Below are 57,671 nucleotides of genomic sequence, written 5' to 3'. Positions count from 1 at the left end.
TTTAAAGTCAGGATCGCTCAGCATGGCTTGAGCAGTCTCGATATCTTCTTCAGCCTGTTTATACTTGGTCCATACTTCAGTAATTTCGGTCAGATCATTGTGCTCGCGGGAAAGCTGGCGAAAGCGTTTATTATCTGAAATGACTTCGGCATCTGCCAATAAGGCAGTGAGTTCTTCGTGACGGTCGGAGAGCTGGTCTAATCGTAAACGTAACGATTCTTTCATTTTTTAAAGTATCTCAAACAAAGGCTATAGCTAAATAAAGGTCTTAGCACAGCGAAATCAAAAATTGCGCCTAGTTTAACGATTCTCAGGCATAAAGAACATCTTTATTCAGTACAAGCTTTCTGCGGCTAAAGCATCCAGATAAGCATCTCTCTTAAGATCCAAATTAATGCTAATGCCTCTTTTTTAATCAATTTAATCCGCATTCTTTACTTATTTTACAAACTCGCAAATAAAGCATCTAAATATGGAGATCTTTCTTCACAATGTAATGACGATTTTTTGTTACATTTTCTGCCATCGAAACACAATATAATCCGATCACGGATATGGAGTTCCAGCATGAAACTGAGCGCAGTTTTATTAAGTACCGCTTTAGCCGCAGGGTCAATGATGACCGTTAATGCTCATGCCGACAGCACTGCTCGTGTTGCTGCTGCAAGTGCATTAGGTAGTGTGGCTGGTACAGCTTTGGGTAAAAACATGGGGGGCAACACAGGTGCAACAATTGGTGCAGCACTTGGCGGTGCTGGTGGTGCAGCTGTAGCAAGTAACAAGAAGAACCGTACTGAATCTGCCATTGGTGGCGCTTTAGGTGGCGGTGCAGGTTATACTGTAGGTAAAAGCATGGGTGGCTCTAACGGTGGTTACATCGGTTCTGCGTTAGGTGCAGCAGGTGGTGCAGCTTTAGGTAATAAAATTGCCAAAGACAAAACAGCAGACCGTCGAGCTGAAAAACGTGCGAAACACTGGAAAAAGCGCTACCGTTAATTCAGTACTTATAGTCTCTCAATCGCATCTTACATTTGACGTAAAAAGCACCTTCGGGTGCTTTTTTAATTGCTTCTAAATGAGTCTAACTAATTGTAATACTTGAAAAATATTGTTTAGTAATTATGAATAAATTAAGGAGAGAAAAAACACATTTCGTCTACAGACTCTCCATGCTATTTCGCTCTTGCTAGATTAAATTTAACTCATAGACAAATACAGCCATATATATAAAAGGTGTACTCATGAACTACAAATCTCTAATGATCGCGGTTGTTGCTACCTCAGCTATGGGCATGGGTATGACAGCAGCGAATGCGGGTAATACAACGAATACTGCTCTTGCTTCTGCACTTGGTGGCGTAGTTGGTGCTGCAGTAGGTAATAGAGTTGGTGGCACAACTGGTGCAACAATCGGTTCTGCAATCGGTGGTGGTGCAGGTGCAGCCATTTCAGCGAATAAACGTGACCGCAACGGTGCCATTATCGGTGGCGCTCTGGGTGGCGGTGCAGGTTATGCCGTAGGTAAAAATATGGGTGGTAACAATGGTGGCCTGATTGGTGCAGCATTGGGTTCTGCGGGTGGTTCTGCTCTTGGCAAGAAAGTAAGTGAAGACCGTCGTTATGATGACCGCTATGACCGCCGTTATAATTCCTCACGTAATTACCGTTATAACGACTATCGGTATAACAACCGTGGCCGTCGTTAAGCGTTCAATACAAAGCTTAATCTCTTTTACAACCTTCCCTCTTTTAAGCATCTTCGGATGCTTATTTTTTTGCCTATACATTTCGTTTACACTTATATCGTTTTTTTTCGATATAAAAATCCGGTTGAACATCGTATGCTCTTAGTCATGTCAAATAAAGAGTAATATTATGCGTACGCTTAACGATACTCAGTTCTCCATTCTTGAACTGGTTCCTGTTCGTGACGATAAAACCATTCAATTCTCCCTGCAACATGCTCTGGAACTGGCACAAACTGCAGAAAAGCTGGGTTACCGCCGCATGTGGTTAGCCGAGCATCATAATATGGATGGTATTGCCAGTTCAGCAACTGCTGTCCTGCTTGGCTATTTACTGGCAAATACTAAAACCTTAACTTTAGGCTCAGGTGGCATCATGTTGCCGAATCATGCACCTTTAGTCGTAGCTGAGCAGTTTGGTACTTTAGCGACTTTATATCCTGAGCGCGTTGAACTTGGTCTGGGACGTGCACCCGGCACCGATCAGATGACTATGCGTGCTTTGCGTCGCGGTCATCAGGAAACTGAAGACCAGTTCCCTCAAGATGTACTAGAAATTTTGCAGTACTTTAAAGATCCGATTCCGGGCCAACGCATTGTAGCTACTCCGGGTCAAAGTACTCATGTTCCGGTTTGGCTGCTTGGTTCTAGCCTGTTTAGTGCTCAGTTGGCAGCGAAACTTGGCCTGCCGTATTCCTTTGCTTCGCATTTTGCCCCACGTATGCTGGGCCAGGCTATTCAGTTATATCGTGAAAACTTTGAACCGTCTGAATACCTGGATCGTCCTTATGTTTCTATGGGCGTACCGACCTGTGTCGCAGATACGGATGAAGAAGCTCAATATCTGGCAACCAGCGCCTATCAGCGTGTACTTTCCCTGATTCGTGGCCAAAGCCTGAAACTGAAAGCACCTATTGATTCAATGGAAGGACTCTGGTCACCACCTGAAAAAATGTCCGTTGATAATTTCTTTGCCATGGCTCAGGTCGGTTCCAAGGAAACAGTCAAGGCAGGACTGGAAGCACTTTTAGCCAAATATGATGTAGATGAGTTTATTTTTACTTGTGACATCTATGACACTGACAAACGTCTATATAACTTCGATTTGTTAATGCAGGCTAAGCAGGGCTTATAAAATTTCCCTTTCATAAATGCCTTTTAATAAACCGCTGATAGTCAGCGGTTTGTTTTTTTAGGAGGTAATCCATTGATTTATTAAATTCAATCTGCATTCAAATAAAAAACTAACAATTATACGTGCAGGATAAAAACATCAACCATTATATTAATAAACCGACTGCAACCTTTGTTGCAGCAAGTTGGACACTTTAATTATTGATGCCATCACTTACGGTATTAAACTGTATGAACACAACCTTTAAAAAGCTCAAGAAAAATTACGTCAATATAATTCCGAAAATCCATAACTGAAGTGGATTTTAAAATGTCGAATTATTGATGACTCGAGATTCCATGAAAGTGACTTTACGCCCTTGCCGATATTGTCTATATCTATCACAACAGAATAAAAATTAAATAATTACAGGATATCAATATGGGCGTTAAGCAGGATACAGGTGCCGGTATTTTTCAAAACAACCCTGAACACTTTAAAAGCTTTAATGGGACTAAAGTCGACTCTGCCGCCCTTAAGGATATGGATTTTCAGGATCTAAATGTGGCAGTAATTGGGCTTGATCAGTTTAGTGTGAGTCATCTTGACCGTATTTGCCAGCAAGCGGCATCTGTTAAAGTCTTTCAGATTGAACCGCAATTTGTGATGCCGAGTACCAGCCGCACGCTTCAACGCGTATTGAATCATCCACTGATCAGCAAAAATAAAAATCTCATTAGTAACCGGATTAAAGGGTTATTGTCTTTACGCTTTTTAGAACAACAGGTCAAAAATCCCTGGCTAAGACGCCAGCTCATGCCTAATCTGGCAGCCTCTAATCGTCATTACTTTAAGTCAGATAGCTTCTATATCGCCCTGCAACGTGAAAACTGCCAGCTTATTACCTGGCCAATTTTGAAAATTTCTGATCATGCAATTCATTGCATACATGGTGAAAATTATCCGGTTGAGGTCATTATTCAAACCTTTAAATAAAAATCTATTTATTTTTTTTTGATATATATTCCATAAAAAATACTAAAAAAGAATAAAGCCCTAAATTTTATTGATCGATTTTTATACAATTTTAGCATCTAAATACGTTTATTTTTTCCTATGAGGTATTTCGTAGCGAAATAGTACTGATTGATATCAACTATCTTATCATCGTTAATTCCTATCATTAATTATTTTAATATATAAATTTTGATAACCAATGGAGTCAAAAACCAGCTTTGACTCCATGAACTAGGACTTTATCCAATACGACGTTTTAAACCAGTCATTTGCAGTACACGTGTCGAGATTTCTTCAATCGACATCTCGGACACATTCAGATATTTAATGCCTTCAGAAATGTAAATTCCTTCAATCGCACGCAGTTCCATCTGGCACTGACTAAAGCTGGCATAACGGCTATTTGCCTTACGTTCAGTACGGATTGCCACAAGGCGATCAGCATCAATCATAAGGCCGAAAAGCTTGTTTTTATGCGGGCGCAGCACAGCTGGCAGACGGTTATCATCCAGATCTTCTTCAGTCAGTGGGTAGTTTGCAACACGAATTCCAAACTGTAGAGAAAGATAAATCGAAGTCGGTGTTTTACCAGAACGTGATACCCCAATCAGGATCAGATCGGCCTTGTCATAATGACGAGTACGCGCGCCATCATCATTATCCAGAGCAAAATGTACAGCATCAATACGCGCTTTATAGGAAGCAGAGTCGGTTACCGCATGAGTTTGTCCTACCAGCGTCGTTGGATCTGTACCTAGCTCTTCGGATAGTTTACTAATAAGCCCTTCAAATACATCAAGATTTACTGCATTAGCCGTATTAATAATATCACGCACATATGGGTCCACCAAAGTATCAAAAACCAGTGGTTTCTGTCCTTCCTCGTGGGCACGTGCATTGATCTCGGCTACGACATTGGTCGCAGCTTCTTCAGAGCTTATATAGGGAATGATATGTATATCAAAATCGACATGAGGGAACTGTGCCAAAAGTGAGTGTCCCAGCGTCTCTGCGGTGATCGCAGTACCATCAGAAATGAAGAAAACACTACGCTTTATCTGTTTACCTTCCGACATTAAAATTCTCCTCAAACATTTGTCTTCGTACTATATAATCTTTATAGTAAACCGATCTTACATGACTGTCGCTTAGTAAAATCATCCACCTAGGTGATTTGCTATACTCTCATGCCAAGATAATGATTAATACTGCAAAAGTGGAGTAACAACTTTGGAAGCGCGCGTAATTGGTCTGGAAAAATTAGGGAAACACGATGTTGAGCTTGTTGGTGGGAAAAACTCATCTTTGGGCGAAATGATCAGCCACCTAGCAAACGCTGGTGTATCTGTACCAGGTGGTTTTGCAACAACTGCTGGTGCATATCGTGAATTTCTCGAGCAAAGCGGCCTAAACGCTAAAATCAATGCAGAGCTTGCTAGCCTAAACGTTGATGATGTAAACGCTCTTGCTGAAACTGGCGCTAAAATTCGCCAATGGATTGTAGAGACTCCGCTTACTGCAGCATTAGAACAAGAAGTTCGTGCAGCATTTGACGCACTTTCTAACGGCAACCCTGACATCGCGGTTGCCGTTCGTTCATCTGCAACTGCAGAAGACTTACCAGACGCGTCTTTTGCTGGTCAGCAAGAAACTTTCTTGAACATCCGTGGCATCGACAATGTATTGATCGCGATCAAAGAAGTTTTCGCATCTTTATACAATGACCGCGCAATCTCTTACCGTGTACACCAAAACTTTGCCCATGACGTGGTTGCCCTTTCTGCTGGCGTACAACGTATGGTTCGCTCTGAAACTGGCGCAGCTGGTGTAATGTTCACACTGGATACTGAATCAGGCTTCCGTGATGCAGTATTCATCACCGCTTCTTACGGTCTGGGTGAAATGGTTGTACAGGGCGCAGTTAACCCTGACGAGTTCTATATCTCTAAACCACTTCTAATTGCTGGTAAGCACGCGATCCTTCGTCGTAATCTGGGTTCTAAACACCAGAAAATGATTTATGGTGAAGAAGGCGCTGCTGGTAAATCAGTAGTTGTGGTAGATGTTGAAAAAGCTGAACGTCAACAGTTCGCTTTAAATGACCAGGAACTTCAAGAACTAGCTAAACAAGCACTGATCATTGAAAAACACTACGGTGCGCCAATGGACATCGAGTGGGCAAAAGACGGTGATGACGGCAAACTGTACATCGTTCAGGCGCGTCCTGAAACTGTAAAAAGCCGTGAAAACGTTGGTACGATGGAACGTTACCTGTTGAAACAGAAAGGTACGGTAGTATGTGAAGGCCGTTCAATCGGTCAACGTATCGGTTCTGGTAAAGTCCGCATCGTAACGTCGATCAAAGAAATGGACAAAGTACAAGACGGTGACGTACTTGTATCTGACATGACTGACCCGGACTGGGAACCGGTGATGAAACGTGCTGCTGCAATTGTGACCAACCGTGGTGGTCGTACTTGTCACGCTGCAATCATTGCACGTGAACTGGGTGTTCCAGCAATCGTTGGTTGTGGTAATGCAACTGAAGTACTGGTAGACGGTCAGGAAGTGACTGTATCTTGTGCTGAAGGTGATACTGGTTTCATCTACGAAGGCGCGCTTGATTTTGAAGTTCAAACGAACTCGATCGAATCTATGCCTGAACTTCCATTCAAAGTCATGATGAACGTAGGTAACCCGGATCGTGCATTTGACTTCGCACAAATTCCGAACGAAGGTATTGGTCTTGCTCGTCTTGAGTTCATCATTAACCGCATGATCGGTGTACATCCTAAAGCATTGCTGAACATTGACAGTCTACCTCGTGAAACGCGTGCTGCTGTGATGGCGCGTACTGCGGGTTATGCATCTCCAATCGAGTTCTATGTGGAAAAACTGGTTGAAGGTATTTCTACCCTTGCTGCTGCATTCGCTGACAAGCCAGTGATCGTACGTATGTCTGACTTCAAGTCAAACGAATATGCGAACCTGATCGGTGGCAAGTTGTATGAACCAGAAGAAGAAAACCCGATGCTGGGCTTCCGTGGTGCAAGCCGCTACGTTTCTGACAACTTCCGTGACTGCTTCGAACTTGAATGCCGTGCACTGAAAAAAGTTCGTGACGAAATGGGTTTGACCAACGTACAAATCATGATTCCTTTCGTACGTACTGTAAACGAAGCGAAACGTGTCATTGAGCTACTGGCATTAAATGGCCTGAAACGTGGTGAAAATGGTCTAAAAGTTATCATGATGTGTGAATTGCCAACTAACGCGCTGTTAGCTGATCAGTTCCTTGAACACTTCGATGGCTTCTCTATCGGTTCTAACGACTTGACTCAGTTAACACTAGGTCTAGACCGTGATTCTGGTATCGTATCTCACCTGTTCGATGAACGTGACGCTGCTGTAAAAGTCCTTCTTTCTATGGCGATCCAGGCTTGCCGTAAAGCAGGTAAATATGTAGGTATCTGTGGTCAAGGTCCTTCAGATCACCCAGATCTTGCAAAATGGTTAATGGAACAAGGTATTGAATCTGTATCTCTAAACCCGGACTCAGTATTGGATACCTGGTTCTTCCTTGCTGATCAAGAAGCTAAATAAGCTGAAATTCAGTAAATAAAAAAGACCCTCAAATGAGGGTCTTTTTTATTTCAGTAATAAATTTTACATGAATTTAAGATATTAGATTTAACTAATCATCCCTTTGATATTTATCAGCAGAAAATTCTTCGTCATTACATTAAAATTACAGTTTTTAAACCATCAATCTTGGATACTTTATTTTTTGTAGATGGCTAAAAATTTGGATTTTTTTAGTTTCCTAAATCAAATTCGTTTTCTTTTGTGTTGTTTTGGTTGTACTTCACCTAAAAATGTCCGACATATGCGCATGTTTAGCTTAAGATTTTGTTTGTGTTATGGCTATAATTCAATAAAATCGAAGCTAAACCTTTTCAACGTACATTTTGAGATTCAGTCTTTATGCAGATTTACCTGGCACGAAACAATCAACAAGCTGGACCATATACGCTTGAACAGCTAAATCAGATGCTTGCAAGCCAGCAAGTATTATTGACTGATTTGGCCTGGCACCAAGGCATGACCGAATGGAAAGCTTTGGGTGAGCTCACGCAGGGTAAATTCGTTTATGAACCTGAAGGTTATATTCCACCTGCACCAGTTGCCGAGCCAGCAGCACCATTTGAGCAGCCTGCAGCACAAACCAATACTTATGCACGTCCTGCACCAAAAGCGAATACATCTGAACTGGCGAGTATTCCTGCACGTATTTTTGCCAAGTTCGTCGACCTGCTGCTCTGGATTCCAGCAACTTTCATTTTGACTGCCTTCTTCACAGCTGAAGAAAAACTGCGTTTTACCCAGCTAAATGAGCAGATCATGACGCAGGCTATGGGTGGCAGTGCAGATCAGAACCGCGTGCTGGAATTGCAGTCTCAAATGCTGGATATGTTCTCTACTCAGGCTTGGACAGCAGCAGGTTTATATCTGCTGATCATGCTGGTTATCCAAGGTTACCTGATTGCAAAATCTGGTCAAAGCATTGGTAAAAAACTGACTAAAATTAAGATTGTAGATGCTGAAACTGGTACTCAAACCTCACTCATGCGTGCCTTTACTTTGCGCAGTATCGTGTTCATTTTGCCTACAATTTATTTTATTCCATTGTTCTCGCTTGTGGACTGGATTTTCGGTTTGGGCAAAAACCGTCAGACTTTGCACGATAAACTGGCGAAAACCAAGGTGATCAAGCAATCAAATTAAGTTCTCTTTAAAGGGATGCTCTGCATCCCTTTTTTCGCTCATAACTTTGAAATTAAAATAAAATTACTATAAATATTCGATAATCCCGAGCAGTAAAATCGGTTTTTATTACAGTCATTTAAAGCCTCTTTATATATAGCTTAGTTTGTTGTAATCAGGCATAATGCCCTACAACGTAGCGGTGTCTCATGATTAGGAAGATTTTTTGTTAACAAATGAATCTTTTTAATCATGCGACACTTTAATCGCTATCCCATATTAATTTAGGGAATGGGACTCTTCACCGAGGTTGTAAAATGAGACAAACGATTTTAGCTGTATTGTCTTTATCTGCGATGTCCGCACTTTTAACAGGGTGTGGTGGTGATTTAGTACTTCTGAACTCTAAAGGTCCAGTTGCAGCAGGCCAAAGTAGCCTGATGATGACTGCGATTTACTTAATGCTTCTGGTGGTTATTCCATCAGCAATCATGGCATTATGGTTCGGTTGGAAATATCGCGCATCGAATAAAGACGCAGACTATAAACCTACTTGGGCACACTCTACTGCAATTGAAATTGTAGTTTGGGGTATCCCAGTTATTATTATTGCTATTCTTGCCTGGTTAACTTGGTGGGGTTCCCACAAGTACGACCCGTACCGTCCGCTTGAGGCTGACAAGGCACCATTGACCGTTCAAGTTATTGCTGAACAGTTCAAATGGGTCTTCATCTACCCAGAGCAAGGCATTGCGACTGTTAACGAAATCCGCTTCCCTGAGAAAACTCCGGTTAGCCTTCGTATCACTTCTAACTTCACGATGAACTCATTCTTCATCCCTGCGTTAGGTGGTCAGATCTATGCAATGGCGGGTATGCAAACTCACCTGAACCTGTTGGCAGATGAAACTAGCCCAGCTGAAGGCTACCGCGGTTTCTCTTCTAACTATTCTGGTTATGGCTTCTCACAAATGCGCTTTCGCGCTCACTCTGTGACTGATGCTCAGTTTGCTGAATGGGTTTCTGCTGTTCAAGCAGGTAACGGTACTTCAGCAAATCCAGAAGCAGTTCAAAAAACTGTTCTAGACCAGGCTGAATTCGCATCTCTGCGTGACGGCAACCGTGGTAAACACCAGATTGAAGCGCTGATCGCAAAAGCAAATACTCCTGAAGAGAAGGCTGCTGCTGAAGCTATGAAGCCTTACCCAACTAAGCCACATCCAGTGACTTATTACTCTTCTGTAGAGCAAGGTTTGTTTGAATCTGTGATTAATCACTACATGAGCAACTACCATGGTGCTGACCACTCAGCTCCTGCTGCAGAGCACGGTGTTGCGCACGAAGAAGCTGCTGCTTCTGAAGCACATGTAGCTGATGCACATGCGACTGCTTCTCAAGGGGAATAAGACATGAACTTATTAGGTAAGTTAGGTCCAGATGCAATTCCTTACGATCCAATCGTATTGGTTACTGTTGCAATGATGATCTTAGGCGGTATCGCAGTTGTTGCTGGTATCACCTACTTCAAAAAATGGGGCTACCTGTGGAACGAATGGTTCACATCTGTAGACCATAAAAAAATCGGTATCATGTATATCTTCGTGTCGATTATCATGCTTGTGCGTGGTTTCGCCGATGCGATCATGATGCGTCTTCAGCAGTTCCTTGCAAAAGGTGGTGGTGAAGGTTACTTGCACCCAGAACACTATGACCAGATCTTTACCGCGCACGGCGTGATCATGATCTTCTTCGTAGCAATGGGTCTGGTAGTTGGCTTAATGAACGTAGCTGTACCGCTTCAAATCGGTGCGCGTGACGTTGCTTTCCCATTATTAAACTCTCTGAGCTTCTGGCTTTTTGCTGGTGCTGCGGGTCTGATGATGGTATCTCTGGCTCTTGGTGAGTTCGCTGCAACTGGTTGGATGGCATACCCTCCACTATCAGGCATTGAATATTCTCCAGGTGTTGGTGTTGACTACTACATCTGGGCACTTCAGGTTTCAGGTCTAGGTACGCTTCTTACTGGTGTTAACTTCTTTGTTACCATCATCAAAATGCGTGCGCCTGGCATGAAGATGATGGATATGCCGATTTTCACTTGGACTTCGCTTGTAACAGTTGTGTTAATCGTTGCAACCTTCCCAGTGTTAACTGCAACACTTGCAATGCTGTCTCTTGACCGTTACTTCGGTTTCCACTTCTTCACAAATGACATGGGTGGTAGCCCAATGTTGTACGTGAACTTGATTTGGACTTGGGGTCACCCAGAAGTTTATATCTTGGTATTACCAGCATTTGGTATTTACTCAGAAGTAACTTCAGTGTTCTCACGCAAAGCATTGTTCGGCTACAAATCTATGGTGTACGCAACTGTAGCAATTGGTGTTCTTTCACTGGTTGTTTGGGTTCACCACTTCTTTACAATGGGTGCTGGTGCCAACGTTAACGCGTTCTTCGGTATCATGACCATGATTATTGCGATCCCGACTGGTGTAAAAATCTTCTCTTGGTTGTTCACCATGTACAAGGGCCGCATCACTTACACCACTCCAATGCTATGGACACTTGGCTTCCTTGTGACTTTCGGTATCGGTGGTTTAACAGGTGTATTGATGGCAGTTCCACCAGCCGACTTCCTGGTACATAACTCTTTATTCCTGATCGCTCACTTCCATAACGTAATTATTGGCGGTGTAGTATTCGCAATGTTCGCAGGTATCATTTACTACTGGCCAAAAATGTTTGGTTGGAAGCTGAATGAAACTTGGGGTAAAGCAGCATTCTGGTTCTGGTTCTTCGGTTTCTACTTTGCATTCATGCCACTTTATATCCTTGGTTTCATGGGTATGACTCGTCGTCTGAATACATTTGACAACCCAGAATGGGACCCATATGTAAATATCGCGATGTTCGGTGCGATTCTTATTGCACTAGGTATTGCCTGCTTCATTATGCAGATCGTTGTTGGTTTCTTGCAACGCGAACAAAATATGGACTATACAGGCGATATCTGGGATGGTCGTACACTTGAGTGGGCTACTTCGTCTCCATCTCCATTCTATAACTTTGCTTATCTTCCAAAGATCAATGGTATTGATACTTTCTGGACTGACAAAGAGAATGGCGTTGCATACGCAAAACCAACCAAGTACGAAGACATCCATATGCCGACTAACCGTGCTGCTGGTTTCGTTATCGCCATGTTCATCACTGTTATGGGCTTCGCGTTAATCTGGCACATCTGGTGGTTAGTAGTTGTTACTTTCGTTGCATCTATCATCAGCTTCATCGTTTCTTCTTTCACCAAGAAAGTGGATTACTATGTTCCAGCTGCTGAAGTTGAGCGTATCGAAAGTGAACGCTATGCGATCCTTGAAAAACACTTGAAGAAGGACTAAGACAATGGCTGAAGTACTTCATCACGATAACCACGGACACGATGAGCATCATCATCACGATGATACTGACATCACTGTCTTTGGTTTCTGGACTTACTTGATGAGTGACCTTGTCCTTTTCGGTACACTCTTCATTGCATTCGCTGTTTTGAGTAGCCACATTCCTGTGGGCACTCCAAGTGCGAAAGATCTGTTTGGCGATTCTTTAGGTTTCGTTCTTACTGAAACCTTCGCCCTTCTGATCTCTTCTGTAACCTTTGGTTTTGCAGTTCTTGCTGCATACAAAAAAGACGTTGCAAAAGTACTGACTTGGTTAGCGATTACTTGGGTATTCGGTGCTATCTTCATCGGCATGGAACTATATGAGTTCAATCACTTAGTTCATGCGGGTCACGGTCCAAGCACAAGTGCGTTCTTATCTGCGTTCTTTACTTTGGTAGGTACGCACGGTATTCACGTAACTTCTGGTCTGGTCTGGATGATCGTGCTTATGATTCAAATCAAGAAATATGGTTTGACTCTTGCAAACACGCGTCGTCTAGCTTGCCTAAGCTTGTTCTGGCACTTCCTTGACATCGTATGGATCTGTGTATTCAGCGTAGTTTACTTGATGGGAGTTCTGTAATGAGTCATGATCATAACGCTGCTGGCGAATCACACGGTAACGTGAAGCAATACACTATCGGCTTCATCCTGTCTGTTATCCTTACTGTAGTTCCATTCGGTATGGTTATGGCGGGCGGTTTTGGCCGTGGTATCTTGATTACTGTCATCGCGATCACTGCGGTTGCTCAGATTCTTGTACAGCTGATTTACTTCCTGCACATGAACTCTTCTTCAGAGCAACGCTGGAACGTAATTGCATTTGTGTATACCATCTTAACCATTGCTATTCTTTTAGTAGGTTCTGTATGGATCATGAACTACCTTCACTACAACATGATGATCTAAACTGGTTGTCATGCTGAAAAAGTATTTATTCCTGACTAAGCCAGGAATTCTCTTTGGTAACTTTGTTACCACTTTGGGCGGCTACTTTGTAGCCGCTCAAGGTTCTGTAGATTTCCTTCTCCTGCTCCTTACTCTTTTTGGTACTACATTTGTTGTAGCATCAGGATGTGTGGTCAATAATGTAATTGACCAGGACATCGACCAGAAAATGCAGCGCACACAAAATCGTGCTCTTGTTAAAAAAACCATTTCTGAACCTGTCGCACTTGCCTTTGCTTTTGTATTAGGCCTGGTCGGTTTTAGTGTTCTCTGGTTTTGGGTAAATGCATACGCTTTCTTATTCGCAGTTATTGGTTTTGTCGTATACGTTGGTTTTTACAGCTTATGGACAAAACGAACAACTATTCACCAGACACTGGTAGGCAGTATTTCTGGCGCAGCTCCGCCTGTGATTGGTTATACTGCTGTTGCAAATCAGTTTGACTTAGGTGCCCTGCTGATCTTCGTTGGGTATGCCTTCTGGCAAATGCCTCACTCGTGGGGAATTGCAGTTTACCGTTTTCAAGATTACAAAAATGCAGGTATTCCTATTCTACCTGTAGCACGTTCAATTCACCGCACCAAGGTCGAATCGCTGATTTATGTGATTCTGTTTGGTGTTGTCATGAATGGCCTGTTTTTCTTTGGCTATGCCAACTGGCTCTATATGGCGGTGTTGAACATCTTAACCCTGTACTGGATTTATTTAAGTATTCAGGGCTTTAAGGCTAAAGATGATGAGGCGTGGGCCAAGCAGTATTTTATGTATTCTGTGAAGCTGATTACTGTGATCAGTATTCTGTTCTGCTTTACATCGACTGCTCCAAAGATGCCTTATATCATTTTTTAAAAAGATAGAGTTTTACTCTATCTTTTTTTATTTGAGCCTGTTATTTCCCCGACTCTTTTTTAAATACTTCTGCTCTTATCTTTATAAACCCTGTCTTTCTGAAACCAACTGCAAAAATACACTTCAATCTTTCTAAAGTGCATTTAACGCATAAAATAAGAATTCTACTTGAATAAAAAGATACTCATTATGGCTAGATTAGAATTATCTCATTACCAACCATCATTAAATCACCAATTAATTAATCTCAGTCAATTTTCTCTTCTCTTTTCTGTGCTACTCATTCCAGCCCGTACAAAACTGCTGTTTAATTATGTAATTCTTGCCAATCTGGTTGTATTTCTCCCCAAAACCCACTAAACTTCACGCTTCGCAAATATTGCGACACAACCTTGGTTGTGACTCCTTGCTTCAATTGACTTAAAAATTGGGGCTGTTTAAACCGTAAGGAGCTGACAATGCGTCACTACGAAATCGTACTATTGGTACATCCAGACCAAAGCGATCAAGTTGTGGGTATGGTAGAACGTTACCTAACTCACATCAAAGAAGCTGAAGGTCAAATCCACCGTCTTGAAGACTGGGGCCGTCGTCAATTGGCTTACCCAATCAACAAGATCCACAAAGCTCACTACATTCTTATGAATGTTGAGTGTGGTCAAACTACTCTTGATGAGCTTGAAGAATTATTCCGTTATAACGACGCAATCATTCGTAGCCTTATCATCCGTCGTGAAAACGCTATCACTGAAGAGTCACTATTGGCTAAGAGTGCTGAAGAAAAACGTGCGCGTAAAGCTCAACGTGAAGAAGCACAACACGCTCAAGACTCTGCTGAAGCATAAGGAGAACCTAACATGGCACGTTTTTACCGTCGTCGCAAGTTCTGCCGCTTTACAGCTGAGAACGTTACGTACATCGACTACAAAGATATCGACACTTTAAAACAGTACATCACTGAAAACGGCAAGATTGTTCCTAGCCGTATTACAGGTACTAAAGCTCGTTACCAACGTCAATTAGCGCTTGCTATCAAACAAGCTCGCTACTTGTCTTTGATCCCTTACACTGACAATCATAAGTGAGGTTGAGCTGTGGATATTATCTTATTACAACGCATTAAAAACCTTGGTAAACTTGGTGATAAAGTTTCAGTTAAAGCTGGTTACGGCCGTAACTTCTTGATCCCACAAGGTATGGCAGTTGCTGCTACTGAGTCAAACACTGCGGCTTTTGAAGCTCGTCGTGCTGAACTTGAGAAAGCTGAAGCTGATATTTTAGCTGCTGCTCAAGCACGTGCTGACCAATTGAACGAAGTAAATATCGTAATCACTGCGAAAGCTGGTGATGAAGGTAAACTGTTCGGTTCTATCGGTACTCGTGACATCGCTGACGCGTTGACAAATGCTGGTCTTACAGTTGACCGTGCAGAAGTACGTCTTCCAAATGGCGCACTTCGTAACACTGGTGAATTCAACATCGCAATCCAATTGCACCATGATGTTGTTGCAGAAGTTCTAGTTACTATCGTAGCTGAGTAATTTCTCACCAAGAAAAAGAGCATGCTTTGGCATGCTCTTTTTTTATCTAAAATAATTCGAAGATATGGCATATCTCACTTTCATTTTATTATTCGCGTAATTTTAAAAATACACTTCGCATTTTTTAACGGAACGCGTATTATTTCACTTCGTAGTTGATAGTTGCTATCCATCTCCGAGAATATTTAAACCATTGTATTAAAATTCAGGGCTTTATATGTCACAGGCGAATGCCAGCACTAAGCACAACAGCGCTAAACCAGAAATTGTTGCTGATACTCAGCTCAAGGAGTTTCGCACGCCTCCACACAATTTAGCGATTGAACAAGCTGTACTTGCTGCCTTAATGACGGTTGCCGAATCTTTTGAACAAGTCGGTGATGTGCTTACTGAGAACGATTTTTATGCAACCCGTCATAAATATATCTTCCGTGCGATTGATCAGCTGTCCAAGGACAACTCTCCTTACGATGCCGTATTGGTGCATGACTGGCTAATTAAACAGAGTCTGCTGGATGCCATTGGTGGTGAAGAATACCTGATGCAGCTCATGGCTGACTCGCCATCAAGTTTCTACAACCTGGAAACTTACGCCAACAAGATCAAGGAATTCTCGACCTTACGTAGCATGATTAAAGTCAGTTCTGAAATCCTGCAAAATGCCTATGACACCAAAGGTCGTAGCGTCAGTGAAATTCTGGATCTGGCAGAAACCAATATTTTTTCGATTGCCGAGCAACATAATAATAATGCCAAGGCACAAGGGCCGAAGGCAATCAATACCGTCGTTGCAGATGTCTTTGATAAATTGAATGAACTTTCACAAATGGAAGGTTCGATTACTGGTCTCACCACCGGCTTCGTCGAACTCGACAATAAAACCTCCGGCATGCAATCCGGTGACCTGATTATTGTTGCAGCCCGTCCATCGATGGGTAAAACCACGTTTGCCATGAATCTGGTGGAAAGTGTGCTGTTTAACAATAATCTGCCTGCCCTGGTTTACTCGATGGAGATGCCAGCCGACTCGATCGCGATGCGTTTGATTTCATCCTTTGGTCGTGTGCATCAGGGTCATTTACGTGCTGGTAAAATGGACAGTGATGAATGGTCTAAAGTCACCAGCACCATTGTGCATTTGCAGGAAAAGAACCTGTATATCGATGACTCCTCTGCTCTGCCACCAACGGAAGTTCGTGCACGTGCGCGTCGCATTGCCAAAATGCATGGCGGTAAGCTCGGCTGTATTATGGTCGATTACTTGCAGCTCATGAAAGTGCCTGGCATGGGTGATAACCGTGTCGGCGAGATTTCGGAAATTTCCCGAAGCTTAAAAGCGCTCGCTAAAGAAATGCAGTGCCCTGTCATTGCCTTATCGCAGTTGAACCGCTCTCTGGAAAACCGTCCAAACAAACGTCCAGTCATGTCTGACTTGCGTGAATCTGGTGCGATCGAGCAGGATGCCGATTTGATCATGTTTATTTACCGTGATGAAGTCTATAACAAGGAATCTAAAGAAGCTGGGACTGCCGAAATTATTATCGGTAAACAGCGTAATGGTCCAATTGGTACTGTGCGTCTGGCTTTTGAAGGTCAATACACGCGCTTTAGTAACCTCTCTCCTGAGTTCTATGCGCAGTATGATGATGAAGAATAAATATTCTGCTTAAACCTGATTAAAAAAAAAGAGACTCAAATGGTCTCTTTTTTTATTGCTTAAGCATACCTTGGAGGAAATTATATAAATGAGCATGTCCATTTGTGGCAGATAGGACTACAATATTTACAATTTTGAAATGACTGATTTTGTTTTATCAATACAGTTATTTCTCTCCCTCTTTTGTGTATTTCACACAACATCATTTTGTCATCCCGAAGGAGTATCTAGGGTGCGCCAAGCAACAGTTTATATTGACAGTACAGCACTGCAATATAATTTAAACCGTGTCAAACAACTTGCCCCAACCGCTAAAATCGTCAGCATGGTTAAAGCCAATGCTTACGGACATGGAGTTAAAGACTGCTTAGCAGCCTTAAAAGATAGCGATGCCTTCGGTGTTGCATGCCTTCAGGAAGCACTGGAAATTCGTGAACTCGGCTATCAGCAACCGATTACGCTGATTGAAGGTATTTTCTCTGCTGATGAAATGCAAATCGTGATCAATCAGAATATCGAAGTTGTGGTGCATCATCAGGTGCAGCTTGACTGGCTAATGGCTCATAAAGATGCTTATATCACTAAAGGCCTTAAAGTCTGGGTGAAACTGAACAGCGGCATGAACCGTCTGGGCTTTAAAATTGATGTGATTAAACAGGTGATCAATCAACTCAAAGCTGAAGGTTTTACTTGTGTACTTGCGATGCATTTTGCCAATGCAGATGCTGATCACCCATTGAATGAACAGCAAATCCAGCAGTTCCTTGAAGTAAAAAATGACTGTGCCCCACTCATGGGGTCATGCTGTAACTCGGCTGCGATTTATAAATATCCTGAACTGCATTTTGACTTTGTCCGTCCAGGTATCATGCTCTACGGCGCGACCCCATTTGCAGATAAAACGATTCATGATCTGGATTTAAAACCAGTGATGACTTTCACAGCTGAAGTCATTGCGCTAAATCATATTAAAGCGGGTGAACACGTCGGTTATGGTTCGACTTTCACCGCAGATCAGGACATGACATTGGCCATTGTTTCAATTGGCTATGGTGATGGTTATCCACGTGCCTTCCCGAAACAGAATTATGTTGCAATTAATGGACAACAGACTCGCGTGATTGGTCGTGTCGCAATGGATATGATTGCGATAGATGCAACTGATCTTAATCTGCAGCTTGGCACTGAAGTAGAACTGTGGGGTAAAACCCGCCTGGTCGATGATGTCGCTGAAGCAAATGGCACTATCGGCTATGAATTGCTGTGTCGTATGTCTGCACGTCCAGTCCGAAAACTGGTTTAAAATACCGTGCATTAAAAAGCCCAATATTAATTGGGCTTTTTAATTTAATTTTCTGTAGTTTCTTCTTGGTCTTGAGTTTGTAGCTGGGTTAATAGCGCATCTACATGAGCTTGTTCAAAACTATGTGGTGTAAAGTCATTAAAACCCATATTCGTACAAAAGTCCCGGATTTCATCGCGTCGTGAAATATACTTCATCGACCAGCCGGCAAAATTAATCTGCTCAAGCGGACGCATTTCAAAACGTTTGATATTCTCATGCCGCGGATCTTTGCTCAGCTTTTCAAATAATACATTCAGATGTTCCAATTTGCCTTCAAGACATTGAAAAAAATAGCCATCTGCAAAATATAATGCCCCAGTAATATCGTGACGATAATTAAAATCTCGTGCCTCGGCCAGAATATCCGTTAAGTCATCGAGCAAATTCGACTTATCAGAGGTACTCTGACTGGCATAACAAAAATGATGCATGCTAACCTCTGTAATTTAAATTTTCTTAAATTTAGCATGCCACTATAACGTGATATCAAACAGATAGATAGTTTTATTGAAAATAATCTAAAGTTGGCTTAGGTAATTCCTGCAAACCTTTCTTTAAAGTATCCGACCACTGCTTACTGATTTTGGTGAAATATTCATCATCTTCCTGAATGCGTTTACCTACCGGAATTTCAAATGTGTCTTTATGATAAACCAGCACATCCAACGGCATCCCTACGGAAACATTGGAACGTAAAGTCGAAGCGAAGGAAATCAGTGAACATCGCAGTGCTTCATCTAGTGGCATATCATAGCTGAGTGCCCGATCCAGAATCGGCTTGCCATATTTACTTTCCCCGATCTGGAAATACGGCGTATCACTGGTTGCACAGATAAAGTTGCCTTGCGGATAAATATGATAGAGCTGCATATCTTGTCCGGCAATCTGACCTCCCACCAATAAGCTGCAATAATAGTTGCTTTGCTCCATGGTATCTGTAGTTACACTTTCAATCACATGCTTCAAGGTACGGCCGACCAGTTCCGCGACTTCAAACATGGTATGCAAGCTGAGAATATTAGGCTCCTGATTCAGTTCCAGCTGATTTTTAATATGCCCGATCACCGCTTGTGTCGTAGCCAGATTTCCTGATGCCTGAATAACAATGACGCGCTCACCCGGAATACCAAAGGTATATAATTTGCGAAACACCGATATATGATCCACACCTGCATTTGTCCGAGTGTCACTAATGAACACCATCCCCTGCTCCAAACGAAGCGCACAACAATAAGTCATTTTTTGTCCTTACTAACAACTTAGAACCTGGACGATGGAATGCATGGATTCCACTCCGCCCTTTTCTCTTACCCCACGTACCGGCGCGACGTCCCAATAGTCGCGCCCAATGGCAACATAAATATGTGCACTAGGTACAAATAACTGATTACTTACATCAAAGCAATACCAAGCCTGGTCAATAAATACCTCTGCCCAGGCATGACTGGCCAGATGAGAAGTATTTTGAGCATACAAATAACCCGAAACATAACGTGCCGGTAAGCCCAGATATTTGCACATGGCAATGAAAATATGAGCATGATCCTGACAGACACCCTGTTTCGCCTCAAAAGCATCAATGGCGGATCTATGTACCGAGCTACTATTTGTTATATACGGTACATGCTCCAATACCGCCTGAGCCAATGCGATCAGATTTAGACGCGTTGGAACTGGCACATACTGTTTTACAAAGTCCTTCATCTCCTCATTACACTGAGTAGTTGAAGTTGGCTGCAAGAACAGGTTTGGATTGATCTGGTCATTCATTCCCTGATCGTTATTCAAAGGATTTAAATCGACTATACCTTGCGCCATAATGGTTAAGTACTGATAGGGTGTGCGCTGAGTACTGGTAATCCACAAATTATGAAAGGCATCCCGGCTTAGCTCCCGACTGCCCGGCACGCTGACATCCCAGGAATGTACCTGCTGATGTACATTACTGGAAGGCATCATCTTAATGTACTGAATACTACTGGTGACAGTTTCGGTATAGCTATAATGCGTTTGGTGATTCACCATCAACTTCATACATTAATCTCAAACATATGATGAATATAATCACTGAATTGATAAAAATTGATCAGGTCAGTATGGTCACGTAGCTGGTTCCAGCATTCATTCAGATCTGACCAGCCCATCTCCACCAAGGATTCAATCACATAATCAATTTTTGCAATTGTAGTGATGGTATCTTCACCTAGACGTAGCTCCTGATCAAGCTTTTCCAGACATTGACCCAGACTAAAAAACAGAAACACATCCGGAGCTTCACCTTCCAGAATATCCTGACAATCTGTCACGACATCACAGATATAACCGGCATTCTGATCAGCAGTACGAATCAGGCGGTTCAGTTCTGCATAAGCTTTGGCAGACAGTACACCACGTAGTTCCTGAATATTGTCACGCGCCACTTTAAACTGTTGATGGAATGAATAAGGTTGAGCCGGATCCAGCACCAGTTCATTTAGCGAACTGGCATCAAAGGCTGGCAGGCAGAATGCATGCGCATACGCGACTGCCGCATCATCTTCTAAAAATGGAAAATGGGCACATAAAAACTGCGTTCTTGATAAGTAGCGACCCAACCAAAAAATATGTTGCGCATTGGAATTAAGTAAAAGCATGACAAATTCCTTCTTTGCTATTTTTATGAATGGAGATTATCGACAATCCAGGTGTCCTTAATGCCACCGCCTTGGGAGGAATTTACGACCAGCGAACCTGCTTGCATTGCTACACGTGTCAGTCCACCCGGTACGATTTCAGTACGATAAGGTGAGCTGAGTACAAATGGACGCAAATCAATATGACGTTCTGCAATGCCATAATTGGTTAAGGTTGGGCTGACGGACAGATCCAGGGTTGGTTGGGCAATATATAAATGTGGCGCAGCCATGATTTTCTCTCTAAAGGTTTCAATCTGCTGTCTAGACGCCTGTGGACCGATCAGCATGCCATAGCCACCTGAACCTTGGGCTTCTTTCACAACCAGCTCATCAAGATGTGCCAATACATAACTGAGATCTTTAGCCTCACGGCATTGGTAAGTTGGAACATTCTTCAGAATGGGTTGTTCACCAAGGTAGAAATTGATCATCTTATCCACATAAGGATAGATCGACTTGTCATCTGCTACACCGGTTCCCGGTGCATTCGCAATAACAACGTTGTGCTGCAAATAGGCAGACATCAGGCCTGGTACGCCAAGGGCGCTATCAGGTTTAAAACAAAGCGGATCGAGATAGGCATCATCGACACGTCTATAAATAACATCTACCTGCTGATGACCACGTATAGTTTTTACATAAACTTTCGCGTTCTCTACATAAAGGTCACGTGATGTCACTAATGGCACATCCATTTCCCTTGCCAGGAAAGCATGTTCATAGTAAGCACTATTGAAACGGCCCGGAGTCAGCACTACGATAAACGGATTATCGACAGTTGAGTTTTCTGCCAGAATTTCTTTGAGTAAATGTGGGTATTGCTCTACACCAGCAATAGGTGTCTGTTCAAACAGGCCTGGCATCAATTTTTCACTGATCTTGCGGCTTTCCAGCATATAAGACACACCTGAAGGGGTCCTAAGGTTATCTTCAAGTACATAGAATTCACCCTTTGAGTCACGGATAATATCAACGCCACTAATCTGACTATAAATGCTGCCTTTCAGACTATGCTGATACATGTGTGGCTGATAAGCCTCATGGGTCAGCACTTGCAGCTCAGGCACAATCCCTGCTTTCAGGATGTCCTGCTGATGATAGATATCATGCAAAAACAGGTTCAGGGCTTTAACACGCTGTTCACAACCGAGTGCTACCATATTCCATTGCTTGCGTGCAATCACGCGTGGAATAATGTCAAAAGGGATGGTACGTTCGGTGCCTTCTTCATCTCCATAAACCGTGAAGGTAATTCCTTCATAAAGAAAATGTTCTTTTGCCAATTTATTCAGGGTGTTAAGCTCATCTAAAGTATGCTTTGACAGCCACTCTTCGATTTTTTGCCCAGCCAGACCATTCATATTCTGGTCATCACGCATTTCATTAAAGAATTTAGATGCCATTTGCTGCAGCACTTGTAGAGGTTTGCCTGTGTGAGTTGCTACCGTGTCCTTCGTATCTGTAAAATTAGTGTTAATCGCCGTTGTTGTAAAATTTTCTATAGTCGTTGTGATATTTGTATCCTGGGTTTCTTTTAGCATACAAACCTCGTCGTATTGTAATCAAATTGTATATTTAACAAAGCAATATCCATGCCATGCGGTATTTTTGTACTTACCATTAATCCCTTTATTTCCAAGTGACTCAATGGCATTTTTGCACCAATGTGTATCTATTCTGCTATCCTCGATTACTTAAAATACTTGCGAAAAAAATAGAGATTTTTTATTGTGTTAATGATTTTTTCTCAATTTGCAGATCCTGATTTCAGCTTATGACCGCACAAGAAAAAGAAACTTCGAATAGCCTTTATCGCCAATGGCAGATTTTATCGCGCCTGACGACCGGGAAATGGATGGGCACTCGCGAATTGCAGGAAATCCTGGAACGTGAAGGTGTGGAAATCAGTTTGCGCACTATTCAGCGTGACCTGAATCAGATTGCGCAGCGTTTTCCCATTGAAAGCAGCAAGACTATTCCACAGGGCTGGCGTTGGCGTTCCGATGCACCGATTCAAAGTCTGCCGCACATGACCAGTTCACAAGCAGTGACGTTTATGATGGTTGAGGAACATCTCAAACATCTGTTACCACCCAGTCTGATTGAGGAAATGAATCCCTGGTTTGATCTGGCACGTCGCAGCCTGTCAACCCAGAACAATGTGCGACAATGGATTAACCGGGTCCGTATCGTTCCTGCGACTCAGCCGCTGATTCCACCTGTTGTCGACCGTCAGGCACAACAGGCGGTTTATGAAGGGCTGTTACAGGACAAGCAGCTGGAATGTATCTATCAGGGTCGCGGACAAAACAGTGAAGAAAAAACCTATATTCTCAACCCGCTGGCATTAGTACAGAAAGGTTCGATCATTTATCTGGTATGTACCCGTCATGACAAATCCGATATTCAGACCTTTGCCCTGCACCGCTTCAAGTCTGCGAATGTTTTAAATACGCGTGCCCTGCATCCGGTGAACTTTGATATTGATGAATATATTGAATCCGGTGCTTTGGGCTTCCGGGTCAACTTTGACCAGCCTACTGAAAATGTCATGCTGAAGCTGCACATGCCTGAAGCAGATGCACACTATTTTGAAGAAAGCCAGCTCAGCCGCGATCAACAGATTGAAAAGCTTGATCATGGTATCGCTCTCATTAGTGCAACTGTGCCTTTTACTTCACAGCTGGTATGGTGGCTACGCAGCTTCGGTAACAAGATTCAAAAAATTGAACCTGAGCACGTTTCCCGAGCCGTATATCAACAAGACGAAGCATAAAACAAACATAAAAAAAGCCCCATTCCCGGGACTCATAATTTTTTATATTGTTTTTGTCATTGTTCTGGTTGATCGGCTGCTGATTCTGCATATACCTGTCTTGTTCCCCCAGATATATGCATAAGGAAGTTTCATAGTTAAGGTCATTACATACATGAGCACGCCAGCTCTGCAGTATTGAACCGGATTGATTTCTTCGTCATACCTTCTCCTCCGCTATTGGATAAAATCACTTTAAACCAGCTTTTCTTGCATGTGAAATAAAAAGAAGCGATGCCTTTTGCAGATTTTTTTCATAGGATTTTTCCTGCTAAACATATTATTTTGGTTAATTTTTAATCTAAACTATCTTTCCAAGTTAAACCTATAAAATCCAATAACAATTTTGTTCTTGTATAAAACCGCCAAGCCTTGAAAATCTGAAGGTCTGATAAGAACAACAGGGAATCAAGATTTTATGGCAAATCCAGCTCAACTTGTCCGGCATAAACTGCTAAATACCTTTTTTTCACGGTATTCCATCTGGTTCCTTTGTATCTTTATTGCGTTGGTATTCACTGGCTTTCATATCGGCTATTCACCCCGCTATATTTACTATTTCATGCCTCAAACGCTGGTCAATACGCTGTGGATTATTAGCGCTGTTCTGAGTGTGGTGGGACTATATGATGTACTGCAACACCGGCATTCTATTCTCAGGAACTATCCGATTATGGGTCATTTCCGCTTCCTTTTTGAAGAGTTCCGTCCTGAAATTCGCCAGTACTTTATTGAAGCCGATCAGGATGCCCTGCCTTTTTCCCGTATGCAGCGCAGTCTGGTTTATCAACGCGCCAAAAATGAAAATTCTGACAAGCCTTTTGGTTCGATTATCGATGTCTATAATCATGACTATAAGTTTGTCACGCATTCGATTATCCCTTGCCCACCCGCAGATCCAGCAACTTTCAGGATTACGATTGGCAATGAACAATGTAAGCAGCCTTATAGTGCTTCAATCATGAATATCTCCGCCATGAGTTTTGGCAGTATGAGTGCTAATGCTATCCGTGCGCTTAATCTGGGTGCAAAAATGGGCAATTTCTACCATGATACAGGTGAAGGCAGTATTAGCCCTTATCATCTGGAAAATGGCGGAGACCTGGTTTGGGAAATTGGTAGTGCTTACTTTGGTTGTCGTACACTGGACGGCCAGTTTGATCCGGTCAAATTTGCGGAGAAAGCCAAAATTCCACAAGTGAAAATGATTGAAATCAAGTTGTCTCAAGGTGCGAAACCAGGACATGGTGGGATTCTTCCAAAAGCCAAGATTTCTGAGGAAATTGCCGAGATTCGCGGAGTTAGCCGCGAACATGACTGTGTTTCGCCAGCCAGTCATCCTGCGTTTGGCACCCCAATTGAAATGATGGAATTCATTCAGCAATTACGTGAGCTGTCTGGTGGCAAACCGGTCGGTTTTAAGCTATGTCTGGGGCAGCCTTGGCAATTTATGAGTATCGTCAAAGCGATGCTGCATACCAAAATCCTGCCGGACTTTATTGTCGTCGATGGTTCAGAAGGCGGTACAGGTGCAGCACCGATTGAGATGATTGATAATATTGGCGTTCCCCTGCGTGAAGGCTTATTATTCGTTCATAACACATTAGTGGGTGCAGGATTACGCAAACAGATCAAAATTGGTGCAAGCGGCAAGATCATTAGTGCATTCGATATCGCCAGTACGATCGCCATTGGTGCAGACTGGGTCAATTCAGCACGTGGTTTTATGTTTGCTATTGGCTGTATTCAAGCGCAAAGTTGTCATACCAACCAGTGTCCGGTTGGTGTCACTACTCAGGATAAAAGCCGCCAAAAGGCGCTACATGTGCCAAGCAAGGCGGAACGGGTCTATAATTATCATAAAAGCACCCTTAAAGCCCTCTCCGAAATGATTGCTTCCGCTGGTGTTTGTCATCCATCTGGTATTAAACCTCATCAACTGGCTCAACGCATCAACAGCCATGAAATTAAAAACTATGCACAATTACACTTCTGGATGAAAGAAAATGAGCTGCTTCACTGTGAAAATCGTGATGAAGAAAACTTTTATTACCGCATGTGGAATATCGCAACTGCAGAAAAATTTTAAATATATCTAAATGAAAAAGGCAATTCTTTAGCATCGCCTTATCTACTATTCATCATCTGAACTTAATAATAGGTTCGACCGCCCTGCGCATGCAGAAAGGCTGGAATCAGCCCGGTCAGTGCCGCACGAATATCAGCTCGCTCATTAATCAGCTGATGCGAACCTTCCTCTAACATCAACAAGGTTTGCAGGCGGAATTTACGCCGAATAAATTCGATGTTATAACGCCAATCCACCGTCTGATCCTGCGCACCCTGCGCCAGCCATACCGGAATACGGCAAGCTGGCCGGTCTTCCATCTGCTGCATCCAGCGCGACATCGCGAGAATCCAGTCCATGCCCATCATACGGGGTTGTAATGGATCTTTTAAACGCACAAAGCGCAGGAATTCCGGGTTATGATTATTACGTCTGAAATGGCGTGGCACTTCACGCTTAATCCGGCGAATAATCCCGAGACCTACAGAGTTATGCCACCATGCTGTTTTAGCTGGACGAATCAGTGGTGAAAGTAGCAGTACGCGATCTACAAAGGGATTTTCACGGCGTTCTGCAAACTCCAGCAAGTGGTGCATCCAGATTGCACCACCAGTACTTTGTCCGATACCTAACCAGGGTTTTGGCAACTGCGTTGCATGACGTACATAACGGTGTACTGCATGCAATACTTGCTGGTAATGGTCAAAGTTCTGAATATTGGCTGATGAACCATTACTCAAACCGTGCCCCGGCAAATCAAAGGTGAGTACACTAAACCCTTCTTCCAGTAGCTCTTTGACAATTGGCTGATAGATCCCGCTATGTTCCAGATAGCCATGCAACAGAAACACCGTTCCCTGAATTTTATCAAAACGGCTTTCGGTCAGATCCGGCTCAAAGACTTGCACATGCAATTTAAACAATGGTATTTGCACATAACCTTGCCAGTGTTTCGCATTGAGCAGGTCAAAACCATACAGTTTCCGGTAAGCCTGTAATTCCAGCGTAGACTGCATGTCCCGATTCAAATTTAATGGTTGCAACAGCTGTGGTGTAATATCCCGGTTGGGGACTGGTAATTCCAGCTGTTTGAGAATTGTCGGGTTTAAAAATGGGATATCTGACATTAAGGTACCTCCCGACAGTCACTTGATCCAAACCACACATCCCGAAGTGTTGCTAAGAGTTCATAGTTAGCCCGTCGGCTATGATCGTAGTTTTTAACACTTGGACGCCATGCAGTAAGTGAATTTGGCATTGGCGCTTCTACTGGAATGGTCTGAATACCGTTAAGTGCGAACAGACGGCGTGTACGTGGCATATGATAGCGATCCGTGATCAAGATCACCGTCGGGGCTCCACCCTTCTTCTGTAACAGTAATGAACTGAAACGGGAATTCTCACAGGTATTCATACTGCGGTCTTCAAGCAGCTTGGCATCCACATTATAGGCCTGCAACCAGCGTTGCATATACGGTGCTTCTACACCACTCAAAACAATCGGCAGATCATACTGTTTTTCGGTTTCCAGGGTTTTTTCCAGGCGCAGACGAGTATAGTCATTGACGATAATATCTTTGCCATTTTCATGCAGGGTCAAACCGCCGCCCAAGACCACAATAGCATAAGGTTTGGACATCTCATCCTGCATTGGCTGAGTTTGGTCATGATTTAAAGTTGCGAGGTCTTCGGCAAATTCCACATTGGTCATTTGCGCAATATTTTGCTGATGCTGTTCAACATCATAGCTTTTCAGGAATTCTATAAACTGTCCCATCTGGGCAGCATTTTCATTACTGCTCAAGCTTAACAGTTCAGTTAGATCATCTGGTTCTACTGCATCAGCTGCTTCTGTTTCAGTCACCAGCAATGGTACCTGAATTTTCTGCTGTTCAGATTTTTCTGCCTCAGCTTCACGTTCATCTTCAAGTAACTGCTGTAAAGCTTTATAGCGTGCCTGAATCAGTGCCAGGTTCTGTGACTGATTTTTGGAAATATCTTCTTCCATCACCTTGAGATAGGCCTGGCGTGCAATCCATAACTCAGAACCTGGCTCCAGTGTTTCATTAACACTTAAGGAAGCCTGTTTCTGGCTTTCAGCCGCGATCTGATTGACCTCGACCGGAACAAAATAGTTCAGTCCTTTGACCACCAGATGTGAATAAAACGGCGAATAAAGAAAGACTACGAACAGTGTGCACAGCACAAATAGTACTGAGACTACTTGAACTATTCGAACCATCCAGTGTGCTTTATCCATCTATTTATCCTTTAATCCTGATGTGAGCGGATCATGCCATTTTCAGCAAATAAAACTGGCTCCGGTTCAAGCAGAACCCCAAATTTTTCCTGAACGTCCGCCTGTACGGCCTGGTAGGTTGCACGCACGTCTTTGAGCGAGGCATTGGCATAATTCACCAGCACCAGCGCTTGCTTATGGAACATACCGACTGAACCCAGCTGTTTACCTTTCCATCCGCTTTGGTCGATTAACCAGCCGGCTGCCATTTTAACTTGATTATTTGGCTGCGGATAATGAGGTAAATTCGGGAATTGTTGAGCAATTTGGTCAAAGAATTGTAAATCAACTACTGGATTTTTAAAGAAACTACCGACATTTGGATATTCTTTAGGATCAGGCAATTTGCTCTGACGAATCTGGATCACCTGGTGCTCCAGATTTTCTGGCGTCTGTTCCTCACCCACTGCTGTTTTCAGGTCACCATAATTGAGTTTAAGCTCAGGTTGCTTCAACAGACTGAAGATGACATGGGTAATGATGTAACGGCTCGGATAATCTTTAAAGATACTATGACGGTAGGCGAAGTCACAATCTGCTGCTTTGATTGAGCTAAAACTGTGATTTTCACGATCATAGACTTCAACGCTTTCAATAAATTCCCCGACCTCTACCCCATAGGCACCAATATTCTGTACTGGCGAAGCACCAACAAGACCTGGAATTAAAGCCAGATTTTGCAGGCCATAAAAGCCTTGTTGTGTGGTCCATAATACAAAATCATGCCAACTCTGGCCTGCTCCAACACGAAGGCGTTGCACCTGATCATCCGCATCCAGCAGTTCAATGCCCTGAATGTCCATATGCAATACCAGTGCATGAATCTGTTCCGGTAAAAGCATATTGCTGCCACCAGACAGAATCAGAATATTCAGCTGTTGCTGTTTGGCAAAATCCAGAGCCTGGGTCAGATCATCATTTGATTGAATTTTACAGTAATGTGATGCCACTGCATCCAGACTGAGAGTATTAAAAGGTTTAAGTTGAACCTGTGTTTGGATTTGCATGACTTAAACCTTAAGCTCTTTTTGTTGCATTTTAAAGACATCGATCCATGCAAGACTGCTGGATTCACACTGATTGAGTACACGTTCAAAACCCTCAGCACCGCCATAATAAGGATCGGGTACTGCCTGTTTTGGATAGTCAGAATCATATTCACTCATCAGGGCGACTTCAGCACGTAATTGGCCAAGTTCTTGTTGAGCACGTTTCTGAAGTGCAAGAATATCCCTGAGATTGTCTTCATCCATTGCGAGCATCAGATCAAAATCAAGGAAATCCTGTAGAGTCAGCTGACGGGCACGCAATGCAGACAGATCATAACCACGCTTTAGGGCATGTTCCTGACTACGCAAATCAGGCGCTTTACCCGGGTGATAATTACTGGTTCCCGCCGAATCAATCATGATATTGAGATTATGTACATCGCAATAATGTCTGAGGACCACCTCTGCCGTGGGAGAACGACAAATATTTCCCAGACAAACACATAACACCTTAAATGGCGTTCTGGATGACATAAACAACCTCAGCACTACTTTATTTTCAGGATTCTTATGTTAAGTTATTTGTATAGTGAATCCTATATCACAACGCCACAATAATATGAATTTGGATAAAAATTAAGGAAGCAGCCATGCAAAGATTTCAATTTCAGACTGTTCCCAACATCATTGCCGGACTTGGCACGATTCGTGAGCTGCACCAAATTCTACAGAAAGGCAAATATGTTCGTGTGCTGCTGGTGACCGATCAAGGCATGATTACGCAGAATCTACATGAGGAAGTTTTATACATTATCAATGAAGCAGGTCTGGATTATGCTATCTATGCCGATGTGCAGGCAGATCCGCCAGAACATATCATAGCGGATGCCATTTCTTTCGCCCGTCAGGAACAGATCGATGTGGTGATTGGTTTTGGTGGTGGCAGTTCATTGGATGTGGCCAAGATTATTGCGGTCTTGAGTCATCCACAGCAAACCCAATGCCTGAATGAACTCTATGGTATTGATCAAGTTGAAGGCCCACGTCTACCGCTGATCCTGATTCCGACTACGGCAGGAACCGGTTCGGAAGTCACCCCCATTTCAATTGTGACTACGGGTGAAACCACCAAAACCGGAATTGTTTCGCCTTTGCTGTTTGCTGATATTGCAATTCTAGATGCCAGCTTTACCCGTGGTTTACCTAAACATATTACGGCAGCGACCGGAATTGATGCGATGGTACATGCCATAGAAGCGTATACATCGAAAATCAAGAAAAATCCCTATTCGGATATGCTGGCCAAACAGGCATTAAAGCTCCTGAACAACAATCTGACTCGTGTTCTGGAGGATGGAGATGACCTGGAAGCACGCCAGAATATGCTGGTCGGTTCCATGCTGGCTGGTCAGGCTTTTGCCAATGCACCTGTCGGTGCGGTACATGCACTGGCTTATCCACTTGGCGGGCATTTTCATCTATCCCATGGTCATAGCAATGCGATTGTGCTGACAGAAGTACTGAAGTTTAATGCCCCTGCTACCAAACAGAAATATGCCGAACTAATGACCTGGCTCGATCCCCACAGTAAAGGCTGTCATGATGGCTTAACTGATCTGTTCATTGATCATTTTAATAATCATCTGCAACGTAGTGGTTTACCTTTAAAACTTGCTCAGCTGGATATTCCTGAGCATCTGTTAATGATGCTGGCTGAAGATGCCATGAAACAGACTCGACTACTGCAAAACAACCCGCGTGATATGACTGTAGAGGATGCTTTGCAGATCTATCAGGCGATTTATGCCTAATATTTACCAATTAAAAGCTTAAATTAATCTCAATTTTTATAAGAAATGATTCATGAGCAAAGCATCTGTCAAAACCCGTGAGCAATATACTTTTTTCCTCAGCATCCAGACCCGCTGGGCGGACAATGATCTATACGGCCATGTCAATAATGTCACCTATTACAGCTATTTTGATACCACAGCCAATGCCCTGCTGATCCAGCATACCGGTTTTGATCCACGAACGTCTCCGAATATCGGTTTGGTGGTGAATTCCTGCTGTCAGTTTAATCAGGAACTGTCTTATCCTGAAGTGATTGAGGTCGGTGTCAATATCGCCAAGCTAGGAGGTTCTTCCCTGACTTATGACCTGGCTATTTTTAAGCAAGGTAATGACCAGGCTGCTGCCCAAGGCAGTTTTGTACATGTTTTTGTCGATCGTCATACACGAAAAAGCACCCCGATTTCAAATGAAATGCGGGATGCCCTATGTCCGTTTATGCACAGTAGCTGTGAAATCTAGAACTTATTTCAGCTGAATGTTTTTCAATTCTGCATCGAAGTTTTGTACCAGATCTTTCACAGCAGGCTCTGCATGTAGCAACTCCTCAGCGCGTTTAAATGCACGCACTTTACGTTCACGCTGCATGGTATAAGGTGTCAGTTCATTGACATCTTCAAACTTCACCTTGAATTGTGTACCTGTCCATTGCTGTTTTAAAGCTTCTTCTAGGGTATGTTGCAACTGACCGAGTAACTGCTGGTAACGCTCCGGAATATGAAAAACTGATTCTCCATCAATCTGTCCGGTCATAATGCCGTACTGTGCCAGCTCCTGTACGGCCGGTGAAAGCTGGCTATTGCGGAACCAGAATTCCCATTTTTCTACAGTCCATTCACCCTGCATGTCCTGTACCGGAATTTGCAGGATATCCTGTGGCATCAGATTACGATCTGTTGAAATATCTGTATTTGCTGTCTGGATATGTACAACTTCTGTCGGAGCTATAGGCTCTGCTTGAGAATAAACTTCAATATTTTCAAAAGTTTCTGTTTCAGGTGTTGCTGCAGACAAACTGAATTCAGGCTCATTCTGTTCTACAGGCGCAGCAGCACGATTTTCAGGAAGATATTCTTCTAACAGGAAATCATCACTACTGGCTTCTGTGCTTGCTGTAGCTGGTTCCGCCGGCACATCATCAAAACCAAACAGTCTATCATCCACACTTGGATCAAACATAATCTGATCCGTACTTGGTTGCTTAACTGTCATAGGTTTTGCTGCCTGCGCCTCGACAGGCGCAGTATCTAAAGGCTCATCTTCCACATCGAGAAAATCATCAGAAGATGATTCAGACTGTGCAGTGGCTGGGCTATATTCTGGCTCATCCTCATAACTATCATCTAATGGAAAGTCTTCGATCACCGGTGATGCAACTGGAGCACTTTCCTGTTGGGGTACAATACTTGGCTGTGCAGCTACAGGTGTCACTTGCTGTACTGGTACAGTATTGGCTGGAATCTCATTTGGCTGCAATGGACGAAAAGCCAGCAAGCGCAGCACCGTCATTTCAAAGCCCTGCTCCTGCGTTACTGCCATTTGCAGATCAGCACGACCCTTACAGGCAATTTGATAATACAGCTGCAGATCTTGTGCTGAAATCAGTCCTGAGAGCTGAATGATTTTCTGGTTAATTTCAGCACTATATTTCAGACTTAAATCTGGCAAATATTGTAAAAGTGCCAGTTCATGTAAGGTCGAGATCAGCTGATCTAATACTAGAGATACATCTAGTGCCTGCTGCCGGAACTGAAATAAAAGCTCACTAACTCGTGCTTTCTGGTTCTGGTGAATCGCCAAAATCAGGTCATAGATAATAGTACGGTCAATCAGACCCAGCATCTCTTTCACGTCCTGATGCTGAATCGCACCCTGTCCATAGGCAATGGCCTGATCGGTCAGCGACAGTGCATCACGCAATGAACCTTGTGCAGATTCAGCAATTTGCCAGATTGCATCCTGGTCAGCCTGAATACTTTCTTTTTGTAAAATATGACCCAGGTGATCAGTAATTTCATCGACTGCTAATGGACGTAAAGTAAACTGTAAACATCGCGAAATAACTGTAATCGGGAGTTTTTGCGGATCTGTGGTTGCAAACAGGAACTTCACATGTTCAGGAGGTTCTTCCAGTGTCTTTAACAAGGCATTGAAAGAATGGGTAGAGAGCATGTGCACTTCATCGATCAGATAGACCTTGAAGCGCCCTTGAGTCGGTGCATAGGGAACGTTATCTAATAGTTCACGTGTATCTTCAACTTTTGTACGGGAAGCTGCATCGATCTCGATCAGGTCAATAAAACGGCCTTCATTCACGGCAGTACAGGTTGGACAGACCTCACACGGCGTTGAAGTCACCCCTGTTTCACAGTTCAGACATTTTGCAAGAATACGTGCAATCGTCGTTTTACCCACACCGCGCGTGCCCGTAAACAAATAGGCATGATGCAGACGGCCACGTTCGAGCGCACTGGTTAAGGCACGAGAAACATGGTTTTGACCCACCAATTCATTGAAATTACGAGGACGATATTTTCGTGCAAGTACCTGATACATGTATGCTCCTTTTTACAGGTCTAAGCATACTGTTTTTTTGATAAATAGTGAAATAAATGCAGGAATTGAATAAATAAAAATCCCTTTTCTATCCAGATAAAAAAAGGGATATAAAACAGAAGCTTTTATTAAGATTTGAGGCTTTCAGCTAAAATAAAATCACTTTGCATCTGATAGCGTTTGCCTGTTTGATCTTCACGAATTTCGAGTAAACCCTTTTCCAGATCAACAAACAGTAAATTTCGTTTAGCGACGTTGAGCAATTCAATCTTCTGTCGACTGTCATCCTGAAAACGGATTTTACCGCTAATCGTTTCAATCTCATTATGACCGCTCAGACTCTCACGTTCCAGCACAAAGGTTTCATCTTCATTTAGTCGAAGTTTTACAGCCATTCCCGGACAATCTTCACAGCTGGATAAACATCCCATACACGGTGTTGTGCCCTGATATTCACCCGCCCAGGCCGTTTGCATCGCCTGAGCTTCAATTGCAGTTTGGGCTTTATCCTGTTTGGTATCCTGACAACCCCATAGTGCCGCCGTTGCCACGAGTGGAATCAAAATAACTTTCTTCATGATTCTAGATTCAGCATGTTGATTATGCGGCAACATACCATAGTGAATACCGTGAGGTAAATTGCATTAATTTGTCGGGAATCTTAAAACCAGCCCTTACGTCCGGTCTGGATCTGATCAGCGCAACGTAAGGCTTCCTGAGTTAAGCCCCACAGACGGTAATCTCCAGTAATGGAAGCAGTAGGAAAATTATGGGTATAAGCAAAACTCAGTTTACGTTCCGGATCACACCAGGCTCCAGAGCCATTAAAACCAACATGACCAAAGCCTTTTGTTGATTTTCCTAAGGTCAGGATGCGGTGATAGCCCAGACGCCAATGCATCGGAAACGGCATAATCCGGTCACGATGAGTATATTGCACCGTACTTAAACGTGTAAAAGTCTGCTGAGAAATAAGGTCTTGTCCCTGCCATTGGCCTTGTTGTGCCAGCATGGCATAGACTTTTGCCAGACTCTGAGCAGTAAATACCCCGGTTGCTGCAGGAATAATGGCTTTAAGTCCTTCATCACTAAAGAAGTTGAGATGCTTCATACCTTTAGGAATCATGGCATCCTGAAAATCCTGCGGATTTTGACCACTCAGCTCTAAGGCGCGTTCCATCAGATTAGGCTTCCTTGGTTGATGAGTTTGATCTGCGCGTGACCGAGTCTGTTCTTTTTTCCGGTGAATCGGACGAGCAACACGTAGCAATTCATGCTCAGGCACACCAAAGTAAGCACCATCTAGCTGTAATGGTTGCACCAGATATTGATCCATCAACTCAGCAAGTGTTTTGCCAGTCGCTTTTTCCAATGCTCCACCGACCTGCCAGCCAAAAGTGAGCGGCTGATAAGCTGCATCCGTTCCTAAAGCAAAACGTGGTCTGGCTGCGGCAACGCGTTGCAGTATATGCGACCAGTCCACCATTTCCCGGGCATCCTCGATGATATTGCGAATATCATACAAACCACTTTGATGACTGAGCATATGTGCCAGCGTGATCTGGTCTTTGTCTTGCTGGGCAAACTCTGGCCAGTATTCTGCTACAGGTGTGTCATAGCTGATCAGCCCATGACTGACCAAGATATGTGCCAAGGTCGCTAAGACACCTTTGCCTGTGGAATAACACACTGACAGCGTATCCGATTGCCACAGTTCCTGTTCAGATTTTTTGCCGGTATAAATATCCAGGACTTTGTCACCCTGATGATAAACCACCAGTGCAGCACCCCCCTGTTCGGCACGTGCATCCTGAAAACGACTAAACTGCACGGCCAGATCCTGAAAGCGAGGATCAACATAACCTAGATAGTTTTCGGTACTGGCAGATAGATATTGTTTAATCGGTTTCATGCGTCCTTCCTTGATACATGTTTCAAATGAGATCTAATATTTGTACAGGCTGAAATAAAAAAAGCCTAAATCAAGTTTAGGCTTTTTAGATCATTATAAAGCTTTGATGCTACCTGAAACATGCGGTTTCTGGCTTTTCGCATTACGGATCAGGAATTCAGTATCATTGTCTGATTTCACAGTCGTGAACTGCACTTTAGATGGCAAATACATCGGTAGCTTAAACCACACGTCCGCTTCATAGGCATCTGGCAGGGTCAGGCTGGCTAAAGCTCTCGCCTTACTCCACATGCCATGGGCAATCGCCTGTTTAAAACCGAAAGCTTTAGCTGTTAGTGCATGAATGTGAATCAGGTTAAAGTCACCTGAAGACAGAGCATAGCGACGACCAGTATTTTCAGAGATATCCCATTCCGCATTCACTTCATAATTCGGTGTTTTGCTTTCTATGGTTTTGGCAGATGCTTTTGCATCAGTTTTTTGACGTGACAAGTAAGTGGTTAATGCTTCAACCACGACATCATTACCAACTTTCACTGTAGTAATGAAATTAAACTGTACGCCTTTATCATGTGGCTGCAACTCACCAAACTTGCAAGATAAAGTCAGCTGTTCATTCACACCCACTTTACGGTATTGCTTGACCTGATTGCGGATATGCACCAACCCTAGAATTGGAAATGGGAAAGCTTCCGAGGTCATCATATGCATTTGCAGACTTTGTGAAAGTACTGCCAGATAGATCGCCGGGATATAACCATTGTTCTTAAAACCACAGACGGCGTTGTAAGTTTTTAAATGCTTTTGATCGACCTTGAATGAATTTACCACGTATTCAACTTGCGGCAGGACCTTTTCACCCTTTGGCTTTTTTGAAATGAGGCCCTGAATGATTTTTGGATAAGCAAGATACGGCTTTGGAAGTTGATTAAAATGGCGAGTATGCATACTGAACCTTTGGAATATTTTTATTTCAATTTGGATTGAAAGCCCCTTCTCCCTCTGGGAGAAGGCTGGGATGAGGATAATATCTCATCCTGCCTTCTATTTAATTTATTTAACCTTTCCTACGAGGAGAGGGAATTCTTGATCTACTCTACGGGTTAACGTACAGAGAGAAAAGAACTTTTCAGAAAGAGTTAAGCTCCTAAAAGACTCTGACCACAGACACGAACCACGTTGCCATTCAAGCCTGTAGATGCAGTTGAAGCGAACATTGCAATCGTTTCAGCGACATCGACTGGTAAGCCACCTTGACTCATTGAATTCATACGGCGGCCAGCTTCACGAATTGCGAAAGGAATTGCAGCTGTCATTTGAGTTTCAATAAAACCAGGAGCAACGGCGTTAATGGTAATACCATTGCTTAAAGTTGGGGCTGTATATTTCACAATACCGACTACACCCGCTTTAGAAGCTGCATAGTTAGTTTGACCCAGATTACCTGCAATACCAGAGATTGAAGATACACAGATAATACGGCCGTTAGCGTTCAGACCGTGATTATTCAACAGGTAATCATTGACACGTTCAATCGCTGACAGGTTGATGTTAATCACCAGATCCCAAAGCTCAGGCTTCATGTTTGCCAAAGTCTTGTCACGGGTAATACCGGCATTATGCACGATGATATCTAAACCGCCCTGCGCAGCTGCCGCAGCTTTGATTTTTTCACCAGCATCAGCTGCAGTAATATCAATTGCCAAGGTAGAACCATCAATCTCACCTGCTACACGGTCAAGATCTGCTTGCTGCTGCGGAACGTCCAGACAAATCACATGTGCACCATCACGTGCCAGTACATGAGCAATCGCTTCACCAATACCACGGCTAGCACCTGTGACTACAGCTGTCTTGCCTGCCAAAGGTTTAGTCCAGTCTACATCTTGAGTCGCTGCTTGAGATACGCGAATCACTTGACCAGACACATAGGCAGAACGTGGAGAAATCGCAAAGCGCAGTGCAGATTCGAGATTTGCTTCAGCCCCATTGTCCACATAGATCAGGTTCGCTGCGATACCTTTTTTGAATTCTTTACCCACTGATTTTACAAAACCTTCAAGCGCACGTTGTGCAATTGCCTGCTTCACTGAAGTTGCTGATTCAGGAGTGGTTCCTACAATCACCACACGACCAGATGCCTGGATTTGACGCGCGATCGGATTAAAGAAATCATATAACGCTTTTAAATCGTCCGAATTCTGAATACCAGACGCATCAAAAATTGCTACTTTAAATTTTGATTCTTTGTCGCCCTGATTAAATGCACCCAGGTTCAAACCCGCTTGTGCAGCTGCCTGTTGCAGTTCAGCATTATTTCCCGCATAGCTATTGGCATGAATATTTGCCAAAACTTGTGCAATTGAACCAGTCAAAGTACTGCCAGGTGCAGCACCTACTAAAACGGCGCCTTTGACTACAGGAGTTGCAGAGTCATAGCGCTCAAGGAAGGTTGGGGATGGAAGACCCAGGTTTTTAATGACAAATTTACCAATAGGAGATTTTGCGAACGCTTGGTACTGGTCAGTCATGATTATTATCTCTCATACAAATTAATTTTTGATCGATCTAAAGTTATGCTTTAACTTCAATATGATGTCAGATACTTATAATTCAATAGATCCATCAGATTCCGGTCAATAATACTTGAGATAATAAACAGATGACTTGACCTAAGCGCACTCTGTAATGTCATTCTAGTCAATTCAGCCTATAGCCTTCTATGCTAATGTAGCGACCAAGAAGATGATCAATTTGCCTGGTAAAGCCTTATGAGCAAAACAACTCAAGAAAATCCAGCGGTCGAGAATCCTGTAGCCGAAAGCGTGTCAAAACCATCAACAGCACGCAAGCGCACAAGCAAAACGACGAGCGCAACGTCTGCAGAAAAAAGTCCGACGAAAACCACGCGCCCCCGTGCTGCGTCTAATCGTGCGGAAAATACGACTTCAAGCAATAAAACCTTAACACCAAAAACACAGATTTCTGTTCAACAGGACCAAAACATGAGCCAAAATACAGTTCGCCGCGTTGCTATTATCGGTGGTAACCGCATTCCATTTGCACGTTCTAACGGTGCTTACTTTACGGCATCCAATACTGATATGTTCACCGCAGCCTTGAATGGCCTGATTGAACGTTTTAATTTACAAGGTCAACGCCTGGGTGAAGTCGTAGCTGGTGCAGTATTGAAACACAGCCGTGACTTTAACATGACGCGTGAGTGCGTACTGAACACTGCCCTTGCACCTGAAACTCCGGCTTATGACATTCAGCAGGCATGTGGTACTGGTCTGCAAGCTGCATTCCTGGTTGCCAATAAAATTGCATTAGGTCAAATCGAAGTCGGTGTGGCTGGTGGTGTAGATACTACCTCTGACGCGCCAATCGCATTTGGTGATGGTTTACGTAAAGCTTTACTTGAACTGAACATTGCTAGAACAGCAAAAGATCGTTTGAAAGCTTTAACCAAAATTAATGTGAAAGACCTGATGGATGCACCGAAAAATGGTGAGCCACGTACCGGCCTGTCTATGGGCGACCATCAGGCAATCACAACACTGGAATGGGGCATTTCTCGTGAAGCACAGGATGAACTGGCTGCATCTTCACACCAGAAAATGGCAGCAGCATACGAAGAAGGTTTCTTTGATGACCTGATCACACCATTCCTAGGTCTTGAGCGTGACAATAACCTGCGTCCAGATTCTTCAGTTGAAAAACTGGCAAAATTGAAACCTGCTTTCGGTAAGGGCGATGCACGTACCATGACTGCGGGTAACTCTACTCCGCTGACGGATGGCGCATCTTGTGTACTGCTAGCGTCTGAAGAATGGGCGAAAGCCAATGGTCATGAAGTACTGGCTTACTTAACTTTCCAGGAAACTGCGGCAGTTGATTTTGTAGAGAAGAAAGAAGGCCTGTTGATGGCACCTGCTTATGCCGTTCCACGTATGCTGGAGCGTGCTGGTCTGAAACTTCAAGACTTCGACTACTATGAAATCCACGAAGCATTTGCATCGCAAGTACTTTCAACCTTAAAAGCGTGGGAAGATCCGAAATTCTGTAAAGAGCGTTTAGGTCTAGATGCACCATTGGGCTCAATCGACCGTGCCAAATTGAATGTAAAAGGCTCTTCACTGGCAGCGGGTCACCCATTTGCTGCGACAGGTGGCCGTATCATCGCGACTGCTGCGAAACTATTAAACCAGAAAGGTTCAGGTCGTGTACTGGTGTCGATCTGTGCGGCTGGCGGTCAAGGTGTGACTGCGATTATTGAAAAATAATCTTTACACCTGATTTAAAAAAGCACCTCAAGTGAGGTGCTTTTTTATTAGTCACGCAATGCTTTAAGACAAATCAACTTTTAGCATATTCAGTGCGAATTCCCATTTTGATCTCAATCTGGTCATAGCACCACTGGAAAATAAAGGTATAGACCAGAATACATAGCGTTAAACTCAGATCTGTCAAAATTGCCTGCCACAAGCTCATCTCTAAGGCATATGCCACCATCGGAATGGTCGCCAGCATCAAGCCACCTTCAAAACCGATAGCATGCGCAATACGCACCTTAATGGTTCTTTTTAGCTGATGTTTCGCCTCGATCTTTTCAAAATAATGGTTAAACAGCATATTCCAGACTACGGATGTGACTGCCATGGCAACACCTAAAGTTCCGGTCACTTCCATTGGCAACTGAAAGATATAACTCAGGGCAATGGCAATGATGACCAACAGAATGATCTCATAGCTCAGCGCATGCACTATCCTTCTGCTTGAAATTAACATCTCTGCTTACTCAAATAGCTTAATAATAGTGCCTAGTTTATTTCCTATTATTTGATTATTCGAGTTAGAATCTTTCAAAAATATTGACAGATTAAAATATGAATATTAATCAGGAACAATTACTGCTGTTTAAAGCAGTGATAGAGACTGGCTCCTTCTCGGCAGCCGCACGCAAGCTTGGCAAAGTGCCCTCTGCTGTAAGTATGGCCATTGCCAACATGGAAATTGATCTGGATTTACAGCTTTTTAAACGGATTGGCCGTGAGCCACAGCCTACAACAGCAGCTCAAGTGCTGTATGAAAAGACTGAACAACTATTGGTAGAAATGAATCAGTGGAAGCAACATGCTCAAGCATTAAGCTCAGGGCTAGAATCTGAACTGAATATTGTCATTGTATCTGAGCTCCTACACACGCGCTGGACTGATTATGTAGTCTTACTGGAACAGCAGTTTCCGGATTTACAAATCAATGTATTTTCTGCCCCGCAAGAAGATGCTCACCGGTTGTTATTTGAAGGCGCTGCCCAACTTGCATTGATGTTTGAACGAGAGCAACTGGAGACCCGAGAGCAGTTTGTCGAACTGAAAAAAGAAACGCTGGTTGCCGTTGCCGCGAAATCCCATGCTTTAAGTCAGCTTGATCAGGTCAGCTATGAGCAGATTCTGAATAGTCGCCAGATTGTAGTTGCCAGCCGTGATCATCAGATCAAGCCAGAACTGTTATTTTCCAGAAACTATTGGCGTACCGACAACCATCACTCCGCCTATCGATTAATTAAACAGGGTTTGGGCTGGGGGATTTTACCGATGGAAATGCTGCATGAACATCCACATATTCAGGAACAACTGCATATTCTGGATCTGTATGATTTCACCCCAAAGTTTGATTATTTTGTCGATCTGGTCTGGAGTCGTGAAACAAAACTCGGTCAGGCTGCGCATTTTTTAATTAATCACATCAGAAATCAACGCAAAAACACAGATTAGTTACTGAAAATAGTCGGTGAACACTTGGGAAATAAGCACTTTGTGATATAACAGAATGCATAAGCAATAACCTAAGAACTAGATCCAAATGACACAAAGTGCGTTAAACCAACTAAAACAATTCACCACCATTGTTGCGGACAGCAGCGATTTAGCTGCGATTGAAAAATTCCGTCCACTCGATGCAACCACCAATCCTTCACTGATTACTGCGGCAGCCAATCAGGCTGAAAACAAAGCTCTGATTGAAGACGCTTATGCGCAGGCTAAAACCGAAGGTTATATGGGTAATGAACTGATTGAACGTACTATTGACATTCTTACGGTTAAATTTGGTGTGGAAATTCTTAAACTGATTGAAGGCCGTGTTTCTACTGAAGTGGACGCCTCCCTATCTTATGATACTGAAGCGACGATTGCCAAAGCCAAAGAATTACTGGCACTGTACGCACAGTACGGCGTTGCTTCAGATCGTATCCTGATCAAAATCGCATCGACCTGGGAAGGTATTCAGGCCGCACGTGCGCTGGAAGCCGAAGGCATTCATACCAACCTGACCCTGCTCTTTGGGCAGCATCAGGCACATGCCTGTGCAGATGCCAAAGTTACCCTGATTTCGCCATTTGTTGGCCGTATTCTGGACTGGTACAAAAAGGCTGAAGGTGTAGATCAGTATCCGATTGAAAAAGATCCAGGTGTGTTATCGGTAAAAAGTATTTATAACTTCTACAAATCACACGGTATACAGACTGAAGTGATGGGTGCCAGCTTCCGTAGTATTGATCAGGTGCTGGGTCTGACTGGATGCGACCTGTTAACTGTTGCACCCAACCTGCTCGATCAGCTTGAACAGGATAACCGTGTTGTTGAGCCGCAGTTGTCTTCGGATCATGTTCCAAAGCAAGGGACTTTAACTCCAATTAGCCAGGAAGACTTTAAACAGCAATTAGAACAAGATCCAATGGCTTCCCAGTTACTGGAAGCGGGTATTCAGGGCTTTATTAAAGCACGTGAACAGCTATCTACCCTGTTAAGCCAAAGTTTTACAACAGATTCAGAAATTAAGGCTTAAATCTTAATTCAGCTATAAGCCGATGCAGGTATAATGCCGCATCGGCTTTTTTGTATGTGGATTTTGCGTGTTTGGTATCACTGATTTAACGACCTTTATCATTGGAACAGCGTTAATTGTGATGTTACCCGGACCGAATTCCCTCTACGTCATGTCGGTAGCTTCTCGCTACGGGATTAAAACTGGATATCGGGCGGCATTCGGTGTCTATGCCGGAGATATGGTTCTAATTTTCCTGACCGCACTCGGTGCAGCATCTTTACTGCATGCTTTTCCGGTCCTGTTTACTATTCTGAAAATTATTGGTGCGGTGTATCTGAGCTATCTGGGTATTAAATTGTTGATTGCGGCTTACCACACCTGGAATACCGTACATAGCAATGCACAGATCCAGCAAGCCGAGCAGAATCTGGAGCAATTACATCCCTTCCGTACGGCGATGACCATCAGCATTCTGAATCCCAAAGCGATTCTGTTTTATCTTTCTTTTTTTGTGCAGTTTGTTGATCCATCCTATCCATACCCTGCACTGACTTTTACGATTCTGGCAATTATTTTGCAGATCATCAGCATGTCTTATCTCAGTATTCTGATTTTTTCAGGTGCTACGCTGGCTCAATTCTTTGGGCATCATTACCGTCTGACTTCACTTTGTGTAGCCAGTGTGGCAATCCTGTTTTGTGGCTTTGGGCTAAAACTGGCGACTTCAACTTTATGAAATGCATGACATCCCAACAACTTATAACCCTACGTGATTTAGGTTGTTTTTACCTTTAACAGTATTACTGAAGCGCGTATGATAAGTGCACTTTTCACTCATACTGATTATCTCCGCAACGGATATGCAAAAACTCCTTCAAGACTTCTCCCTACCCGCAGCATTTGCCGGTTTTATTACTTTTTTAGTTGGGATCAGTGTTTCCTCTGTGCTGGTAATTCAGGCTGCACAGCTCTTAGGCGCGAACACAGCTGAAATTACTTCATGGTTCTGGGCCCTAGGGATCGGGATTGGTCTTTGCGGGCTTATTCTTTCCTGGAGGTTTAAATATCCAATAGCAACCTCTTGGTCAACCGCAGGTCTGGCCTTAATCCTGGCAACCGGCACAGGCTATAGCCTGCCTGAAGCTTTGGGCGCTTTTCTGGTCTGCGGCCTTGTCACTGCCGTATTGGGGTTTTTAGGTATTTTTGAGAAAGTTCTGCATGCGATTCCGCAAAGTCTAACCAGCGCAATGCTGGCAGGAGTCTTACTTAAATTCGGGATTGGTCTGTTTGCCAGCTTGCAACATGAGTTGGGCTTTATCCTGTGTCTACTCGCTGCCTATATCATTGCCAAGCGGCTATCGCCCCGTTATAGCATTGTGGTTACCGTGATTGCTGGTGTCGCCCTATGTCCCATATTTCTGGACTTTAATCCACCGAGGCTGCATTGGTCACTGGCTCATCCAGTCTGGGTGAGCCCTGAATTTTCCTGGACTGCGATTCTTGGTCTGGCCTTGCCACTCTTTGTTATTAATATGGCATCGCAATATTTACCAGGCTTGGCAATGATTAAAAGTTATGGTTATACGCCACATGTTAATCAGCTGATTGGCTGGACCGGCACTGCTCAGACCTTACTGGCTCCTTTTGGCTGTTTTGCCGTCAATATTGCAGCGATTAGCGCCGCGATCAGCCTGGATGATCAGGCCCACCCGGATAGCAAGAAACGTTATATCGCTGGTATGAGCTGTGGTTTCTTCTATATCCTCATGGGCTTATTTGCAGCCACACTGACCAGTATTCTTTTAGCCTTCCCTGCCGTTTTTATTACTGCACTGGCAGGGATTGCTCTGTTTGGCACCATTGGACATAATATTACACTTGCTTTCAGCCACATGGATGAACGCGAGGCGGCATTATTAACTTTCCTGTTTAGTGCTTCAGGAGTGCAATTCCTTGGCATCGGTTCAGCATTCTGGGGACTATTGTTTGGCCTGATAGTACATCTGTTCTTTAAATGGCGTAAAACTTATTAAGAGTCTTATTTTAATTAAGGTTGGATAACACACCAGTAGGTGATTGCAGAAATTGAAGTGTCTGTTCAAAGGTCTGCTGGCTTTCTTTTTTACCCATATAAAACTGATATTCATGGATCAGCCATGTTTTTGATTCTGGATAAAAGATCTCCTTTACCGGCACCTGATTCGCTTTCAAAACTTGCACAAATGGATAGGACTGCGTTTCTGTGAGAAAGTCCTTGTTTCCACCACTGATCAGCACTGGTGGATAATTTGGAGTGATGTGCTGAATAGGTGAGATCTTTTTCAAGAACTCCGCATCATGCCGGCGATCACCTGTATAGGCCTGCACCATATTATGAACTCCCCATTCAATCAGTTTGATTTTTTCTGGTGCCGTATCCACAAACGCGTTCAGGTCATAAATACCACAGTGTAGAATCAGCCCTTTAAGCTGTGCAGGCTGGATTGATGACACAAAGTCAGAGTTACGGGCAAAAACCGGATTGGTTAACAAGGCCGCATAATGGCTGGCGAGATTGGCACCGGCAGAATCTCCAGCCAGATAAAGCTGATCTGGATCAATATTGTATCGGGAAGCATGTGTCTGGAGATAAGCCAATGCCATATTAATTTGCCGTAGCTGGCTTGGATAAGTTGACCGAGGAGCAAGCTGATATTGCACAGACACCACGTTATAACCTTTTGATGACAGCAGTTTAAAATAACCCCGTGCATGTTCGCGAGATCCGGAAATCCAGCCACCGCCATGAATCCAGATCACTGTTGGGCGTTGTTCCAGTTGAGTCATATTTTGTGGCTGGTATAAGTCCAAACCCAACCGCCGATCAGAATCATAGAGAATATTTTGCTGCACAATGACATCATCCGGTGCATAACGATCCATGATTTTCTGCTGTACAGCTGTCGTCATATTAAAAGCAGTGGCAATAATTTTACTGTTCTGTGCCGTACTCTGACAGCCATATAACCCACATAAAAAGATTAAGCCTAATAACCCTTTTCCAGCTTTGACTATATGTGTATTCAACATATCTTGAATATTTCCACTAATTATTTTCCAAGTTTCAACGCTCTATATATTTTAACCCAACCAGCTTAATAGAGATTGAGCAAACCTGCTTAAAATCCGGGTATTCCAGTCTGTTTTATCTGCCAATCAGTCTACAGTTTTTTGTAAATATATCACTGTAATTTAATGAATTTTCAGATTTTTTTATATTTTGCAATTGAACCCCCTCCGTCACTGTGCTATCAATAGTTTAAAGCAAGACAAAAACGAAACCGGAGTATAAATAAGATGGCCTATCAACATATTTTAGTCCCTGTGGACGGTTCAGAAATTTCCTTTTCAGCAGTACGTCATGCTGCAAAAATTGCGAAAGCTTTTGGTAGCAGACTGACACTCGTCAGTCTGATTGCAGAAAATCCTTTTACTGAGGCAGATTTCTACTATAGCTCTGCCATTATGAAAGAATATTTTGTTGAAGCACATGCCAATGCCAAAAAAGCATTGAAACAAGCAAGCATCATTGCCCAAGAGGAAGGTGTGGAAGCCGAAACACATATTGTGACTGGTTTGGTCAATGCCGAGCATGTCGCAAATACTGCAGAAGAAACTGGTGCAGATTTGATTGTGATGGGTTCACATGGTCGTAAAGGCTTCCAGAAGATCATTCTGGGCAGCTTTGCACAAGATGTTCTGGGTGTGTCGGAAACTCCAGTGCTGATCATTAAAAAATAATCTGGTTCTGCGCATCCCTTGATGCGCATGACAATAAATCATGCTTTAAAGCACTGCTATTATTCATCACGCCAGCTACAGCTGTATTCTGTTTCCAAGCGTGCATCATTATCAGGAATTTTTATGAAGCATTATCAACATATCCTGGTCGCAATTGATGAATCGCCTATCTCTTATGCGGCTGCAGAACATGCGCTCGATATTGCAAAAGTTTTTGGCAGCAAAGTGACCTTAATCAGCGTCATTGCGGTTGATCCTTTTTCTGGAGTAGATTTTTACAAGGTTGCCCCAGCTGTTACCGATTATTTTATGCAGGCCGAGCAAAATGCACTGGATAGGCTTAATGATCTAAAACATACCTTTACACGTGAAGGTATAGATCTGGATATTCGGATTCTACACGGCATGTCACCCTCGGAGGGTATTCTGCAAACCAGTCATGAATTACCTGTAGATTTGATTGTGATGGGTTCACATGGGCGTAAAGGATTACAAAAACTGATTTTAGGCAGCGTGGCACAAAATGTACTCGGCTTGGCTGAAACTCCAATACTCATCGTTAAAGAATAAATGCCCTTCCTTGCTCATCAAAAAGCCTGTCTTAATGACAGGCTTTTTGATTTTCTAGAAACTAGCGAATTTTCTGGTTCAATTGGTTGAGGAACATTTCCGCTTCCAACTGGGAGCTGAACACTTTGATATATTCACCAGATTTCTGTACCGAATTTGGCGTGTATTCCAGATGAAGTTCGAATACTCCACGCGTACTGTCCTTGATGACTCGCACAGCAATAATGTGTTGAGTATTTAAATAAAATCCATCCTCAATTTTAAATAACATTTCAATTTGCCCAATTATCAGATCATCTTGATCTTTACATTGTGAGCGCCTGAAATTGGCGTCACACATACTTCGATATGTGTTGCTATAGTAAAGCAAAATTTAATACATACTTTCTTTAATAACATATTGAATAAATATTACTGATGTTCTAAATAAAAAAGCCGGATATTAAACCCGGCTTTTTCAACATGGGTTAATTAAACACTGAGCATACTGTTCAAGGTTTCACAAACATTTTTAGATTTTACCAAGGGCTTCAGAGCTTCAAGCTGAGCTTTCACTTCACTACGTTGCGGTTCAGCCAGAGTATACCAACGAGAGAGAACTTGAAGCAGACGTGAACCGACAATCGGGTTTTTCTCATCCAGATATTTCGCCAAAGTAATATAGTGCTGTACACCAAAACCCCAGGTATTGACCGGATTTGCATTCAAACCCCCACTTACAGCACGAATACGGTTCGGCACAGCCAGATCATAATCAGGATGCTGTGTCAGATAAGCAATCGTTTCAGCAGTTGCTTGAGGATGCGCCGCCTGAACCATAAACCATTGATCTAAAGATAAGGCTTCATCTTCAAAGCGGCTATAGAAGTCTGCTAGAACTTCTTGAGCTTGTGGGGCATCATTCCAGACCAGGACTTTAAGCGCTCCCAGACGTTCAGACATGTTCCCGGTATGATATTGCTCATAAGCCAAATCAAAAGCAGAGTCATCCCCTTGGCGTGCGATCATGGTGAGCATGATATTTCTTAATGCACGGGTACCCATTGCCTGAGAGAAATCAGATTGCAGATCTGGATCAAGTGACAGGTAAATTTCTTTGGCAGTATCAGCAAAAGCACGTGCCAATTTATTCAGTAAGGCGTTACGTTTTTCCTGAATCTTGCTTGGACGATAGTCCACATCAATCCGGCTGCCAAGATAACCCTCAGTTGGCACATCAAACAGACGAGATGCCAATAACGGATCCTGTTCAATCACCTCCGGCAAGGTATTCAACATCGCCTGCACATAAATGTCCGCAGGCTGATCATTCAGGAGAATACGCTCAAGTAAAGTCTGGGTCGCCTGCCAGCGATTAAAACCATTGGTTTCATACTGCAGCAAGAAGGCCAGCTCTTTATCCGAATAGTTAAATTCCAGATTGACTGGTGCCGAGAAGTTACGAAGTAATGACACCACTGGTTTTGCTTTTACCCCAGTAAATTCGATACGTGCCTGCTCCTGATCAAACAGGTATACCCCATCTTTGACACCATTTTCAAACAGTGCTGCTGAATTCAAGGTCAGCTGTTCACCACTCTCTGCATCAAACAGGGCCAATGCCACCGGAATCGGGACAGCTTGCAGATTTGGATATTTCGGATGTGCTTTCAGGCTTTGTTTAAAGTTCAGGCAATAGGTCTGTGCTTCTGCATCATATTCACCATGCACTTCCAGCTTTGGGGTACCTGGCTGGTTATACCAGATCAGGAAGCTGGACAGATCAACACCAGAACCTGCGCTTAATGCTGCAACCCAGTCTTCCACCGTCACTGCCTCACCATCATGTCGGCGGAAATATTCATCTGTACCCATACGGAATTTAGCTTTACCGAGCAAGGTCGCCATCATACGGTTAATTTCCGCGCCTTTTTCATACACCGTCGCAGTATAGAAGTTATTAATTTCGACAAAATGGTCTGGACGTGGTGGATGCGACAATGGACCTGAATCTTCAGGGAACTGATGCGCCTTAAGCACTGCAACATCGTCAATACGCTGTACGGCTGCAGACTGCAGATCTTCAGAGAAAGACTGGTCACGGAAGACAGTCAAACCTTCTTTTAAACATAACTGGAACCAGTCACGGCAGGTAATACGGTTACCGGTCCAGTTATGAAAATATTCATGTGCAATTACTGACTGTACCCGCATGATTGCAGCATCAGTGGTAAATTCTTCATCTGCCAGTACACATGAAGTATTAAAGATATTCAGACCTTTGTTTTCCATTGCGCCCATATTAAACGCGCTGGTGGCAACAATCATATAATTATCAAGATCATAAGGACGGCCATAGTGTTCTTCATCCCAACGCATAGAGTGCTTTAAGGCTTCCATGGCAATTTTACACTTTGGAATGTCTTTCTCTTCAGCATAAATTTCAAGTGCTACATCACGGCCTTCAGAAGTGGTATAGCGATCTTTCATCACCGCCAGATCACCGATCACACAAGCAAACAGGTAACTTGGTTTTTTGGTTGGATCTTGCCAGATTGCATAGTGACGGCCTTCCCCCGCTTCACCCGTTTCAATCAGGTTACCATTGGCAAGAAGTACCGGGAATTTCTTGTCTGCTTCAACACGTGTAGTAAAAACAGACAGGACATCCGGACGGTCCGGATAGAAGGTAATTTTACGGAAGCCTTCTGGTTCATTCTGAGTCACAAACAGATCCGAACTGGCTTGATACAGGCCTTCTAATTGGGTATTGGATTCAGGATGAATACGAACAACAGTTTCAATCGTAGCCTGATCCGGTGCATTGCCAATCACTAACTGTTCAGTATCAAGCTTGTACTCACTTTCAGAAAGTGGCTTACCATTAACATGAATTGATTGTAATTCCAGATCACGACCGAGTAAAACCAGCTCACCTTCAGTCTGACGCTGCATTACCAGTGTAGCGCTGACCAGCGTATGATCTGTATAAACCTGAATATTGAGCTCGACCGAGTCAACGATGTAAGAAGGTTTTTGATAGTCTTTTAAATAAATGGTTTGATCTGCTTCGATCGCTGGATTAGCCGCAATATTCATATTAATGTCCTGATCTTTTTACACCGCTTATGTAAAGCAAAAAATGTTAATCATATTGATCATACGACAACTTATTCTGCCTGTCTGTGCATTTCATTGTGTTTTTATATATGGGACTAAACTGGAGTTATTTCAATTCAGGTATTTAAATTACTGAAAGTAATTGACTTATATTTAAACAATAAACAAAAATATGCCGTCTTAAGATATTACTAAAATAAATATGAAAAAAATTCTAATGCTTGCCGGCTTTTCTGTTTTCCATATCGCTTCTGTTCAGGCTGCAAACTATTCAGGGAAAATGCCCTATCAATGTCTGGCTTCCACACAAACCAATACAATTCTAATGATCAGTGTCGCCAATTCTGAACCTGACCAGATTCAGGATGTGATGTATTTTCCACATTTAAAGCAGATTAACCTGTCCTACGACTCTGCGATGGGTGTGGGGAACCCACCCTCTCTCATACATTATAATTACTTTGAAATGCTCAGAGAAAAACAAACAGGTGAATATACGTTTGCTGTAAATAAAGACAATAAAATTCTTTTTGCCGTGTATACCAGCCCACAACTGAATATGCCAATCTCGTTTGGAATACAGCTAAATCTGGCAAGAAAGGAAGCACTGAATCGCAAGCTAGCCAATCAGTTGCGTGCATGTATTTAAGCCTATGTACATTTTCATGCACAAGGCTGCATTGAAAAGCACATTAATATGGAATTAAGTATCTCCAAGCCAGGAACCAGTCATTTCAATAATGATTTTAAATATTTTTAATATTAAATAAATCAATATCCTACATTCAATTTATTCTGTATTTCAAAAGTTCAATACATAAAAACAGTTTTGTGCATACTTCTTGCTTTTATTTAAACGTGCAGATTACACAACTATATCTACAATAAAAAATGAGGTGAACTATGTATCTTAAAGAACATATCGTACGTGTTGAAAACATCAAGACCCTGCAAGCACTCGATCAAGCCAATATTGACCATAAAGTAATTGCACTGTTTATGAGCTGTGAGGGAATCAAGATGCAAGCCTATGAAGTGGGTGCTATTCTGAACAGCTATAATGCACTTGGTTCCAAAAAGGTTCAGCCTAAAAAAGTCCAAGCTTTAATTAATGCGAAACATCTGGGTGAAGAGGACGAAACCCTGCCTTGCCCAGTCTAAAGACCATTTTCAACAATGCAAGAAGGCCACTTAAGTAGTCTTCTTGCATTCCTGATTATCAGCTCATGATGAAAACTTTAGCCTGAACCACACTTGCCCAAGCTGCACTGTGTATAATGATTTTCCTTCTTCATTTTACGATTGCTAGTTGATATGACGCTTAATGTTTTGCAGAAACAGCTTGATGAAAGTACCGCATGTCCCTTGTGTCAGGCAGCAATGTACTGGGTCGAGGCAGAACAATTTGATCAGGAACTGAATTATCACGAATGCAGTCACTGTCATCATCAGCTTTATCCTGACCAAAAACATAATTGCTTCTGTGAAAAATGTCTGGCCAATCGTAGACGTCAAATGAAGGAAACACGTCTCCAGGAAAATCGCCAGCATCAAAGTAAGAAAGATGTACATCAATATGAATTAGGTCAGCTCAGCTTTTTAAACAAATTATTTCTGCTGGCGATTCTGGATGATCATGTACATGAGCACAGCCAGCACGCTGAATATATAGACTGGGATCAGATCAAATATCACAACATCAGTCCAAATTATCTGATGCAAAATGCTTTGGTTAAACGCCTCAGCAAGGAAAATATTCTGAGTCTGAAAGACTTTAATGCCGATCAGCAGCACTATTATATTAATGTGCGTCTGGATGGTTATTCAGAGCCGAGCCTGTTCAGCATTACCCAGCAATTACGCCATTGGTTCTTTGAGAACTTAAGCAAAGGCGTGCCTTTTAAAAGTGCAGATGAAGTTAAAGAAAACCTATATTTTCTGCTGTATCAGGAAGTGATTCAATTTGCTCAGTTTTATTGTCGTAGCTGGGGCATTCAGATTGCGGGTAATAAAAGTTTTCAGACTTTCTGCTACCGCATGCTCGATGTATTGGCAGTCGGCCAGATTTATTATCTAGTACAAACGGCGCTGGAATACTTATACAAACAAAAAGCCTTGCAAGCCCGCAATGAAAATTTCATCAATACTAATTTGCTGAAAAAAACCCTGCAGCAGTACCGTGAACGTGCCATCAACGAAAAATGGGAAACCTCTACCCTGCCGCGCCCACCACAATTGCCTTTAAGCAAAATGAGTGCAATTCTGTTCTTTCATTTTCTTGGCTATAATGAAAATATTTTCTTCCAGCCAATCTGGCGTTCATGGCAGCAGATTGAGCCTCGTTTAAAATTCTATTCCAATAAACGCTGTATGCATTGTGGTTCCGAGGAACTGACCGTGGATTATGATGCCACGGACTATGTCAGTCTCTGCTGCCGCAACTGCAAACATCAAGACCATTATTTTACCCGCTGATGGATTCAGCCAGACGCACTGTGAATATCAATATGAATACCAATCTTTCTCAACTGCACCATGACATTCTAAAAGGTGTTTGTGATGCCTGGACAGCATTACAACAACAGCAACCCTTAGTGCATATCATGACCAATGCTGTTGCCAGTAATTATGTAGCGAATGTTCTACTGGCTGCGAATGCTGCACCTGCCATGATTGACAATCCTTTTGAAGCTGAAAATTTTGCCCGAATTGCAGCAGCCGTCAGTTTGAATCTAGGAACACCAACATCTGAACAAGTTCAGGCCATGCTGATTGCTGCACAGACTGCGAATGCGATTAAAAAACCCTGGGTGCTGGATCCCGTTGGTTATGGTTCAATTCTGCACTGGCGCTCAGAAGTGACTGACCAATTAATGGCATTTCAGCCAACTATTGTACGTGGCAATGCCTCCGAGATCGGTACTCTGGCAGGCAAACAGGTTACAGGCAAAGGTGTAGGTACGACATTAGACAGCTCAGAAGTCTATCAACAAGCTAAATCATTACTGGCACAATGCCAGTGCATCGCCATTTCCGGAGAATCAGATTACATCATCTCCCAGGATTATCCTGTGATTAAGGTGATGGGCGGCTCAGAATTACAGCCACGTGTGACTGCAACAGGTTGTGCCTTGGGTGCATTGATTGCAGCTTATAGTGCTGTGGCTAACCCGGTAATTGCGGCAACTACTGCACATCTGCATTTCGCGATTGCCGGTAAAAGGGCTGCTGAAATTACCTCTACACTGGGCAGCTTTAATGTTGCCTTTATCGATCAGATTCATCTGTTGAATCCTGAAATTATTCAACAATATGCTGATTTTGAGCTGCTTTGATTTATTATCATTAAGGAAAGCTGTGTCTAGTGCACAGATTTCCCGAAAGCCAGATTCATAATTGTTTCAGAAATTGTTTTGAAATCTAAGCGGCAAACACACATCAATCCTTTCCCATCAAAATAGTCTGGCACGTGCTGCATAAAGAACTGGTAATGAACATCACTGCGTTTGCGCAGTCGAATCAACTGATCTGGCGTGACTTTAGGCATCAGTGCCGGTGCAACATAAATACCCTGTCCACGTTTATCTACCTGAGACTTGTATCTGTGCATCAGCTCAAGTACGGATTGATGAGCAGTCGGCATGGTGTAACCTTTTCTTGGATAGAAATAACGACTACGTGAGGCAAACAAGGTATAGACCTTCGGTTGCATCAAGGTGGTGACAAACCAAAGTGGAATGGCCGGATAACGTAAACGATAGCGCAAAGCCACACGAATGGCAGTCTTTAAAGTTAGATTACTACGACGATACTGTTCCAGTACTCCGGCACGTGAAGTCACCACAAAAACAGGTTTGTCCTGCAGCTGCAATTTGAGAATTGGCATAATATTCTGGCCAATCAGCTGCTCTCCGACGAAATACTGTATGACTGGTACAGAGACTGCTTCTGGATCATGTACATATTGATATAGCTGTTCAACAGACGCAAAGGGAAAAATGAGTTGATCAAATTCCAGCATCTGCTGAAAAAAATCATGTTTCTGCTGGGCTGGCAAAGTTGCAAAATCAATGATGGTTTCTCTGATTTTCATGTATGTCATCCATTGAAGCGGCAGGCAGATCAGTTAATTCATGATACTTTTCTACTGATTCCGAGCTAAAAGCGTGTGATTAGTAAATCTTCTGATTTGGCAGATTAGCATAGGATTTTTAAGTTCTTATACACAATATCAGACTTATCAGTTACCAAATAGTTCACTATAGATTTAAGTTATTGAATTTAATAGTTATTATATATAAATTATGAGACCTGTATCAAGCTTTTATTTGATTATGTATTTTTAACCTCAATTTTTTGAAGAAAATAAGCAATTTTTATAGTTTTTAGCTGACTGACTAATTTCCAAGCTTAAAATTATTCTACTGTCTGTATCACAGTATTTAGGCATAAAAAAGCCAGCAAGTAACTACTTGCTGGCTTTTCCTAGATAAACCAGTTTAAGTCAGAACATCAAACTTAACCTTGGTAATGGATATTCACCGACTTAATACGATTGTTTTCCATTTCAGTCACTTGGAAAGTAACCTGTTGATGCTCCAGTGTTGTACCAACTTCTACATGACCATTGGTTTTATCCAGAATCAGACCTGCAACACTGATATAACCAGCATCTTCTTCAATTAGATCCAGCATACCTAGCTCTAGTTCCAGCTGATACAAATCCAGCATGCCTGAAGCAATCCAATGCGTATCATCCACACGAACTAAATCCAACTGTTCGTCTGCATCCGGGAATTCCCCTGCAATCGCTTCAAATACATCTAGTGGTGAAATCAGACCCTGTACATGACCAAACTCATCACTCACCAGAACCAAAGAACCTTTAGAAGTCCGCAAGGTATTAATTGCATCAATAACCTTCATATTTTCAAAGATAAAGATAGGACGATGACGCTTAATCAATGCTTTTAACGCTTCTGGTTCTTCCAGTACATCCAGCAATTCCTTGGCACGAACAACACTGATCACCTTATCCAGACTGCCACGACAGACTGGAAACAGACTATGCGGCACCGACAAGATTTTTTCACGAATCTGCTCTGGGCTATCATCAAGATTTACCCAAGAAATATGGCCCCGCGGTGTCATAATAGATGCTACAGAGCGTTCCGCTAAAGTGAGCACGCCACCGATCATATAGCGCTCTTCATCTGCAAAGGTTTCTTGTGCTTCAGCATTCATATCTGGACTGCTGGTTTCTACTCGGCCACCCATCAATTTTAAAATTGAGTCGGCAGTACGATGACGTAATGGAATTTTTGCTTCATGTTTTGCAACATTGCGCTGACCAAACTGGTTAAATGCCTCAATAGCAATAGCAACACCAATACCTGAATAGATATAGCCTTTTGGAATATGGAAGCCAAAACCTTCTGCAATCAAGCTGATACCAATTAAGAGTAAGAAACTTAAACACAAAATCACGACGGTTGGATGACGATTGACAAAGGCAGTTAAAGGCTTAGATGCAAGCAACATCACCATCATTGCGACAACCATTGCCACCATCATCACATAGATGTTGTCGACCATACCAATTGCGGTAATGACTGAGTCTAAAGAAAAAACTGCATCTAAAATAATAATTTGCACTACAACTGCGGTAAAGCTTGCATAAACTACATTTGTCGTGACTTTGACTTCGGGTTTACCTTCCATCTTCTCATGTAGTTCTCCTACTGCCTTATAGACAAGGAATAAACCGCCTCCCAAAAGGATGAGGTCACGTCCTGAGAAGGTTTTTTCAAATATGGTAATTAACGGTTCGGTTAAAGTAACCAACCAAGAGATTGCAAATAACAATCCTAAACGCATAAGTAACGCTAAAGATAAACCAATGACACGGGCTTTATCACGCTGTTCTGGGGGTAATTTTTCTGCAAGAATTGCAATAAAGACTAGGTTATCAATACCTAATACGATTTCTAGAATAATAAGCGTAATCAAACCAACCCATATCCCCGGATCTAATAAAAACTCCATTAGTTCATATCTCCGAGATAGTTAGCTGAAATCGAAATATAAAGTAGACCTGCGCACGGCGACGGATCCATAAAAGTAACCTTTTTGACTTAAGACTCTCTTATTATGCACAAAGCTTTTAATTTGTAATGGTCTTTTTATATTAATTCCGTAAATACTTGTTTATATAGAAGTCTATACAAACTGGTTAATGATTAATAGCCAGGATTGTTCTTCAGTGCTTCACTTAACCCCTGTCGTCGTATTAGTTTAGCTGATATGCGAAAAAAGCGTTGCTTTCCAAGTCACTCATCAGTTTTCGTAAACAATCACCCTCTCATCATCAATATCAGTACCAGCTTTTCTCAGATATATCCCTAAATAGAGATAACGCTTAGAGATATTTTCATAAATAGTTTTAGTAACGAATTTCTTCATATCGGAATGAAGAATGACTTAATAAAGACGCCACTATCCTCCAATCACTGATCTTCCCCACGCTTTCCTTATTTTATTTTAAAAATTAAAGTGACATTCATCGGGTTAAATACACCTTCAAGTTTAAATCTTACTACTAAATCTTTCTTTCATATAATTTTATTTATAATTGGATCAAAATTCATAACAAATTTCCCGATGTATGGCAGAAGTAAATAGGTAACAGATGAGTTAAAAATAGGTAAACTTAGGTCTTTCTCGACCAGCCGATAATTTGTGTCAATTATTAGCATTATTAAAAACATTGATTCACATTTTGTCGCATTTTTTAAAAATAATGGTTGAAACTTATATAAACATTTTCATAGAATGTAACTGCCTTACAAAAATAAATACAAGGAATCTACCATGACTAAAAAGTATGCGAAGTTTTTACCTTCAACAGAAGAATTTACTTTAGAAAATTTTCCCTACTATTGGGTTACTCAAGTCCACGCACAATATGTTTTAAATGTTGACCACGCGCTCAAGAAATATGGCGTTGACAATTCACGTCGCCGTATTCTGCTTGCCTTAAAAGCGAAACCACATGCGAGCGTGTCTGATCTTTCCGAGATGGTGGTTTCTAAAATGTCGACCACCACGAAAATCGTCTATCGTCTTAAAGACGAAGGCCTGGTTAATACTTATTCTTGTGAAGACGATGCACGTATTACGCGTGTGGTTCTTACAGAAAAAGGACATGAGATGTTCCATAAGATTAATGACCTGACTAACATTGTTCTGGAACAGTCATTTGAAGGCCTAACACCACTTCAAATCGAAAAAACCATGGAAAGTTTACGTCACATCTTCAAAAACCTTGCGCGCTGATCTAAAAACTATAAAAAACTGATCAGGCACTAGCGTGACTTAAGCAGAAAGATGAATTCATAGGCTAGCTTTATCTTTCTGCTTCTTCAGGAATCATTCAAAAAAATTCATTTGGGGACTAATTTTTTTGATCACCTCCTTGGGTACATGTGAACACTCAAACTCTTCTACGGGAAATCCCTCAACAAAAGACTGTATATTCGATGATTTCAGATTTAGCCATTCATCCATACGCTGATGTGGAATCACAATAACAGAACGCTTGATATTTCCCGGTTCATGGAAATCCTTCATCATAGGATGATCAATTGCGTCCATGGTAATCATAGTGCTTGAACGTACGATTTCATCCTGCACACGTGCAATTTCATATAGGGCAGCAATATAAAATGCTTTCCCATCCTTACGTCTTACACCCCAGCGCTGTGGCTTATTATCAAAATATTTAGACTCATAAAACTCTGTTA

Annotated in this window: 55 protein-coding genes (2 of these 55 cut by a window edge); 32 read left to right on the top strand and 23 right to left on the bottom strand. The window is 42.7% G+C overall.

What is annotated here, in order from left to right; translation table 11 throughout:
* Positions 1 to 225, bottom strand: the 5' end (the start) of a protein-coding gene (gene prfA, locus C3420_RS04485) for a peptide chain release factor 1 (RefSeq protein ID WP_076753704.1). 864 nt of this gene lie to the left of the window's left edge; the window shows 225 of its 1,089 coding nt (coding positions 1-225); its start codon is at positions 223 to 225; its stop codon lies beyond the left edge, outside the window.
* Positions 226 to 567: 342 nt separating this feature from the next.
* On the opposite strand from prfA, the gene C3420_RS04480 reads away from it, so the two are divergent.
* From C3420_RS04480 to C3420_RS04465, 4 genes are all read left to right on the top strand, one after another.
* Complete coding sequence (locus C3420_RS04480) at positions 568 to 996, top strand: glycine zipper domain-containing protein (protein ID WP_004892936.1); 429 nt, start codon at positions 568 to 570, stop codon at positions 994 to 996.
* A 245-nt stretch (positions 997 to 1,241) separates the two neighbouring features.
* Positions 1,242 to 1,706, top strand: coding sequence for a hypothetical protein (locus C3420_RS04475; RefSeq protein ID WP_004815715.1), 465 nt, complete (start codon positions 1,242 to 1,244; stop codon positions 1,704 to 1,706).
* A 169-nt stretch (positions 1,707 to 1,875) separates the two neighbouring features.
* On the top strand, positions 1,876 to 2,880 hold the full coding sequence (locus tag C3420_RS04470; RefSeq protein ID WP_103799702.1) for an LLM class flavin-dependent oxidoreductase: 1,005 nt from the start codon (positions 1,876 to 1,878) through the stop codon (positions 2,878 to 2,880).
* A 420-nt stretch (positions 2,881 to 3,300) separates the two neighbouring features.
* Positions 3,301 to 3,855 (top strand): hypothetical protein, encoded by a 555-nt coding sequence (locus tag C3420_RS04465; protein ID WP_048881265.1) that lies wholly within the window; start codon positions 3,301 to 3,303, stop codon positions 3,853 to 3,855.
* Positions 3,856 to 4,115: 260 nt separating this feature from the next.
* On the opposite strand, the gene C3420_RS04460 is transcribed toward C3420_RS04465, so the two are convergent.
* Positions 4,116 to 4,952, bottom strand: a complete 837-nt coding sequence (locus C3420_RS04460) for a pyruvate, water dikinase regulatory protein (RefSeq protein ID WP_004815709.1) — start codon at positions 4,950 to 4,952, stop codon at positions 4,116 to 4,118.
* Positions 4,953 to 5,106: 154 nt separating this feature from the next.
* Between C3420_RS04460 and ppsA the strand changes: the two genes are divergently transcribed.
* The 12 genes from ppsA to alr all read left to right on the top strand — a co-directional run bounded on the left by ppsA (position 5,107) and on the right by alr (position 18,379).
* A complete protein-coding gene (ppsA, locus tag C3420_RS04455; RefSeq protein ID WP_103799703.1) occupies positions 5,107 to 7,479 on the top strand; it encodes a phosphoenolpyruvate synthase in 2,373 nt (790 codons plus the stop codon).
* Positions 7,480 to 7,860: 381 nt separating this feature from the next.
* The gene (locus tag C3420_RS04450) at positions 7,861 to 8,661 is read left to right on the top strand and encodes an RDD family protein (RefSeq protein WP_103799704.1); all 801 of its coding nucleotides are present in this window, start codon (positions 7,861 to 7,863) and stop codon (positions 8,659 to 8,661) included.
* Positions 8,662 to 8,957: 296 nt separating this feature from the next.
* Positions 8,958 to 10,046: a ubiquinol oxidase subunit II gene (gene cyoA / locus C3420_RS04445; protein WP_103799705.1), complete on the top strand. Its 1,089-nt coding sequence runs from the start codon at positions 8,958 to 8,960 to the stop codon at positions 10,044 to 10,046.
* Positions 10,047 to 10,049: 3 nt separating this feature from the next.
* Positions 10,050 to 12,038 (top strand): cytochrome o ubiquinol oxidase subunit I, encoded by a 1,989-nt coding sequence (gene cyoB / locus C3420_RS04440; RefSeq protein WP_004815701.1) that lies wholly within the window; start codon positions 10,050 to 10,052, stop codon positions 12,036 to 12,038.
* Positions 12,039 to 12,042: 4 nt separating this feature from the next.
* A complete protein-coding gene (gene cyoC / locus C3420_RS04435) occupies positions 12,043 to 12,663 on the top strand; it encodes a cytochrome o ubiquinol oxidase subunit III (RefSeq protein WP_004815698.1) in 621 nt (206 codons plus the stop codon).
* Positions 12,663 to 12,989, top strand: coding sequence for a cytochrome o ubiquinol oxidase subunit IV (locus C3420_RS04430; RefSeq protein ID WP_048881268.1), 327 nt, complete (start codon positions 12,663 to 12,665; stop codon positions 12,987 to 12,989). Before cyoC ends, C3420_RS04430 begins: the two co-directional genes overlap by 1 nt.
* A gap of 10 nt (positions 12,990 to 12,999) precedes the next feature.
* Entirely contained in the window at positions 13,000 to 13,878 is an 879-nt protein-coding gene (cyoE, locus tag C3420_RS04425; RefSeq protein ID WP_103799706.1) for a heme o synthase, read from the top strand.
* A gap of 458 nt (positions 13,879 to 14,336) precedes the next feature.
* A complete protein-coding gene (rpsF, locus tag C3420_RS04420; protein ID WP_004278789.1) occupies positions 14,337 to 14,723 on the top strand; it encodes a 30S ribosomal protein S6 in 387 nt (128 codons plus the stop codon).
* Positions 14,724 to 14,735: 12 nt separating this feature from the next.
* Positions 14,736 to 14,963 (top strand): 30S ribosomal protein S18, encoded by a 228-nt coding sequence (gene rpsR / locus C3420_RS04415; protein ID WP_004278792.1) that lies wholly within the window; start codon positions 14,736 to 14,738, stop codon positions 14,961 to 14,963.
* Positions 14,964 to 14,972: 9 nt separating this feature from the next.
* On the top strand, positions 14,973 to 15,419 hold the full coding sequence (rplI, locus tag C3420_RS04410; protein WP_004815692.1) for a 50S ribosomal protein L9: 447 nt from the start codon (positions 14,973 to 14,975) through the stop codon (positions 15,417 to 15,419).
* Between the two features lie 217 nt (positions 15,420 to 15,636).
* Entirely contained in the window at positions 15,637 to 17,076 is a 1,440-nt protein-coding gene (gene dnaB, locus C3420_RS04405) for a replicative DNA helicase (protein WP_103799707.1), read from the top strand.
* Positions 17,077 to 17,308: 232 nt separating this feature from the next.
* Complete coding sequence (alr, locus tag C3420_RS04400) at positions 17,309 to 18,379, top strand: alanine racemase (protein WP_103799708.1); 1,071 nt, start codon at positions 17,309 to 17,311, stop codon at positions 18,377 to 18,379.
* Between the two features lie 44 nt (positions 18,380 to 18,423).
* Here alr and C3420_RS04395 read toward each other — a convergent pair whose 3' ends face one another.
* The 5 genes from C3420_RS04395 to C3420_RS04375 all read right to left on the bottom strand — a co-directional run bounded on the left by C3420_RS04395 (position 18,424) and on the right by C3420_RS04375 (position 22,637).
* Complete coding sequence (locus tag C3420_RS04395) at positions 18,424 to 18,852, bottom strand: BLUF domain-containing protein (RefSeq protein WP_004892906.1); 429 nt, start codon at positions 18,850 to 18,852, stop codon at positions 18,424 to 18,426.
* 73 nt (positions 18,853 to 18,925) lie between these two features.
* The gene (locus tag C3420_RS04390) at positions 18,926 to 19,660 is read right to left on the bottom strand and encodes a proteasome-type protease (protein ID WP_004815684.1); all 735 of its coding nucleotides are present in this window, start codon (positions 19,658 to 19,660) and stop codon (positions 18,926 to 18,928) included.
* 12 nt (positions 19,661 to 19,672) lie between these two features.
* The gene (locus C3420_RS04385; protein WP_103799709.1) at positions 19,673 to 20,455 is read right to left on the bottom strand and encodes a transglutaminase family protein; all 783 of its coding nucleotides are present in this window, start codon (positions 20,453 to 20,455) and stop codon (positions 19,673 to 19,675) included.
* Positions 20,452 to 21,054, bottom strand: a complete 603-nt coding sequence (locus tag C3420_RS04380) for an alpha-E domain-containing protein (RefSeq protein WP_103799710.1) — start codon at positions 21,052 to 21,054, stop codon at positions 20,452 to 20,454. The genes C3420_RS04385 and C3420_RS04380 overlap by 4 nt, the downstream gene beginning before the upstream one ends.
* A gap of 23 nt (positions 21,055 to 21,077) precedes the next feature.
* Positions 21,078 to 22,637, bottom strand: coding sequence for a circularly permuted type 2 ATP-grasp protein (locus C3420_RS04375; protein WP_103799711.1), 1,560 nt, complete (start codon positions 22,635 to 22,637; stop codon positions 21,078 to 21,080).
* 233 nt (positions 22,638 to 22,870) lie between these two features.
* Here C3420_RS04375 and C3420_RS04370 point away from each other — a divergent pair, with 233 nt between their 5' ends.
* On the top strand, positions 22,871 to 23,872 hold the full coding sequence (locus tag C3420_RS04370) for a helix-turn-helix transcriptional regulator (protein WP_103799712.1): 1,002 nt from the start codon (positions 22,871 to 22,873) through the stop codon (positions 23,870 to 23,872).
* Positions 23,873 to 24,329: 457 nt separating this feature from the next.
* Entirely contained in the window at positions 24,330 to 26,000 is a 1,671-nt protein-coding gene (locus C3420_RS04365) for an FMN-binding glutamate synthase family protein (protein ID WP_004815676.1), read from the top strand.
* A 62-nt stretch (positions 26,001 to 26,062) separates the two neighbouring features.
* Here the strand turns inward: C3420_RS04365 and C3420_RS04360 are convergent, their stop codons facing one another.
* Genes C3420_RS04360 through C3420_RS04345 form a run of 4 tightly spaced genes read right to left on the bottom strand, consistent with a single transcriptional unit; the run spans position 26,063 to position 29,801 of the window.
* Positions 26,063 to 27,106, bottom strand: a complete 1,044-nt coding sequence (locus C3420_RS04360; protein ID WP_103799713.1) for an alpha/beta hydrolase — start codon at positions 27,104 to 27,106, stop codon at positions 26,063 to 26,065.
* A complete protein-coding gene (locus C3420_RS04355; RefSeq protein ID WP_103799714.1) occupies positions 27,106 to 28,239 on the bottom strand; it encodes a YdcF family protein in 1,134 nt (377 codons plus the stop codon). Before C3420_RS04355 ends, C3420_RS04360 begins: the two co-directional genes overlap by 1 nt.
* Positions 28,240 to 28,250: 11 nt before the next feature.
* Positions 28,251 to 29,285: a UDP-N-acetylmuramate dehydrogenase gene (gene murB / locus C3420_RS04350; RefSeq protein WP_103799715.1), complete on the bottom strand. Its 1,035-nt coding sequence runs from the start codon at positions 29,283 to 29,285 to the stop codon at positions 28,251 to 28,253.
* A 3-nt stretch (positions 29,286 to 29,288) separates the two neighbouring features.
* The gene (locus tag C3420_RS04345) at positions 29,289 to 29,801 is read right to left on the bottom strand and encodes a low molecular weight protein-tyrosine-phosphatase (RefSeq protein WP_103799716.1); all 513 of its coding nucleotides are present in this window, start codon (positions 29,799 to 29,801) and stop codon (positions 29,289 to 29,291) included.
* 116 nt (positions 29,802 to 29,917) lie between these two features.
* On the opposite strand from C3420_RS04345, the gene C3420_RS04340 reads away from it, so the two are divergent.
* Together C3420_RS04340 and C3420_RS04335 are read left to right on the top strand one after the other, a co-directional pair.
* Positions 29,918 to 31,078, top strand: coding sequence for an iron-containing alcohol dehydrogenase (locus C3420_RS04340; RefSeq protein ID WP_103799717.1), 1,161 nt, complete (start codon positions 29,918 to 29,920; stop codon positions 31,076 to 31,078).
* A gap of 52 nt (positions 31,079 to 31,130) precedes the next feature.
* Positions 31,131 to 31,580 carry an acyl-CoA thioesterase gene (locus C3420_RS04335; RefSeq protein WP_103799718.1) on the top strand — a complete coding sequence of 150 codons (450 nt, stop codon included), beginning with the start codon at positions 31,131 to 31,133 and terminating at the stop codon, positions 31,578 to 31,580.
* 3 nt (positions 31,581 to 31,583) lie between these two features.
* On the opposite strand, the gene dnaX is transcribed toward C3420_RS04335, so the two are convergent.
* The 5 genes from dnaX to C3420_RS04310 form a co-directional block, all read right to left on the bottom strand.
* Entirely contained in the window at positions 31,584 to 33,674 is a 2,091-nt protein-coding gene (dnaX, locus tag C3420_RS04330) for a DNA polymerase III subunit gamma/tau (protein WP_103799719.1), read from the bottom strand.
* A 128-nt stretch (positions 33,675 to 33,802) separates the two neighbouring features.
* Positions 33,803 to 34,252, bottom strand: coding sequence for a copper resistance protein NlpE N-terminal domain-containing protein (locus C3420_RS04325; protein WP_071320106.1), 450 nt, complete (start codon positions 34,250 to 34,252; stop codon positions 33,803 to 33,805).
* 83 nt (positions 34,253 to 34,335) lie between these two features.
* Positions 34,336 to 35,586: a serine hydrolase domain-containing protein gene (locus tag C3420_RS04320; protein ID WP_103799720.1), complete on the bottom strand. Its 1,251-nt coding sequence runs from the start codon at positions 35,584 to 35,586 to the stop codon at positions 34,336 to 34,338.
* A 93-nt stretch (positions 35,587 to 35,679) separates the two neighbouring features.
* Entirely contained in the window at positions 35,680 to 36,534 is an 855-nt protein-coding gene (locus C3420_RS04315) for a MaoC family dehydratase (protein WP_103799721.1), read from the bottom strand.
* A 191-nt stretch (positions 36,535 to 36,725) separates the two neighbouring features.
* Positions 36,726 to 38,117 (bottom strand): 3-oxoacyl-ACP reductase, encoded by a 1,392-nt coding sequence (locus C3420_RS04310; RefSeq protein WP_103799722.1) that lies wholly within the window; start codon positions 38,115 to 38,117, stop codon positions 36,726 to 36,728.
* Positions 38,118 to 38,357: 240 nt separating this feature from the next.
* Between C3420_RS04310 and C3420_RS04305 the strand changes: the two genes are divergently transcribed.
* Positions 38,358 to 39,872, top strand: a complete 1,515-nt coding sequence (locus tag C3420_RS04305) for an acetyl-CoA C-acetyltransferase (protein ID WP_004815659.1) — start codon at positions 38,358 to 38,360, stop codon at positions 39,870 to 39,872.
* 73 nt (positions 39,873 to 39,945) lie between these two features.
* Here C3420_RS04305 and aceI read toward each other — a convergent pair whose 3' ends face one another.
* Positions 39,946 to 40,377: a chlorhexidine efflux PACE transporter AceI gene (gene aceI / locus C3420_RS04300; RefSeq protein WP_004815658.1), complete on the bottom strand. Its 432-nt coding sequence runs from the start codon at positions 40,375 to 40,377 to the stop codon at positions 39,946 to 39,948.
* 98 nt (positions 40,378 to 40,475) lie between these two features.
* Between aceI and C3420_RS04295 the strand changes: the two genes are divergently transcribed.
* From C3420_RS04295 to C3420_RS04280, 4 genes are all read left to right on the top strand, one after another.
* Complete coding sequence (locus C3420_RS04295) at positions 40,476 to 41,366, top strand: LysR family transcriptional regulator (protein ID WP_071320068.1); 891 nt, start codon at positions 40,476 to 40,478, stop codon at positions 41,364 to 41,366.
* A gap of 88 nt (positions 41,367 to 41,454) precedes the next feature.
* A complete protein-coding gene (gene tal / locus C3420_RS04290; RefSeq protein WP_071320069.1) occupies positions 41,455 to 42,438 on the top strand; it encodes a transaldolase in 984 nt (327 codons plus the stop codon).
* 67 nt (positions 42,439 to 42,505) lie between these two features.
* On the top strand, positions 42,506 to 43,156 hold the full coding sequence (gene leuE / locus C3420_RS04285; protein ID WP_048881287.1) for a leucine efflux protein LeuE: 651 nt from the start codon (positions 42,506 to 42,508) through the stop codon (positions 43,154 to 43,156).
* Between the two features lie 124 nt (positions 43,157 to 43,280).
* Complete coding sequence (locus tag C3420_RS04280; RefSeq protein WP_103799723.1) at positions 43,281 to 44,453, top strand: benzoate/H(+) symporter BenE family transporter; 1,173 nt, start codon at positions 43,281 to 43,283, stop codon at positions 44,451 to 44,453.
* A 10-nt stretch (positions 44,454 to 44,463) separates the two neighbouring features.
* On the opposite strand, the gene C3420_RS04275 is transcribed toward C3420_RS04280, so the two are convergent.
* Positions 44,464 to 45,489 (bottom strand): alpha/beta hydrolase, encoded by a 1,026-nt coding sequence (locus C3420_RS04275; RefSeq protein ID WP_103799724.1) that lies wholly within the window; start codon positions 45,487 to 45,489, stop codon positions 44,464 to 44,466.
* A 267-nt stretch (positions 45,490 to 45,756) separates the two neighbouring features.
* Here C3420_RS04275 and C3420_RS04270 point away from each other — a divergent pair, with 267 nt between their 5' ends.
* Together C3420_RS04270 and C3420_RS04265 are read left to right on the top strand one after the other, a co-directional pair.
* Complete coding sequence (locus C3420_RS04270; RefSeq protein WP_004892860.1) at positions 45,757 to 46,200, top strand: universal stress protein; 444 nt, start codon at positions 45,757 to 45,759, stop codon at positions 46,198 to 46,200.
* Positions 46,201 to 46,323: 123 nt separating this feature from the next.
* Positions 46,324 to 46,770 carry a universal stress protein gene (locus C3420_RS04265; protein ID WP_004815649.1) on the top strand — a complete coding sequence of 149 codons (447 nt, stop codon included), beginning with the start codon at positions 46,324 to 46,326 and terminating at the stop codon, positions 46,768 to 46,770.
* 61 nt (positions 46,771 to 46,831) lie between these two features.
* Here C3420_RS04265 and C3420_RS04260 read toward each other — a convergent pair whose 3' ends face one another.
* Positions 46,832 to 47,041 carry a hypothetical protein gene (locus C3420_RS04260; protein ID WP_026056698.1) on the bottom strand — a complete coding sequence of 70 codons (210 nt, stop codon included), beginning with the start codon at positions 47,039 to 47,041 and terminating at the stop codon, positions 46,832 to 46,834.
* Between the two features lie 200 nt (positions 47,042 to 47,241).
* Entirely contained in the window at positions 47,242 to 49,848 is a 2,607-nt protein-coding gene (gene pepN, locus C3420_RS04255; RefSeq protein ID WP_103799725.1) for an aminopeptidase N, read from the bottom strand.
* Between the two features lie 223 nt (positions 49,849 to 50,071).
* Here pepN and C3420_RS04250 point away from each other — a divergent pair, with 223 nt between their 5' ends.
* The 4 genes from C3420_RS04250 (at position 50,072) to thiM (ending at position 53,204) form a co-directional block, all read left to right on the top strand.
* Positions 50,072 to 50,518 (top strand): hypothetical protein, encoded by a 447-nt coding sequence (locus C3420_RS04250; protein WP_103799726.1) that lies wholly within the window; start codon positions 50,072 to 50,074, stop codon positions 50,516 to 50,518.
* Positions 50,519 to 50,772: 254 nt separating this feature from the next.
* The gene (locus C3420_RS04245) at positions 50,773 to 51,030 is read left to right on the top strand and encodes a hypothetical protein (RefSeq protein WP_004815641.1); all 258 of its coding nucleotides are present in this window, start codon (positions 50,773 to 50,775) and stop codon (positions 51,028 to 51,030) included.
* Positions 51,031 to 51,183: 153 nt separating this feature from the next.
* Positions 51,184 to 52,344 (top strand): hypothetical protein, encoded by a 1,161-nt coding sequence (locus C3420_RS04240; RefSeq protein ID WP_103799727.1) that lies wholly within the window; start codon positions 51,184 to 51,186, stop codon positions 52,342 to 52,344.
* A gap of 32 nt (positions 52,345 to 52,376) precedes the next feature.
* Positions 52,377 to 53,204: a hydroxyethylthiazole kinase gene (gene thiM / locus C3420_RS04235; protein ID WP_103799760.1), complete on the top strand. Its 828-nt coding sequence runs from the start codon at positions 52,377 to 52,379 to the stop codon at positions 53,202 to 53,204.
* A 26-nt stretch (positions 53,205 to 53,230) separates the two neighbouring features.
* Here thiM and C3420_RS04230 read toward each other — a convergent pair whose 3' ends face one another.
* Both C3420_RS04230 and C3420_RS04225 read right to left on the bottom strand, forming a co-directional pair.
* The gene (locus C3420_RS04230; RefSeq protein WP_004815635.1) at positions 53,231 to 53,962 is read right to left on the bottom strand and encodes a hypothetical protein; all 732 of its coding nucleotides are present in this window, start codon (positions 53,960 to 53,962) and stop codon (positions 53,231 to 53,233) included.
* Positions 53,963 to 54,387: 425 nt separating this feature from the next.
* Positions 54,388 to 55,914, bottom strand: a complete 1,527-nt coding sequence (locus C3420_RS04225) for a TerC family protein (RefSeq protein WP_048881294.1) — start codon at positions 55,912 to 55,914, stop codon at positions 54,388 to 54,390.
* Between the two features lie 825 nt (positions 55,915 to 56,739).
* Here C3420_RS04225 and C3420_RS04220 point away from each other — a divergent pair.
* Positions 56,740 to 57,204, top strand: coding sequence for a MarR family winged helix-turn-helix transcriptional regulator (locus C3420_RS04220; protein WP_004815629.1), 465 nt, complete (start codon positions 56,740 to 56,742; stop codon positions 57,202 to 57,204).
* Between the two features lie 93 nt (positions 57,205 to 57,297).
* On the opposite strand, the gene C3420_RS04215 is transcribed toward C3420_RS04220, so the two are convergent.
* On the bottom strand, positions 57,298 to 57,671 hold the 3' portion of the coding sequence (locus C3420_RS04215; protein WP_076753728.1) for an SOS response-associated peptidase. 286 nt of this gene lie beyond the right edge of the window; 374 of the gene's 660 nt are visible here — the last part of the coding sequence; its start codon lies beyond the right edge, outside the window; it ends in the stop codon at positions 57,298 to 57,300.

Origin of the sequence: Acinetobacter sp. ACNIH3 (assembly GCF_002918965.1) — a bacterium.
In the GTDB taxonomy this organism is placed as follows: domain Bacteria; phylum Pseudomonadota; class Gammaproteobacteria; order Pseudomonadales; family Moraxellaceae; genus Acinetobacter; species Acinetobacter schindleri.
This window is presented reverse-complemented; position numbering and strand designations above follow the sequence as displayed.

What these genes read in the sequence shown, in the direction of transcription:
- C3420_RS04365 (WP_004815676.1), top strand. Translation starts at nt 24,330, where the DNA reads ATGGCAAATCCAGCTCAACTTGTCCGGCATAAACTGCTAAATACCTTT.
- C3420_RS04450 (WP_103799704.1), top strand. Translation starts at nt 7,861, where the DNA reads ATGCAGATTTACCTGGCACGAAACAATCAACAAGCTGGACCATATACG.
- C3420_RS04345 (WP_103799716.1), bottom strand. Translation starts at nt 29,801, where the DNA reads ATGTCATCCAGAACGCCATTTAAGGTGTTATGTGTTTGTCTGGGAAAT.
- C3420_RS04240 (WP_103799727.1), top strand. Translation starts at nt 51,184, where the DNA reads ATGACGCTTAATGTTTTGCAGAAACAGCTTGATGAAAGTACCGCATGT.
- C3420_RS04470 (WP_103799702.1), top strand. Translation starts at nt 1,876, where the DNA reads ATGCGTACGCTTAACGATACTCAGTTCTCCATTCTTGAACTGGTTCCT.
- C3420_RS04265 (WP_004815649.1), top strand. Translation starts at nt 46,324, where the DNA reads ATGAAGCATTATCAACATATCCTGGTCGCAATTGATGAATCGCCTATC.
- C3420_RS04320 (WP_103799720.1), bottom strand. Translation starts at nt 35,586, where the DNA reads ATGAAACCGATTAAACAATATCTATCTGCCAGTACCGAAAACTATCTA.
- C3420_RS04325 (WP_071320106.1), bottom strand. Translation starts at nt 34,252, where the DNA reads ATGAAGAAAGTTATTTTGATTCCACTCGTGGCAACGGCGGCACTATGG.
- C3420_RS04430 (WP_048881268.1), top strand. Translation starts at nt 12,663, where the DNA reads ATGAGTCATGATCATAACGCTGCTGGCGAATCACACGGTAACGTGAAG.
- C3420_RS04305 (WP_004815659.1), top strand. Translation starts at nt 38,358, where the DNA reads ATGAGCAAAACAACTCAAGAAAATCCAGCGGTCGAGAATCCTGTAGCC.
- C3420_RS04295 (WP_071320068.1), top strand. Translation starts at nt 40,476, where the DNA reads ATGAATATTAATCAGGAACAATTACTGCTGTTTAAAGCAGTGATAGAG.
- C3420_RS04270 (WP_004892860.1), top strand. Translation starts at nt 45,757, where the DNA reads ATGGCCTATCAACATATTTTAGTCCCTGTGGACGGTTCAGAAATTTCC.
- C3420_RS04460 (WP_004815709.1), bottom strand. Translation starts at nt 4,952, where the DNA reads ATGTCGGAAGGTAAACAGATAAAGCGTAGTGTTTTCTTCATTTCTGAT.
- C3420_RS04225 (WP_048881294.1), bottom strand. Translation starts at nt 55,914, where the DNA reads ATGGAGTTTTTATTAGATCCGGGGATATGGGTTGGTTTGATTACGCTT.
- C3420_RS04340 (WP_103799717.1), top strand. Translation starts at nt 29,918, where the DNA reads ATGCAAAGATTTCAATTTCAGACTGTTCCCAACATCATTGCCGGACTT.
- C3420_RS04380 (WP_103799710.1), bottom strand. Translation starts at nt 21,054, where the DNA reads ATGCTTTTACTTAATTCCAATGCGCAACATATTTTTTGGTTGGGTCGC.
- C3420_RS04370 (WP_103799712.1), top strand. Translation starts at nt 22,871, where the DNA reads ATGACCGCACAAGAAAAAGAAACTTCGAATAGCCTTTATCGCCAATGG.
- C3420_RS04355 (WP_103799714.1), bottom strand. Translation starts at nt 28,239, where the DNA reads ATGGATAAAGCACACTGGATGGTTCGAATAGTTCAAGTAGTCTCAGTA.
- aceI (WP_004815658.1), bottom strand. Translation starts at nt 40,377, where the DNA reads ATGTTAATTTCAAGCAGAAGGATAGTGCATGCGCTGAGCTATGAGATC.
- C3420_RS04315 (WP_103799721.1), bottom strand. Translation starts at nt 36,534, where the DNA reads ATGCATACTCGCCATTTTAATCAACTTCCAAAGCCGTATCTTGCTTAT.
- C3420_RS04465 (WP_048881265.1), top strand. Translation starts at nt 3,301, where the DNA reads ATGGGCGTTAAGCAGGATACAGGTGCCGGTATTTTTCAAAACAACCCT.
- C3420_RS04280 (WP_103799723.1), top strand. Translation starts at nt 43,281, where the DNA reads ATGCAAAAACTCCTTCAAGACTTCTCCCTACCCGCAGCATTTGCCGGT.
- pepN (WP_103799725.1), bottom strand. Translation starts at nt 49,848, where the DNA reads ATGAATATTGCGGCTAATCCAGCGATCGAAGCAGATCAAACCATTTAT.
- C3420_RS04310 (WP_103799722.1), bottom strand. Translation starts at nt 38,117, where the DNA reads ATGACTGACCAGTACCAAGCGTTCGCAAAATCTCCTATTGGTAAATTT.
- cyoE (WP_103799706.1), top strand. Translation starts at nt 13,000, where the DNA reads ATGCTGAAAAAGTATTTATTCCTGACTAAGCCAGGAATTCTCTTTGGT.
- tal (WP_071320069.1), top strand. Translation starts at nt 41,455, where the DNA reads ATGACACAAAGTGCGTTAAACCAACTAAAACAATTCACCACCATTGTT.
- murB (WP_103799715.1), bottom strand. Translation starts at nt 29,285, where the DNA reads ATGCAAATCCAAACACAGGTTCAACTTAAACCTTTTAATACTCTCAGT.
- dnaX (WP_103799719.1), bottom strand. Translation starts at nt 33,674, where the DNA reads ATGTATCAGGTACTTGCACGAAAATATCGTCCTCGTAATTTCAATGAA.
- rpsF (WP_004278789.1), top strand. Translation starts at nt 14,337, where the DNA reads ATGCGTCACTACGAAATCGTACTATTGGTACATCCAGACCAAAGCGAT.
- C3420_RS04250 (WP_103799726.1), top strand. Translation starts at nt 50,072, where the DNA reads ATGAAAAAAATTCTAATGCTTGCCGGCTTTTCTGTTTTCCATATCGCT.
- C3420_RS04220 (WP_004815629.1), top strand. Translation starts at nt 56,740, where the DNA reads ATGACTAAAAAGTATGCGAAGTTTTTACCTTCAACAGAAGAATTTACT.
- C3420_RS04275 (WP_103799724.1), bottom strand. Translation starts at nt 45,489, where the DNA reads ATGTTGAATACACATATAGTCAAAGCTGGAAAAGGGTTATTAGGCTTA.
- C3420_RS04385 (WP_103799709.1), bottom strand. Translation starts at nt 20,455, where the DNA reads ATGAAGTTGATGGTGAATCACCAAACGCATTATAGCTATACCGAAACT.
- C3420_RS04395 (WP_004892906.1), bottom strand. Translation starts at nt 18,852, where the DNA reads ATGCATCATTTTTGTTATGCCAGTCAGAGTACCTCTGATAAGTCGAAT.
- C3420_RS04375 (WP_103799711.1), bottom strand. Translation starts at nt 22,637, where the DNA reads ATGCTAAAAGAAACCCAGGATACAAATATCACAACGACTATAGAAAAT.
- C3420_RS04480 (WP_004892936.1), top strand. Translation starts at nt 568, where the DNA reads ATGAAACTGAGCGCAGTTTTATTAAGTACCGCTTTAGCCGCAGGGTCA.
- cyoB (WP_004815701.1), top strand. Translation starts at nt 10,050, where the DNA reads ATGAACTTATTAGGTAAGTTAGGTCCAGATGCAATTCCTTACGATCCA.
- C3420_RS04390 (WP_004815684.1), bottom strand. Translation starts at nt 19,660, where the DNA reads ATGACTTATTGTTGTGCGCTTCGTTTGGAGCAGGGGATGGTGTTCATT.
- C3420_RS04230 (WP_004815635.1), bottom strand. Translation starts at nt 53,962, where the DNA reads ATGAAAATCAGAGAAACCATCATTGATTTTGCAACTTTGCCAGCCCAG.
- C3420_RS04360 (WP_103799713.1), bottom strand. Translation starts at nt 27,106, where the DNA reads ATGTCAGATATCCCATTTTTAAACCCGACAATTCTCAAACAGCTGGAA.
- C3420_RS04475 (WP_004815715.1), top strand. Translation starts at nt 1,242, where the DNA reads ATGAACTACAAATCTCTAATGATCGCGGTTGTTGCTACCTCAGCTATG.
- cyoC (WP_004815698.1), top strand. Translation starts at nt 12,043, where the DNA reads ATGGCTGAAGTACTTCATCACGATAACCACGGACACGATGAGCATCAT.
- dnaB (WP_103799707.1), top strand. Translation starts at nt 15,637, where the DNA reads ATGTCACAGGCGAATGCCAGCACTAAGCACAACAGCGCTAAACCAGAA.
- rpsR (WP_004278792.1), top strand. Translation starts at nt 14,736, where the DNA reads ATGGCACGTTTTTACCGTCGTCGCAAGTTCTGCCGCTTTACAGCTGAG.
- C3420_RS04335 (WP_103799718.1), top strand. Translation starts at nt 31,131, where the DNA reads ATGAGCAAAGCATCTGTCAAAACCCGTGAGCAATATACTTTTTTCCTC.
- C3420_RS04245 (WP_004815641.1), top strand. Translation starts at nt 50,773, where the DNA reads ATGTATCTTAAAGAACATATCGTACGTGTTGAAAACATCAAGACCCTG.
- thiM (WP_103799760.1), top strand. Translation starts at nt 52,377, where the DNA reads ATGAATACCAATCTTTCTCAACTGCACCATGACATTCTAAAAGGTGTT.
- C3420_RS04260 (WP_026056698.1), bottom strand. Translation starts at nt 47,041, where the DNA reads ATGTTATTTAAAATTGAGGATGGATTTTATTTAAATACTCAACACATT.
- cyoA (WP_103799705.1), top strand. Translation starts at nt 8,958, where the DNA reads ATGAGACAAACGATTTTAGCTGTATTGTCTTTATCTGCGATGTCCGCA.